Origin of the sequence: Arthrobacter echini (genome assembly GCF_008107445.1) — a bacterium.
Taxonomy (GTDB): Bacteria; Actinomycetota; Actinomycetes; order Actinomycetales; family Micrococcaceae; genus Arthrobacter_D; species Arthrobacter_D echini_A.
The window spans coordinates 230,687-288,357 of sequence record NZ_VSLD01000003.1 but is presented as its reverse complement, the minus strand read 5'-3'; the positions used below and the strand labels follow the sequence as shown (position 1 = coordinate 288,357).

Sequence of the window (57,671 nt, the reverse complement as noted above, 5' to 3'; positions counted from 1 at the left end):
GGTATCCGACACCGTCATGCGTCCTTGCTACTGCTCGTCAGCGTCGGCGGCCTGATCGGCGTCGCCTGCCGTTGCACCCTCTGCCGCTGCCTCGGAGTCGACCTCATCGGTCTCGCCGAGATCCTGGACGGTGGGGGCCATGAGGTTGACCACGAGTGTCTCGGGGTCGGTGAGGAGTGTGACCCCGTCCGGCAGGGTGATGTCGGAGGCGTAGACGTGCTCGCCGATCTGGCGTCCCTCGATGCTGACGGTGACGGACTCTGGGAGCCGCGTCGCGTCCGCCTCGACGAGAACCGTGCTGGCCTCGAGGTTCGACGCCACATCCGGAGCCGCTTCGCCTTCGACGTGGACGGTGATGTCAACCTCCACCTTCTCACCGCGGCGGACGGTCAGCAGGTCGAGGTGCTCCACGATCTGCTTGATGGCGTTCCGCTGGATGTCCTTCACCAGCGCGAGGTGGTCCTCGCCCTCGACATCGAGCGTCAGCAGTGCGTTGGGAGTGCGGACCGCCAGCGTTGTCGCCTTCGAGGGGAGCAGGACATGGATGGGATCGGCGCCGTGGCCGTAGACCACGGCGGGAATCATGTTCTCCCGGCGGGCCCGGCGGGCCGAGCCCTTGCCGAACTCGGTGCGGACATGGGCGGGGAGCTTCTGCTCGGACATGGTTCCTCCTGGGAACGTTGCGACTCGGAGCGAAGGACCGAGTACTGGGACGTTGCTCAGGCGACGGAGTATCCGCAGGGGTCAGCCGTCCGGAAACCAGTCGAGACGTCAGCCGCTGTCGATCACGGAGTGCGGCCGGCTTCCACCGGCCTGCTCCCTCGCCTAGGCATTGGTTCAATGCTACCGCAGGGCTCCACGTGCGGTGTGCAACTCGAACGCAGGTGAGCACGTAATGGTCTGTCCAATCGCTCTTCCAGTTGGTTGCGCTAGCATTGCCGTCGATGCGGCGAGGCCCCCTGGCCGCTCTTGACCCTAGGGGCATCCATGCGACCGGCATCTCCTCACGTGCGAAACCTGAGGGATGACCGCGATCTAACCGCAGCAAGTCCACGTGGCCTCCGTCCGGATATTCAGGGCCTGCGCGCAGTGGCGGTCATCGTGGTGGTTCTGGACCACTTGCTAGGGTGGCCGAGCGGCGGCTTCATCGGCGTGGATATCTTCTTCGTCATCTCGGGCTTCCTCATTACGGGGCTACTTCTCCGGGAATACGAAAAGACGGGTGGTATCTCGTTCGCCAATTTCTACCGCAGACGCGTCAAGCGCATCCTTCCGGCCTCGACCGCTGCCATCGTGGTAACACTGGTCGGAGCTTTCCTGATCTTCGGCGGCTCCCGCTTCGTCGAGACGGTAAAAGACGGCGCAGCAGCAGCGTTGTTCGGCGCGAACTGGCGCTTTGCGGCGGCGGGAACGGACTACTTCACCGCGAACGGTCCTGTGTCTCCTCTGCAGCATTTCTGGTCGCTGTCGGTCGAGGAGCAGTTCTACTTCGCGTGGCCGGCGGTGATGCTGCTTGTCCTGACGCTCATTGTCAGGCAGGGCGGGGAACCGCGGCATGCCAGATTGATCGCCGGACTGGCCATTGGGTTGATATCGCTCGCCTCCCTGACATGGGCGGCATGGGAGACCCAGACGCTGCCCACTCGCGCCTATTTCTCGACATTGTCCCGCACCTGGGAGCTGGGCGCGGGAGCAACGCTGGCGTTCGCAGCCCCCCTGTGCTCCAAGCTCCGTGCCCGCTTCAGGCCCGGCTTAGCGTGGCTCGGCCTGATCGCCATGGTCGCGGGGCTGTTCCTCATCGATTCGTCATCTGCCTTCCCCGCCCCGTGGGCCCTCCTGCCCGTGGCGGGTACGGTGCTGGTCATCCTCGCCGGTACGGGGACGGACCGCCACAGCTTCCTCTTCCCGCTCACTAATCCGATGAGCGTCTACCTGGGGAACATCTCTTACTCCCTCTACTTGTGGCATTTCCCCGTGATTATCCTCGCCGGGACCGTCTTCGTGGGTAGGACGCCCTTCTTCTACCTCGGCTGCGCTCTGGCAATGCTCCTTGCTGCGGTCTACTCGTACCACCTGATCGAGGACCCGGTGCGGAAGTCGTCATGGCTCACCAGGCCGGGCGGCCGGCCCGCGCGGGGTGTGCGCGCGCACAGGACCGAAGTGAGGAGGGCTGGAGTCGCTGCTGGTGTTACCCTCCTTCTTGCCGCCGCGGCACTCCCCTTCGTTCCAGCCCAGGCGAAAACCATCACCTTGACGGGAACGTTCCCCGAGGACGTCTCGGCGGAGACCTCCTCGCTGCAGGAGCAGATTAGGGAAGCCCTCGGCAGCAGCGAGTGGCCCGACCTCGAGCCGAGTATCGACGCCGCTATGAAAGGCGAAGAGGCTCCGGAGGAAGTCACGGCGTGCGGGGGTATCGGACCTATCGCGGTGAAGGACTGCACATGGGGAGATCCGCGAGCGACGCGCCGTGCGGTCGTCGTAGGAGATTCCATCGCCATGACGTGGGTATCGCCCCTGAGGGAAGCTCTGGGCTCCGACGAGAGCTGGGAGGTCACCAGCCTGGGAACGTTCGGTTGCACCTTCACGGACCTCCTCATCGAGAATCCGGAACCAGAAGTGGTCGATGCCTGTGAGGAACGAAAGTCGCAGGCCGTCGATGCCATTAACGACCTGGAGCCGGATCTAGTCTTCGTTGCCAACACCTACGAGCCGAGGTTCCCTGCGGGGTGGAACGAAGCAATGACCCCCGAGGAGTGGCAGGAAAGCACCAAGACGATCGTCTCGCGCTTCAACGCCGCCGTCGGCAGGGTGGTCTTTCTTGCACCGCCCCCCTTATCCGCCGACATCGCCGAATGCTACTCGAAGATCGCCGAGCCCTCATTTTGCGCAGGCACGATCGACCCGGACTGGAGAACGATGCAGATCGCAGAGCAGGAGCTCACCGAGAACATCGACGCCTACTTCGTGAACCCGGAATTGTGGTTCTGCGCTGAGGACTGGTGCCCCAGCTTCGTCGGAACAACCCCGACCAAGCGTGATCTGGTTCATATGACGCCGTCCTACCAAAGGAAGATCGCACCGGCACTCCGCGCCGAACTCATCGACCAGGGCATCGTCGACTTATGAGCATCCCGCAATACTTCCGGGTAGGACCCGCTACACAAATGAGTATTTGCTTACCTACGAAGGGTAGAACCTACTCGTGATAGGGCCCGCAAGCCGCCGTAGTGTCAGAGACGGTACGTCGCGACTTCGTGCTGGTTTCACGGCACGACACACATAAGGAGCAGTTCTTGGGGATCGAAACGAATCTCGCCCATGCCCGCGTCCCGATCAAAAAACATGAGGATCCCACAAAGAACGAGGGGAGAGCGGGCGCGGACCGACGCCGGCTCCGTTCCGCCGTAGATCTCGAAGTCATCATCCCCGCATACAACGAAGCTTCCCGGATTCCGGGAACGCTCGCAGCGACCATCGACTTCCTCGAGTCGCAGACATGGTCCTCCCGCATCGTCGTGGTCGACAACGGAAGCGTCGATGACACCAGTGCCGTCGTTCGGAGAATCGCCCGCCAAACCAGCTCGGTAGGAGTGTCCCTGATCGGGTGTGCGCAGCCGGGTAAGGGCGCAGCAGTCCGCCGCGGTCTGCTCAGCAGCCGATCCCGCTTCACCGGCTTCCTCGATGCGGACCTCGCTACTCCTGTCGCAACGCTGGAAACGGCGATGCCGTTGCTCGAGGGCGGGGCCTCGGCCGTTATCGCGTCGCGTCATGCACCCGGCGCCGAATTCGTCCAGCCACAACAGCTCGGGCGCCGTCTGGGCGGCGGCGCCTTTCGTTTGATGACGCGCCGGATGGTGCAGGGCATTGTCGACACCCAGTGCGGCTTCAAGTTTTTCGAGCTCGAAGCCGTGAAGCGCGCGCTCGTCGAGTGCCGCACGACGGGCTTCGCCTTCGACGTTGAGCTGCTGCATCGTGTGCAGAACCACGGCGGTCGGATTGTCGAGGTCCCGGTCGCTTGGACGGACGGATCGGCCTCCACTTTCAGGCCTGTGCGCGACGGCATCGCAAGCTTCCACTCCGTTCTGAAAATGGCGAGGTTCTCCTGATGACCACGACGAATTCCGCACCGGTAGAGCGCCTGACGGGGAAGAATCTGCTCGTCCTCAACTGGCGTGACATCCGGCACCCCCAGTCGGGAGGCGCCGAGCAGTACATGCATCAGATCGCCGTTCGCTGGGTGAAGGCCGGGGCAACGGTCACCTGGTTCACCAGTCGTGGAGTGGCCCAGTCCGCGCATGAGGTCATTGACGGCATCACGGTGATCCGATCCGGAGGTGCGCTGGGTCTGTACCCGCGTGCCGCAGCTTGGATGCTCGCCAGCGGGAAGAAGTTCGACGGCGTCATCGACTGCCAGAACGGCATCCCCTTCTTCTCCCCCGTGTTCCTGCCCCGCTCCATGCCGATCGTGCAGGTGGTGCATCACGTCCATCAGGACCAGTTCGCCACCCGTTTCGGGCGCCCGCTCGCGGCGATCGGTCGCTTCCTCGAGAAGGACGTCGCGCGGTTCGTCTACGGAAACCGTTCCATCGCCGCCGTCTCCCCCTCGACCCGCCTTGAGCTGCGCCGCCGCCTCGGCTACACCGGCCCGATCTTCGTGGTTCCCAATGGGACGGTAGAGCTTCCCGAGAACGTCGGACCCCGCGACCCCGATCCCACCATCGCAGTCGTGAGCCGCCTGGTACCCCATAAACGGATAGACCTGCTGCTGGGCCAGATCGCGGTGGTCGTCGAATCGATCCCGAACCTCCGCGTCGACATCGTCGGTGACGGCCCCGAAAAGGATCGGCTCCAGGGCATCGCCGCGGACCTCAATCTCATGAGTCATGTCACCTTTCACGGGTATCAGCCGAACGAGGTCCGCGACGCGCTCCTGAGCCGTGCATGGATCACCGCCTCGACGTCGGCCGCCGAAGGCTGGGGATGTTCCGTCATCGAGGCGAACGCCTGGGGTATTCCCTGCATCGCCCTGCGGGTGCCAGGCATCCGAGATTCGGTGGTTGACGGAGAAACTGGGTGGCTTGTTGATGAAGCGCGTGACTTCGGCCGCACACTTATCAAGGCGCTCGAGGAGGTCAGTGATCACGCCACGGCGGAGAGCACCACGAAAGCTTGCCGTGTCTGGGCCGCCCGCTTCACGTGGGATCGCAGCGCTGCCCTCCTAGCGGGAGTGCTCGTCGAGGAGACCGGTGCCACGGGTGCATCGAAGACTCAACGACGGCGGGCCCGTTCCGACATGTCCTCCCTGGCCCTCTTCTCCACTCCGCCGAAATTCAACCCATCTGTCTCGCTGCGCGCCACGGACGAAGCGATCGAGGTCGACGGACGAACCTCGGTGCTACTCAACGGCTGCGACGAGACTGACGCTATGGGGATGCTGCGCCGCCTCGGGGTGTTCGAAGCAGACGTGCGGTTGGCGGACCGGGACGGGATTCTCGCCGGTCCTTCCGGCGCGCCGCACGCTGATCATGAGCTTGCCGGCCTCGACGATCCCTCCCGGGGCCGCCCCATATGACGGCTTCGGTTGTCCCTGCACAGGGAGTCGAAGGACAATCAGTAGAGCGCCCGCTGACCAGATCGGCGGCCTCCGAGGTAGCCCACAGCAGCGGGCTGCTGTCCATCTCTGCTGGCGTGGTGGGGGTCGTCAGTTATGCATCCACGCTGCTGATGGCAAATGCCCTGAGTTCCCAGGACTACAGCAACTTGGCCGGCGCACAGATGCTTCTCAACATCGTAGGAATCGTGGCCTCCGCCCTGGTTCCCCTGCCCCTCTCGCATGCCGTGGCGACGTATGCACCAAATTCCCAGGGTCGTCGCGACGGCATGGCTTTCGCGCTGATGGTCTCGCTGATCGCAGGAATGACCGCAGCCTGCGTCACCGGCGTCGTCGTCTCGGCCTTTGGCTCGTCGGTCCTCGCGATGGCCGCAGCGCTGACGGCCTTCATCCTTTTCCTGGTCGCGGCTCCCCTGGGCTGGATGCAGGGTGAAATGAGCTTTATTCGGTACGCCGGCGTCTCGATCGCGGAAGTTCTGGTGCGCCTCGGTTTCAGCGTCCTCGTCGTAATCCTGGCATTGGGAGCAACGGGAGCGATTCTCGGGTTCGCCCTGGGGGCCCTGATGATCCTCGTGGTCCCGCGCTCGTTCTACCGAGACCTCTCCTGGCGGCCTGCCATCATCAAGGACCGGTGGCGCTGGGCGGAGACCGGCGACATTGCCCTGACCCTGTGCATCGTCACGGCCCTCACCGGCGCCGACGTGGTGGTGATGTCCTTCCTTGACGGTGGTACCGACGCCGCAGCAGGTTTCCAGGCGCTATCGACGATTGCCAAAGGACCAATCTACGTGGCCGCTGGCACCGTGCTCGTCGCGTTCCCGCTCCTGCGCAGAGCCGGAGCGGACCGGCGCGTCATCCTCGTATCGGCACTCCGGTCCTTCGGCCTCCTAGCGATCGCCGCTGCCGCCGTCATTGCGACGGTCCCGGCGTCGCTAGTGGAATTTTTCCTCCCCGACAAATACCACGCTTCGATCAGCCTTCTTCCGTGGCTGGCCGCTGCCGGCCTGGGGTACGCCGTCCTGACGGTCCTCGCCACTATCCTGCTCGCCTTGCGTGCGTACCGTCGGTGCCAGTTGGGCCTGATCGCAGCAGCACTGTTCCTTCCCGCCGGAATGGCGGCTGGTTGGCACCTCGACGGCGTCGAGGGCGTCGCTGTCGGTACCGCCGTTGCTTCCCTGGCATCGGCAATGACGCTGACGCTCGTCGCTTTCCCACTGCTTCCGCCCACCACCGGGCGCCTGGCGCTCCAGGGTCTGCTCGGTGGCGGCGCGCTGACGCTTCTCTTCCTCCTGGCTGGTTTCCAGCCACTTATTTGGATCTTGGTGGTGCTCATGACAGGTGCCGGTATCCTGACCGGCCAACGGCGCTTAGACACGACCGGTCCCGAGGAGCTCCGGGAGCAGGGCGAACGGCCGGCCGCTCGCCGCTTCAGGCGGCCGCAGGGTTCGCAGTTGATCCGCAGCGGTCTCGTCGGATTCATAATCGTGGTCGGCGTGGCTTTCGGGGTCCGGGCCATCGGGCTCACCCGTGGATTCGAGCTGTGGGTGGACGAGATGCTGTACGCACAGCTCGGCTACTCGGTAAGCCTCGGGCAGCTCCCGAACCTGCCGGATGGCCCCTTTATGCTCCACCCGCCGGGATACTTCCTGGTTGAGGGCGCCGTTATCAGCGTCTTCGGCATCTCCGGGGACCACGTCGACCTTGTGCTGCACCTGAGGTGGCTCAACGCGGTCATCGGCGCCGCGACCGTCGGCCTCGCGTTCCTCCTCGTCCGCAAGATCGCCAACACCCCTGCAGCCTGGGCTGCGGCCGCGGTCCTGATACTGGAGCCCTTCGTGCTCCGCAACAACAGCCGCGTGTTCCTCGAGACCCTCGGCATGGCCGCCATGGTGGGAGGCCTGCTGGTCCTCGTCACCCTGATGCTCAACCCTACGGCCCGGTACCGTACAGCGCGCCTCATTGCCGGAGGGCTGCTGATGGGATACGCGGTCCTCACCAAGGACGTGTACGTCCTCGGAGCCGTCCTCCCCGTGATCGCCGCTGCCCTGTGGCGGGAAACGTTGCAGGTCCGAGAGTCACTCACGGTCGTCGCACTCTCGGCTGTGCCATACACGATCTACCTGTGCGTCCTAGGCTTCAACGGCTTGATGGGCACCTGGATCTGGGCGAAGACCAGCGGGGTTCGCCGCATGATCGGTCTGGAGCAGAGTACGGGCTTCAATGCCGAAGGCGCACCGAGCCTGCTCAGCCGGGTAATCGACCAGGTTGGCCAATTCGGCTCCTCCTACCTGCTCCTGGCGCTCACGCCGATCACCGGACTGGTGCTTTGCTTCAGCAGGCACGCCGTCCGGCGCCTGCTGGGCCTCACCGCTCTGGCCTTCGGAGCATTCGGCCTCTACAGCGCCGCTTTCGGCACGCTCGAGGAGCAGTACGGCTATCCCGTCCTGTTCGCAGGCGTCCTCAGCCTGGCGGTATCCACCGTGGACCTGCTCGAGCGGCGGCAGAGTATGCGAAAACCCGTCGTTGTGTTCGCCGTCGTCTTCACCGCTCTGACGGCCGTCTTCGGGGTGCGCGCCCTGGTCACAGTGGACAACGGGTTCGTCCAGGCTCGCGACTGGGTGGCACAAAATCTGCCGACGGACGCCCGGGTCAGCGTCTCCAACAGCACCGGTGAACTGGCGTTCGAGGGTGACGATCGTTTCGGCGTATGGCCTTCAGCTCCCCTCATGGAAGCGAACGGAGCCAATTACATCCTCACGCAGGACCATCCCACATCCATGGGCTATGGGTACGCCCAGCCCGCCATGCTGGAGTGGCTGGAGGAAAATGCTGTTGCCGCGTTCTCGACGAATGGCCCCACGAACGGCATCACCGCCATCTGGCAGGTCGACGACGAAACCTTACGCGAAGGCGCTGCTGAGAACATCGGCTTCCCTTCGGCAACCTACGAGACGGAGCGCTAGGGAGTGGCTGAACTGCAATCCGGGTCACGGGCGGCACGACGGCGGCTTGCCGTTGCGAGCGTGCTGGTCGCGGGCCTGGTCATCGTAGGCACCACAACCCTGGTCATGCGGCAGGGCGTGGAGGAGAACGCAGCGACCGGTGGCGACGTCCAGTACGGGGTCCTTGCCTCGCAGTGCGATCCGCTCCGCTCGCGTCAACTCACTCAGGCCGGTGTCGACGTCGCCCACGTGGACCTTCGCTGGGACCTGTACCACCCCGAGTCCGATGCCGCCGATCCCACCTACACGCAGCAGGTCTTCTCGATGCTCGAGGTGTGCCGGGACGCAGGGCTCGACGTCATTGTCGGCCTGGGCACGCAGTATGCGCCCGAGTGGGTCCGTGAATTACCCGATGGTAGGTTCGTCGACCAGACAGGAACGCCAAGCGAGGCAGACGCACCGAATCTGATGTACAGCAGCGATGTCCGCGGTGCGTTCGAGCGGTATACGTCCGAGGTGATCCAGCTCCTGCCCGAGGGCAGCGTCTCGGCGATCCGCTTGGGGACCAGCGAAGCAGGTGAGCTTGGCTTCCCGGCGGAGGCCCTGGACAGCAGGTCGGGGAGGAACAGCTTCTGGGCCTACAACGACGCGGCGCAGACCGGCGACGGACTTCCCGAGGGCATGACTCCGTCACCCCTGCCCGGCTGGGAACCGGGCACCGATGAGTGGTCAGGCGGTAGCGTCACCGAGGACGACGTCGATGCCTGGTTCTCGTGGTACTCCGACTCCGTGGTCCGAACGGTCGCCTGGCAGATCACGTTGCTTCGTGACCTCGGCTTCGAGGGCGAGTTCCATCTTCCGTTCGCCGGCCGGGGCACGCTCCCCGCTGACCGTGAGGCAGCTGTCGCGGCCCTCCTGGACGGAACCGCTGACAGGGATGCGAGCCTCGAGCGCGGGCTCTACTACCCCACGCAACTCCATGCCATCAGGGAGGCGACGCCGGATGCCGTGGTGGTCGCGGACATCACAGGCCTCGGCGACGCGACCGCCGTGCGGGCCCGGGAAGCATCACCACGCGCTGATACGTGCGAAGATTCAGATGTCGACCTGTCGCTCGAGGACACTCCGGAGGTGGCCGACTGGTCAGCCTCGCGATGGACCATCGCGCTTGCACGGGAAGCAGGCTATCCCGTCATGGGTGAGAACCCCGGTCCGCCCTCCAACCCCGGTACGGGAAGCGACTCCGATTCCGATTCCCTGCCGGAACAACTGCGCTTCGCGACCCAGTATGCAGAGGACTGCAAGCTGCGGACTTTCCTCTTCGCCTTCGAGGACAACCTCTTCGAGACGGGCACCGCGGTACCCCTATCCCTGTATGCCCACACGATCCGCGACCAGGAAGGCCGACAATCGTGAGCCACCCGATCCAGCCGGCTACGACCGACGTCCCCAACGAGCCCCTCGCACCACGCCTGCCGACCGTTCGCGTCCTGCATCTCGGCTTCGAGGATCCCCTCATGCCCGGCGCCGGTGGAGGATCGGTGCGTACCCACCAGATCAACCGCCGCCTGGCCGCCTCGGGATTCGAGGTCACGGTGCTCACCACCACTTACCCAGGCGCCACCGCCCGCACCCAGGACGGCGTCCGCTACATTCCGCTCGGCTTCGGTGTGGGTAAGAACCGACTCACTCGACTCCTCGGCTACATCGCACGCCTGCCCGGCGAAGCCCGACGGCGGCGCCAAGATGCCGATCTGGTGGTGGAGGACTTCTTCGCACCGTTCTCCTCGATGTCCGCACCACGCTGGACCGGCAGGCCCACCATCGGGATGGTGCAGTGGTTGCACGCCAGCGATAAGGCTAGGCAGTACAAGCTGCCTCTGCACTGGCTCGAGCGTTTCGGCGTCCGGTCCCATACGCGGCTGATCGCGGTCTCCCGGGGCACAGCGGACAAGGTGGCCTCACTGAATCCCTCCGCTGTCGTGGAGGTGATCGGTAACGGGATAGAGCAGGAGGCCCTGGACGGCGTGCCCGAGGTGGGCCGAAATGTCCTGTTCGTGGGGCGGCTCGAGCTGCACCTCAAGGGATTAGACCTGCTGCTCGCGGCGTGGGCAACGGCGCAGCCGAGCATCGGCGACAAGCTCGTCATCGCGGGCACCGGTCCAGACGAAGAGAAGATCGGGCGGCTCATCGGATCACTTGGGCTCGCTGACTCCGTGGAGCTGGTGGGCTGGGTATCAGGCCAGGCAAAACTTGACCTCATGCGGTCGGCGCGCCTCGTCGTCGTGCCGTCGCGCCATGAGACCTTCGGTCTGGTCGCAATCGAAGCGCTGGCGAGCGGCACGCCCGTGATCATCTTCGACATTCCTAGCCTGCGCGAGGTCGTTCCCGAGGGGTGCGGCTGGAAGGTACCAGCCTTCAACGCTAGAGCCCTCGCCTACGAACTGATGCGGCGTTATCCGGCTGAAGCCGTCCTGGAGCAGGCTGGGCGCCAGGGTCGCGAGTTCGCCCGCCAGTTCGATTGGGACCGGCAGGCGGACCGCCAGGGCGCCGTCTACCGTGATGCCGTGCACGCGAACGCGTACGCGACATCGTGATTCGCCGCGCGCGCCGCTTTCACCTTTCTTCACTTCCCGAGAGGTCTATACCGTGATATCGAGCCTTCCGCGTCTGAAGCGATCCCTGCAGGGAAACAACTCCTGGATGGTTTTGTCCCCCCACCTCGACGACGCCGTGCTGTCTTGCGGTGCACTGCTGAAGGACGCCGCGAGGACAAGGGATATTACCGTGGCCACGATCTTCACCGAACCAGCGGATCCTCCGCACACCCGGGCTGGGCGGACGTTCGTGAACCAGTGCTCCTCCCCTGATGCCAACACCCTCTTCGAGGAGCGCAAGCTGGAGGACCGTGAGGTCCTGGAGGAGCTGGGCGTGCGTTACCTGCACTTGGGGGTGGAGGATGCGCTGTTCAGGCAACGGCGTGCGGTACCGGGGCACCGGCTCCTCAAGAAGCTTCTGCCCGAACTCGTCTACCGCTACCCGACCTATCGGTTCGATATCGCACTGGGCCGCGTCTCGCGCGGTGACCACGCCCTGATCGACACCCTACGCGCGCGTGTGGACGACCTACTACAACAGACGAATGCGGATCTGCTGTTCTGTCCCCTCGGCATTGGGCGCCATGTCGACCACGTGATCACCCGCCTGATCGGCACCTCCTTCCCTGACCGTGTGGTCTACTACGCAGATTTCCCCTACAGTCTCTCGTTCCCCGTGGACGAGGCGTTCATCAGGAAGCACCAGCTGCAGGGTGCCGGTTGGGACCATAAGCTCGCCACCAAGGAGTCAATGATCAGGGGCTACACCACCCAGGCGGACGCCCTCTTCCCCGACGGCACCATCCCCGCGGTGCCGGAAATGTACTACGCCCCCATGTCCTAGGGCGCAGGGCATCAGCAGGAAAGAAAATCAGCAGGAAGGCCTCTGCCCATCGATCCAATTTCCGGCACCGGCGGTCACGTTGAAGGACCCGCTACGGCAAGCGGTATTTCCCGCGAGGACTATCTGGCTTATCGCACCGAAGAAATCGACGGACCGGCCCGCATTGTCCTGGAACACGTTATCCCGGACCTCGACGTTCTTCACGGGTCCTCGTCCCCCGTAATACCCGGTGATCAGACCGTTGGGTGATCCCCAAAACCGGTTCCCTTTGATTGTCAGGTTGTAGGCACCGGCCGCACCCACGGCAATCTGCATCGCAGATCCGTGACGCCCTCCGCGTACCTTGTTGTTCAAGTAGGCCACGTCATGCACCGGTTCACCAATGCTGTGTGCCACGAGGCCGTCATCGCCGTCCGAGCCCGATCCCTGGTCCACTGTGTTGCCCTGCACCACGCCTACGCTGGAATCGAAGATGTGGATGCCATCGAGCTGGTTGTACTTGCCGCTGGTGGAAACGGACGTGAAGTTGTTGCGGACACAGAAATTGGTGCTGGCCACGACGGCGATGGAGTAGGTGAAGGGGTTGGCCGTGGTGACACGCTGCACCACAGCGTTGTCGGTGTACCGGACGTCGATCAGGTACTCGTTCAGGCGATAGGGAGTATTGCCATTGAGGGTGTCACCACTCTGATCGGCGACCAAGTCCGAGATGGTCACCTTCGTGGAACCGTTGGTGGTGATCAGCGGATGTCCTCCGAAAGGACCTCGGTTCTTGAGGAACAGCGGCCCCGCCTTCACCCTGGTGGACTTACCTGCTCCCTTGAGGGCCACTCCGCTGCGGAGGACGAGTGGCCGCGAGACCATGTACGTGCCCGCGGCAAGCTGAACCACTCCGCCGCTCCGGCGTGAGGCAGCATCGATGGCCTTCTGGATCACGGCGGCGGAATCCGTTCTCGCACCAGCCTTCGGCGCTGGAACATGCTGCACTACTGTGGCCGTACTGCCAGTGGCTGTGCAACCGATCGTCCTACTCCCGTCTAAAGCTACTGAAGTTTGCGCATGCACGGGGCCCGCACCGAGACTTGAGATGAGTATGAGACCAACAACATATGAGACCGAACGCTTCATGGACCCGAGCCTAGAGCTGGTCGGGGTGATCAGGACTGTGCCGCGGCAAGTCCACTGAAACCCTGCGCAATCCTTTCGGATATTCTCACGGTAACTACAACAGCGGCTTCGTACCCGCGAAGTTGCGTCCGCATTTCGAGCCGAGTGTCCGTTGAAACTAGCCACGTTTCATTTATGCCATATGGCCTTCGGCAGTACTTATGATCTCGAGCGGCCGGAGTGTGGGGGGTTCGTAGGATGCATTTTCCAATAGACGCCCGGTGTGCCGCACAGACGCTGCGGCGTGAGATGAGGGTCGGCGGCGGCTGGGGACGAAGTTCTGGTCTCAGGAGAACTCCTACGCCGCCGACCCAGTTTGTGGGTCGAGCAGGGCGTCCTCGATGGACACCCCCTCAACACGATCAACGTTAGGCCCGCCGTTCTGACACGGCACGAGTAGTCGGGACGCGACTTTCCGGTCGGGGTACTCGGACGGCGGGGCCGGAGTACCTGCACTCCCCGCCACCCGCTACGCACCCCTCAGCAACTCCCGCAGGCTCGCTGCCAGATCCTCGCGACGGGCTATGTCCAGCTTGGCGAAGATCCGGTACAGATGCCCCTCGACGGTACGCGTGGACACCACCAGGTGCTCGGCGATCGCCCGGTTGGACCGACCATCGACGGCCAGGAGCGCGATCTCACGCTCACGCGGCGTCAGGGTGGGCGCCGTGAACGGGTCCGCCGGCCCGAGGACCAGTGTGCCGTCGATCCGTGCGCGACGACGGCGCGCCACCGGGCCGAGGCTCCGCCGGCTGCCCTCGTCACGGTCGACCGCGTAGAGCTCCATCGCCAGACAGGTGGCCTTCGCCGCGAGAAGGTGCTTGTGCAGGAGGTCCGCGCGGTCCGCCGTGGACGCGAGCGCCGTCGCGTCGCGGGAGACCAAGCCCTCCGCGTAGGCCTGCACCACAGCAGCGTCGACGCCCTCCAGTCCCGCCGCGACCTCTGCGAGCAGGACCGGGGAGCGCTCGTCACCGAGCACGACCGCGAGTTCGAGGATGTCCTTCTCCGCCGTGTGCCACCCGCGCTCCCGCGCCGCGCGCGCTCGTTCCACCAACCGCGCGGTGGTGGCAGCGGGGGCGAGCAGGATCCGCGCCGCGTCGATCAGGGCGGCTCCGAGCAGGGCGAACTGGTCTGCCCCGCGGGAGGCCGCCACCTGGAAGTCCGCGGACCACCGTTCCACCTGATCGACCTCTCCGAGTGCCGCTGCTGCCCAGGCACCGATGCCCAGCGCGTAGGGCAGGATTGCGTCCTGGTCGAACCGGCGCAGAGATACCAGCGCGGGCCGGATCGTTGCCAGGGCCTTCCTGAACTGCCCCCGGCGCACATCGATGGCCGCGTCCAGCACCGCGACGCCGCCGCTGCAGAACGCGTAGTCCGCCTCGCCACCCGGTGTGTAGTTCCGGATGGCCTCCGCGGCGTCGGCAAGGTCACCACTGTGCACCAGCACCCCCACATGCCGCAGGAACGCCGGGCCGCGGAGATCCGACAACAGCTCGGGCCGGTGGTCGACGAGTGCCAGGGCAGCCGAGCTGTGAACGCGGGCCTCGACGCTTCTACCGGTCGCACCCAGCGCTTCGGCGAGCAGGGCGTGCGCAGTCACCCGGACGCGCGCAACACGCGCGCCCCCGCCCCCGTCCACCTCCGTCAGATGCTGCAGGGATTCGATGGTCTCCCCGTACCGTCCGGCAAGATTCGACGAACGGGCCCGCTCGAGCAGGAATGGGTGGTCCGTCGCCGGGAAACTTCCCCAGGAGGAGGTACCCGCGGCCCCGTCCGGTACTGCCGCCCGCGATTCGTCCGGCCGACCCAGGGCCAGCAGCGCCGTGGAGCTGTACAGGGCTGCGACGGCACGGTGGTCCGGTGTGCGGATCCCGCGGGCGAGCTCCAGCGCCGCGCGTGGATCGGCATTCCACAAAGCCAGTTCCGCAAGGTCCAGTCGTCGCTCGTCCGGGACGGACTCGCCGCATTCGAGCTCCCACACGGCGCGACGGATCCGTGCCTCTGGGCGGATGGACCTGTGGTCGGACGCCACCGCGCGCAGCTCCTGCAGCAGGGCACGACTCCGTTCCGACGAGACCGTGGTCCGAAGGATGTGTCCGGGAACGAGGCGGTTCTCCAGGTAGGTGCAGCCTCGTTCTGTCACTCTCCCGAGCAGACCCTCGTGCAGCAGCGAGGAGACCGAGGCCCCACTGAACCGGACCAGGTCCGCGGGATCGACCATCCCGGCGAGTGCGGTGAGCTCGAGAGCCGTCCTCTCGGCGGGGCAGAGCTGTCCCACCATGAGGGCCACGGCTCGCGTGGCGCCGGCAGGGACGGCCAGTTCGGTGTCCTCGAGCACCCACACGCCGTCGACCGCACGGAGCGACCCGTCGCCGACGGCCTCGTCGAGGATCGGCTCCAGGAACAGCGGACTGCCGCCCGCTCGGGCTCGGAGGCGGTTGCCGACACCACGTGCGACGTCGGGGCCCAGCATCGTGCTGCACAGGAGGTCCACGTCGAGGTCGGTCAGCGGCTCGAGCATCCATTGCCCGAGCAGGCCCTCCTTCGCGAGTGCGACGACGTCGTCGGAGAGCGCCGTCGGAGAGGGTGCGAACCCGACGACCTGCAGGGCCCGGGTGCCCACCAGCTGGGTCAGCAGGGCGGTACTCTCACGATCGAGGAGATGGAGGTCGTCGACGACGACGACGACCCCCTGACCGGCCGAGCGGCCACGGAGGAAGGACAGCACGACGCGCAGGACCGACAGCGGCGAGACCAGCTCTGCTGGATCGGCTCCGCCGAGCAGAGGCGCCAGTGCCCCGTAGGGAACATCCCTCAACGCCGGCGTTGGGACGATCAGGACAGGCGCAGGGCAGTCCCCCGCGGCATCGAGCGTGCGCTGCGCCAACGCGGTCTTCCCCATCCCCCGCCCGCCGTAGACGAGGACTCCGCCCCCGCCGTCCTGACGCAGCGCGGCTTGGATGTCGACGAGCAGGTTGTCCCTGCTCGGGTACGTGGGGGTGGGCGCTGCCGCAGGCGAGCTCATCGGGTACCGCTCCGGTGCAGGAGCTCTCCATGGCCCGTGAATCGGTCGTAGGAGCGTTGCTGCTGCCCGCCAGGGTCCCGGCGTACAGTGCGCTCCCGGGCCATGGGTGGCACCCGGAGCAGATTCTGCGTAGGCATAGGGACCGGCTTCCCAGCTCGTGAGACTTCCTTTCGAGGAAGCCTAGGAAGGAATCCGCGCCCCAGCACGAGTGGCGTATACGGATGTCGGCGGAAGCCTACGTGGACGAGCTACGCGGATCCGTCGCCGGCTACTCGCTTCCCGACGCGGCACCACCCGGTGCGCCCGCAGGAACCCCTCAGGCGATGCCGTCGAACAGACTCGTCACCGAGCCGTCGTCGAACACCTCCCGGATGGCACGCGCGATCAGGGGTGCGATCGAGAGGACCGTCAGCTGGGGGAAGCGCTTCTCGGACGGGATGGGAAGGGTGTTGGTGACCACCACTTCCCTGGCCCCGGACTCGGCGAGGCGGCGGGCGGCAGGGTCGGAGAACACCGCGTGCGTGGCAGCGATGATCACGTCCTTCGCCCCGGCGTTCTTCAGGACCTGGACGGCGCCCGAGATGGTACCCCCGGTGTCGATCATGTCGTCGATCAGCACACATGTGCGCCCCTCGACCTGCCCCACCACCTGCTTCGAGACCGCCTGGTTCGGCACCGTCAGGTCCCTGCTCTTGTGGACGAAGGCCAGCGGCGCCCCTCCGAGCCGCTCCGCCCACTGCTCCGCCACGCGGACACGCCCCGTGTCCGGTGAGACGACCGTGATGTTCTCGGCGTCGACCCGGGTACGGATGTAGTCGGCGAGCAGGGGGATGGCCATGAGGTGATCGACCGGGCCGTCGAAAAACCCCTGGATCTGCGAGGTGTGCAGATCGACGGACATCAACCGGTTGGCCCCTGCGGTCTTGTACATGTCCGCGACCAGGCGGGCCGAGATCGGCTCGCGTCCGCGCCCCTTCTTGTCCTGCCGCGCATAGGGATAGAAGGGCGAGACGACGGTGATGCGCTTCGCCGAGGCCCGCTTGAGGGAATCGACCATGATGAGCTGCTCCATCAACCAGTTGTTCAGTGGAGCGGGGTGCGCCTGGATCACGAAGACGTCCGTGCCGCGGACGCTCTCCCCCGAGCGCACGTAGATCTCACCGTTCGCGAAGTCGTAGGCCGAGACGGGGAGCAGCTCGGTACCGAGCCAGGAGGCGATCTCCTCCGCCAGCTCCGGATGCGCGCGCCCGGATGCCAGCACCAGTTTCTTCTCGCCGCGTGCCGTGATCTCGCTCATGACTGTCCGCCTTCGTGTGGTTCTCCAAATGGAACGGGGGCCGTGCCGGACCGTGCCGCATCGGCCGACGCCGTGCCCGGCCTGTTGGACACCGTCCAGTCCTCGATGATGCGCTGCGACAGGACGCTGAGACCGAGCGCTCCGGCCGGCAGGTCCTTGCGGACCACCGCCCCGGCGCCGGTGTAGGCCCCGTCGCCGATCGTCACGGGCGCGACGAACACCGTGTTGGAGCCCGTCCGGACATGGGATCCGATCGAGGTGCGGTGCTTGCCGACGCCGTCGTAGTTGGCCGTGATGTTCCCGCAGCCGATGTTCGTGTACTCGCCGATCTCCGTGTCGCCCGCATACCCGAGGTGGGAGAGCTTGGACCCGCGGCCGACGACCACGTTCTTGGTCTCGTAGAAGGCTCCGATCTTCCCGTCCTCCCCGAGCACGGTACCCGGCCGCAGGAAGGTGAACGGACCCACGCTGGCGCCCGCTCCGATGCGGGCGCCGCTGCCGTGGGTCCGCTCGACGTGCGCACCCTCCGCGACGACGACGTCGGTGAGGGTGGTGTCGGGGCCGACCACCGCGTTCCGGGCGATCCGCGTCGCCCCGTGCAGCTGGGTACCCGGGAGGATCGTCACGTCCTCGTCGAGTTCCACGGACACATCGATCCAGGTGGACGCCGGGTCGACGATGCTGACACCTCCGCGCATCCAGCGTTCCAGGGTTCGCCGGTTCAGCTCGGCACCCAGGCCGGCCAGCTGCACCCGGTCGTTGGCACCCTCCACCTGCCAGTGGTCCTCGACGAGCAGTCCTGCCACCCGCCCGCCGTCCGCGCGGGCGAACCCGAGGACGTCGGTGAGGTACAGCTCACCCTGCGCGTTGTTCGCGTCGATGCGCTCGAGCCCGGATCGCAGCGCTCCGGCGTCGAACGCGTAGATTCCCGAGTTGACCTCGGAGATGGCCCGCTGGTCCTCGTCGGCGTCCTTGTGCTCCACGATCGCGGTCACCGTGCCGTCGGCGGCGCGGAGGATCCTCCCGTACCCCGTAGGATCCTCGAGCTCGGCGGTGAGCACGGTGACGGCGTTGCCCTGCTGCTCGTGGGCACCGACGAGGGCTTCGAGTGTCGTCGCCTCCAGCAACGGCACATCCGCATAGGAGACGACCACGGTGCCCTCGATGGCTCCGGCACGCTGATCGAGCGCGTCGAGGGCCACCTGGACCGCCCGTCCCGTGCCCGGCACATCGTCCTGGTCCACCAGGAGGGCAGAATCGTCGAGTCCGGCAACGTGGTCCGCGACGAGGTCCCGTTCGTGCCGCACGACGACGACGAGATCGCGGGGGGCAACTCCCCGGGCGGCGGCGAGCGCATGTGCCACCATGGACTGCCCTCCGAGGGGATGCAGGATCTTGGGGGTGCGTGACCTCATGCGGGTGCCTGCACCGGCTGCCAGGACGATCACCGCGGACGGCCCGTCCGCCGATCGATGCGGCCGTGCTGTCGGGTCTGCGCTCTGGTGGTTCACGAGGTGGGAACTCCTACCGATGGTCTGCTGGGGCGGTCCCGCGTCCGGCAGGGACGGGGTACCGGGGCTCTCGCCGTTCCGCCCATAGGATTCGAACCTATACTCCACAGCTCCAAAGGCTGGGGTGCTGCCATTACACCAGGGCGGACCATGCCGCGGTGCTACCTCCTGCCGGGGGCACCTGCGCACGATTACCTAGTTTGCCACGGAGTTTCCTCCGCAGCGACTTCCCCCGGGCCGGTCCGGGTCGTGCGGCGAGGGCCCGGATCGTTGAAGCGGGAGGGCCACCGCGCTAGATTCTGACCATGCGTCCTCCCCGCCCCGAGATGTCCGACACCACCCCTCCCCCCATCCCTCCGACGCGGACGCCGGCGGGGTCCGTACGCCTCGCGGGCCGGTTGTGGTTCGGCAGCGTGGTGGTGGGCCTGGCCGCCGTCGTCCTGCGCGTCCTGGACCGGGAAGGCCCCCTGTCCTACCTGCGCCGGACCGCAGGTGAGCTCGATGCCGGCCTCGCCGACGCTGACCTCGAGACAGTGGCCCTGATCGCCTTCTGGGGCACCGTCGGGGCGCTGCTGATCGTCCTCCTCGCAGAGGCGGTCCTGATCAGGCCGTTCCTGGCGGGACGCGGCTGGACCCGCTGGGTACTCGCCGTCCTGCTCGTCCTGAACCTAGGCTCGGTGCTTCTGGCGTCGGCGTTCCTCACCGACGACTCCGGCGGTCTCCAGCTCCCGTTCGTCCTCCTCGTGGTCCAGGCGGTCCTGGCTGCCGCAGCCCTGCTCGTCGCTCTCCTGCCCGCCTCCTCGCGCTGGTTCCGGGAGCCCCGCGACGGCACGGCCACGCACCGGCCCTGAAGCCACCGAGCCTGTACCGGACGCTGAGTGTTCCGGAGGACGAACGTCGCGGAGCAGTTGTTCGCAGGAACGGATCACCACCTGGCATGCTTCGAGCGCTCCGCGATCGGTGAGCGGATTCTCCGCGACCAGGCGCCACCGGCGCAGTTCCGCCATCGCGGTGGACGCGACCTCCTCCGCGGCTGCCTCGTCGCCGAGTGACAGCCGGTGGGCGGGAGTAACGCCGGAACCCCCGATGAGCCGCTCGGCATCCCGGGCATCCCCGGCACCCAGCGGAACAACCCGGGACCGCAGGGCGGAGAGCAGCCTGAGCTCGCGGATCTGGTGAGCTCCGGCCTCGATTCTCTCGATCGACCCCAGCAGACTCCGACCCTGCGGAGTCGGGTGGGCCTGGACCAGCTCACGGACGGCCTGCAGCGCCGTCCGTGCCCGGAGTTGGTCCGAGCGCGCCCTGAACTGACGCTGGACGAGTTGCAGAAGCTGATCGAGGCCACTGCGTCTGGCGAGTTCCACGGCCAGCTCCGACGAGTTGGCAACGCCTCCTCGCAGCAGCGCGCAGGCCAACCGGATCCCGAATACACCGAAGCGGTCCAGGAGGGACGCACGCAGCTCCGCATCCACCTGCAGTCCGGCATCAGGGCGTATGAAACGGTCGGCCGAGAGCAGCATCTTCTCGCGCACCGGTTTGTCGAGGGCAGCAAGGGCCGCGAGGGCTCCGAACTCCTCCTGCCGCAGGGTTCGCGAGCTCTGTGCCAGCAGACCCGCGACAGGCACGACGTCGAGGGCCAGCGCCCGCAGCGCCGGATCGGCGCGATACCGATCGGCGATACCCGCCGCCGAGATCAGTGAATCGATCCGCCCAGCCCCCACCTCGTCAGCACGGGACAGCACGGCGAGGGCGTTGACGGTCCCGGAACTGCCGGTGCTGTCATCGCGGAACGCCTCGAGGAAATCGAGATCGGACGCGTGCAGATGACGCATCAGATAGATGACGGCGTCGGCCTCCGAGGCCCGGTCCTCGGGGGTCAGCAGCTTCAGGCTGCGCTCCGAGAGGTCGGTGGAGAGGGACGCGATGCCGGGGGTGTCGATCAGCGTCAGGTGGCGCAGACTCTCGGCAGGCCAGTCCACGACGAGTCTGTGCACCTCGTCGGAGCGCAGGCCACCGAGGTCGAAGTCGAGCCGTCCGGCCACGCGTCGCACCGGAAGGAGCACCTGTCCACCGTCCGTGCGGTGGAGTGTGATCCGCGGAGTGGCCGACCAGCGGTACCAGGTGACGATCCTGGTGCATTCACCCGTGTCGGTCGGCGCGATCTCCTCGCCGATGACGGCGTTCAGGAGGGTCGACTTCCCGGCCTTCATCATCCCCGCCAGGGCCACCCGCAGCGGCTCGTGCAGGCGCTCGGCGAGGTCCTCGAGCAGGGCGCCCACGGCAGGATCGTCGCCGTAGGCGGAGCGCGCCTGGGTGAGAAGCTGCTCGACCTCCGCCAGGGTGTCGGTCACGAGCCGGCCTTCACGGCATCCCCGGTCACGTCCGGAGCGCGCACGACGTCGGGAGCCAGGGCTGCCGCCTGTCGCCGCAGTGAGGAGACCTGCTCGAGCAACCCCTTCACCTCGCGGATGCGGTGCTCCCTGTCCTTGGCCTGGGAGGAGGACGTGCGCTGTGCCGCGGCGACGGAATCGGCCAGGGACCGGTGGTACTCCTCGGCGATCTCCGCGAAATGGTCGCGGGTCTCGCGCTGGACGAGTCGCAGGCGGTCCTTGAGCTGTTTTCCGACCTGGAAGACGACGTCGTCGATCTGGCGTCGCACCATGGTCTTCGCCTCTGCCTGCCTGCGCTTCAGGCGCGCTTCCTTGTCCTCGCGGTAGGCCTTGCGTCCCAGGAGCAGGCCGGCGCCGACCGACAGCGGATTGATCAGTGACATGCCGATGATGCCGGTGAGCAGTCCGAACATCAGCACGCCCCCGTAGGAACCGCGCATGCCGATGAGGACCTTGCCTGGCAGGCTCACCCTGCCCGGATCGAGATCGGGGACCTCTTCGACCGGTGTGAGGACGTCGTCGGTACCCGACACCTGGAGCAGCGGGAGGGGAACCTCGTCGCGTGCGAACAGCTCGGCGACCTCCCCCGCCAGCCACTGGGAGCGTTCATTCGTCCATACGAACGTGTCGGAGACCGCAGCGGCGACGCGCTGCTCCAGCCACTGCGCGAACTGGTCCCACACCTCCCCCGGATCAGCGGCGTCGATGGCCGTCTCGGCCTCGCGCTGGATCCTGCGCAGGCGATCCCGCAGGTCGTGTTCCATGTCGGCGATCAGGTCGGACATGCCGTCGTTGAGGGTGACCTGCCAGCGCGCCGACCGACGACGCTGCTGGTCGGCTTCGGCCTTCGTCTCCTCGAGTCCGGCGAGGAGCTCCCTGACACCGTCGGGATTCTCGAGGGCGCTGAGTTCGGTCCGCAGCGCCAGCTGCAGATGCTCGGCGGTCGAGAGCAGGTCCTGGGCGACCGACCGCTTCTGGACCGCCGCGGCCTTTCCCACGATCTCGTGGAGGAGGTAGGTCACGAGTTCGGGGAAGCCGGACTCCTGGTTGAGCTCCGCGTCGTTGGTCTGCGCGGCGTGCAGGCGGAGGTCCGACGAGACGGGGAGCAACGGCACCGAGGTCGCGTCGGCGCGGTCGAGATGCCCCCGATCAAGATCGGCGATCCTCCTCCACTGGGGGTACAGATCCGTCTTCGAGAGCACGCAGGCCACCGTGGGCACGATGCGCTGGGCCTGCTTCAGGAAGCGGAGTTCGGGCTCGGTGTACTCCTGGGAGGCGTCGGACACGAGAAGCATGGCGTCGGCCGTCGGCAGTGCCGTCAGGGTGGTCAGCGCGTGCGCCGAGTCCAGCCCGCCCACACCGGGTGAATCGATGATCGACAGCCCTCGTTCGAGGATCTTGCGGGGCAGCCCGATCTCGGCGGCGGCCAGGCGCTGCTCGTTGCCCGGATTGTGCCGCTCCGAGACGTAGTGCGCAATGTCCTCGAGCGGAATCGGCCGTCGCTCCGGTGGCCCGCCGTCCTGCCCCGCTGCGGACTCCCCGGCTGCCACGACCACGACGGCGGAAGCAGGATCACCCCAGCGGACCACGGTCGGCACCGAGGTCGCGATGTCGTCATCCACGGGACAGACCGGAGCATTGACGAGTGCGTTGATGAGCTTGCTCTTGCCCTGCTTGAACTCGCCGACGACGATCACCCTGACATCAGGGTCGCCGAGCCGGCGAAGGGTCTGTTCCAGCCGTTGCCTGAGGTCGCCCCGTTCTCCGACCACCACCAGCTCGATGGCACCCTCCACCATGCTGACCAGATCAACCATCGTGCAACCCCTCGTCCGCCGGATCCGGCAACGGTCCGGCCCAGCGGGAGTGCTTCCCGCTGGGCCGGACCGTTACCCGACTATCGTGTGCTGTGCCGCCTAGTGACCAGCCTCCTCCAGGTGGACGTCGGTGTCGACGTCCACATCCAGCGAGTTGTCCTGGTTGAAGGAGTCGTCGACCGAGGTGAACTCGTTCATCGAGTTGTCGTTGAAGGAGTCCTGGACGACCAGCTCGGTGTCGACCGACTCGTCGTTGAACGAGTTCTCGACGGCCAGCTCGGTGTCGACCGAGTTGTCGTTGTAGGAGTCCTCGATCGTCGAGTTGTCGTTGAACGAGTCGGTGACGTCGACAGAAAGATCCACCGAGTTGTCGGTGACCGAGTTGTCCATGGCCAGGCTGTTGCCGTTCAGCGAATCGGTGACCGAGTTGTCCGTGTTCGTGGAGCTGTCGTTGAACGAGTCGCTCGTCGAGTTGTCCGTGCTCGAGTTGTCGTTCAGCGAATCACTGATCGAGTTGTCCGTGCTCGAGTTGTCGTTCAGCGAGTCGGTGATGTCCACATCGAGGTCCACCGAGTTGTCCGTGGCGGTCGAGTTGTCGCTGAACGAGTCACTGACGGAGTTGTCGGTGTTGAGGGTGTTGCCGTTCAGCGAATCGTTGACCGAGTTGTCGGTGTTGGTCGAGTTGTCGTTCAACGAATCGGTGATGGCCACATCGAGGTCCACCGAGTTGTCGGAATTGTCACTGTTGTCCGAGTTGTCGCTGTTGTCGGAATTGTCGTTGTAGGAATCCGTGGCCGAATTATCCGAGTTGTCGTTGTAGGAATCGGTGACCGAGTTGTCCGAATTATCCGAATTGTCGGAGTTGTCCGAGCTGTTGTTGTAGGAATCCGAGATGACGGTGTTCGTCGAGCTGTCGTTGTTGGAGTCCCTCGTGGAGTTGTCCGTCGAGTTGTCGTTGTTGGAATCCGTCATGACGGTCGTCGTGGAGTTGTTCGAGTTGTCGTTCCCTGAGTCCGTGGTCGTGGTGGAGTTGTCCGAGTTGTCGTTGTAGGAGTCGGTCGTGGTGCCGATGGCAACGCTGGCACCTCCACCCGCAGAGACGTTGGTGGAGCTGTTCTGGGAGTTGTCGACCGAGTTGTCCACGGAGTTGTCCACGGCCGCGTCGCCGTTGGCTGCCACGGCGTGATCGCCGGACGCCACGTACGCGTCGTTGTCGAACATCTGGTTGACATCGCCGTTGGCCCAGATGTTCTGGTTCACCGAGCTGTCGACGATCGTGTCCCGGTCGTCCACCGAGGAGGTGTAGGAGTAGTTGTTGACCACGTGCATGAGCTGCTGGACCGCGTTGCCGTGGTCGCTGTCGTCGCCACCCGTCGCAGGGCTTCCCGGCGTGACCGGTGCGGTCGAGCCGCCCCCGTTGCCGCCCGAGCCTCCGGCACCGCCCGCTCCTCCGGCACCGCCCGCTCCTCCGTGGCCGCCGGCTCCCATGCTGCCGCCGCCCTGGCCGCCTGTCGCACCACCACCCATGCTGCCGCCGCCCTGGCCGCCTGTCGCACCACCACCCATGCTGCCGCCGCCCTGGCCGCCTGTCACACCGCCGCCCATGCTGCCGCCACCCATGCCGCCTGTCGCACCGCCGCCCATGCCGCCGCCCGCACTCCCGATGACACTCGGCGCCCCACCGGCACCCGGCATCATCGGAGCCACATCGCCGGAGGAATTGCCACCGGTCATGTAGGTGCGGTCGAAGGACGCGTTGACCGGTGCGTAGTCGAGGACGACCGGCATGACCGAGTCGACATCGTCCATGCAGACGCCGCCGAGTCCTGCTGCGGCGAGGGTGCCTTCGGGATCGGCGATGAACTCGTTGGCTGCATCGGCATCGCGGAAGAGGTTCATGAGGAAGTCGAGCAGATCGTTCGCGAGAGTAGTCATTGGGAATCCTTCTCAGTGTCTCGGTACCGGTTCGGCACGGCGTCCTTGCCGGGCTTGATGCAAACCTATGATCGGGTCCGGCGCCGTGGCATCGGGGCGGTGCCCCCCACCGTGGCGGCCCCTGTTAGGGGATTCGGGGTCGGTGCATTAGGGGCTCATGGGGATGCCGGCGCCCGCACCGGTGTCCTGGGTGAGCAGGCGAAGGCGAGCGAGCAGGTCGGAACGGGTATCGGCGCCGAGGCGCCGCCGGATCCGGGCCACGTGGTGCTCGACCGTGCGGGGGGAGATGAAGACGGTCTCGCTGATCTCGCGGTAGGTGCGGCCCTGCACCACGAACGTCGCGATCTCACGTTCCCGGTCGGTCAGGAAGGCGCCCATGGGCTCGGCTGCCTGCGCGGCGTCCGTGGTGGCAGGGGTGCCGGCGGGGTCCGCCCCGTCCCGTGAGGGTCCGGGATCTGCTGCTTGGCGCCCTGCCGGAGCAGGAGTCCCGGAGAAGGACGTCGGCTGGGCCTGGGTGTGCTGCACCGTGCTCGACCGTCGCGGGATCGGTCGGAGATCACGAGCACACGCGAGCAGGCGAACCATGTCTGTCCGGTCGGCTGCCCGGGCGGACGCATGGCCGACCAGCCGGGCGCCGTCCCATCCGTGGCCCACCTCGGCCAGTCCGCGCGCCGCGGCCTCGACGGCGTCCGGGTCGAACCGGCCACCCAACACCCTGACCCAGGCCCCACCCGCTGCGGCGTAGGTACCCGCCAGCGGATAATCCACCGCTCCTGACACGAGGGCCGCGGCGTGCGGCGCGAGGCGATCGGGCCGTTCCAGCAGCAGCTCGGCCTGGACGACGCACCAGCGCAGGGGAACCGTCCAGAGCGCCGGCTCGCCGAGGCGTCCGAGGAGGGCCCAGGCTTCCTCCATGTACGGCTCCAGGACCTCTGCCTTGCGCAGCCGCGCTGCGGCGATCACGAGTTCACCCAGCGGCAGGAGCGAGAACAGGTCCACCGACACGTGGAGCAGAGCTTCGTGGGCCCGTTGCCATCCGTGGACGAGGCCGGCGGTGTCATCGGTCCGCCGTGCGAGTCCGACCTGCAGCGCGCACAGCAGGACCTCGTCACGTGGGACGAGATCCTCGTCGGCCGTTCGGGCTTCGGCGATGAGAGCGCGCGCCTCATCGAGCTGATCCTCGAGCATCGCTGCCCACGCGGCGATCAGGCACAGCCGGGCGCGCATCCCGCCTTTGCCCTGGCAGCCTTCGAGCGCCGCGGTGAGCACTGATCGAGCCGTGGCTGGGGCCCCCGCCATGATGGCGGCGACTCCGGCCAGGGCAGCCGGGGATTCGGCGCTCGGCAGCAGCCGCCCTGATGCCGTCAGGGTGTCGGAAGCCCGCACGAGAAGGGGAAGCGCCCTCGGCGACGACGAGAGTCCGGCCAGTGTGCCGTCGGCGAGGAGCATCGCCGCCACCTGGGTCAGCGACGGCGACCCGGTTGCGGAAGGATCTGCGCGGATTCCTCGTGCGCCGTCGGGATCTCCCGCTGCGACGAGCGCGACGACGGCCAGTGGATCCGAGGCACTCGGGTCCCGGAGGGCAGCCCATCGATGGACGTCGGCTGCACGGGACATCATGCCACGCTGCGCCCAGACGCTCGCCGAGACCCGCACCGCCCGGGTGAGGTCGGGTGGGTCCGATGCGTCCGTCCCGTCCTGCACGCGATCCTGATGGGCCGCGAAGTAGTCGTCGAGGATCCGGCAGGCGGTATTCAGGTCGCCGGAGGCTGCTGCGGCCTCGGCGCGTGCTGCAGCGAGGGAGTCCGGATCCGCGCCGGCGGCCACGGCGAGATCGAACAGGTCCACCGCCCGGTCGGGGTGGTCCACGAGCGCCTGTGTCGCTTCCTGGACCAGGAGCGGTGGCAGCCGCGGGTCCTGCAGTCCTCCACGGGCGAGATCCCGGGCCAGACCGCCCAGCGGGATGCCGTGATCGTCGTGCACGTCGATGAGTGACCGCTGGAGTCGTCGCACCTGGAAGATGTCTGCCTCACGTAGCACGCTGTCGAGCACGTGGGGCAGGGGCCGACCCCCGACCAGCAGGCCGTCCTCCGCGGCCTTCCTGACCAGGGACGGGAACGATGCACCGGTACCGCACCCGTGGGGTGGGACAGGACCGTCCGGACGGAATCCGATTCCCAGCGCGAGCACCGCCGCGCGAAGACCGGGATCGCCCGGGACGAGCCCGGCGCCGTCGGCCTCCGCGGTTGCACGGACGGGTTCTGCGTAATCGACGCGCATCACTCATCCCTCCGTGGGGACGGGCGTTCCGACCGGGGTCGAGGACGGTTCGGGCGGGGATGGTTGGAGGGTGGGATCCGCCACAGCGCCATCTCCGGCCGCGCCTGCGTCTCCGGGGTTCGGGGCGGAGGGGTTCGGTGCGGAGGAGGCCGGCGTGGAAGGCTCCGGTGCGGGCGGCTCGGAGGGCGCGGGATCGGGACCGGACGGTCCGGGGACCATCGGTGTGGTCGGGCCGGGTGTGGGAGCAGGGGGCGTCGGATCAGGCTCGACAGGTGTACTGCCGGGCCCGGGAGCAGGGACGGGAACCGAAGGAGCCGGTGTGGTCGGTGTGGGTCCCACAGGCGCCGGGGATGTCGGTGACCCCTGCCCCGGAGCGGGGGTGGGCCCTGGCTGTTGCGGCGACGGCGCGGAAGGTGAGATCGGTCGGGAGGACGGAGCCGGCGAACCGGTGGGCCGGTCGCTGGTCGCGGTGGACGGTGCGTCCTCGGAGGTATCCGACGGTGCAGGCCCCGACGACGGCTTCCCCGACCCGGGTTTCTGCCCGGATTTCTGCTCTGAGCTCGCATCGGCTGCGTCATCTCGAGTAGTGGCCGACGAGGAACCCGTTGTTCCTGAACCGCGCTCCCCGGACGTCTTCGTCGTCGGTCGGTCGGAGCGATCGCCTACCGGGTCTCCGGCTGCACGTGGTCCTTCGGGAAGGTCTCCACCGAGCGCCGCCTGCGCACGGTCGAGCAGGGTGGCACCCGCGCTCGGGGTGGCACCGGCGCTCGGGGTGGCTCCCGCGCTCCTGCCGGCGCCGGGCGCATCGGATGTCGACTGAGCGGCTTCCGCCGGGCTCCCGCCGGCGAGGGAGCTCAGGGCCGAGAGCGGCGTCGGTATGCCGGCCGCAGTGGCCGTCGCCACGCCGAGCATGGCCACGGCGCCGATCACCAGTGCGGCCCGGGCGCCGGTCCGACGACGTGCTGCATGGAGTGCCGGCCCGTGCTGTGCGACGAAACCGTGCTGCGTCGCGACGGCGTGGGTAGGCGTCGGGAGAGGTAGGCGTGCGGCGTCCTGCTCGTTCCCTGCGACGACCGCGGGGGTGCTGCCCACCCGTTCCTCCTGGAGCGCCCCCGCGGCGAGAGCCGCTCCGAGGGCGATCGATGCCTTCGGATCGGCGTCGACGGCGAGGGGCCTGTCGAACGCCCGGGAGAGGAGCTGTGCCACGAGCGGGATCCTGGAGGACCCTCCGATCAGCAGGATCGCGGAGAGCTCGCCGGGGGCCACCCCAGCCCTGTCCAGGGCACCCCGGAGCGCTTCGACGGTCTCGTCGACAGCGGGCTCGATCATCGCCTCGAACTCCGACCTCACGAGGCGGATCCCGGCCTGGCTACCCGGAAGATACACGGGAATGGTGGCATCGGCGTCGGTGGACAGGGCCTCCTTCGCCTCCGAACACTCCTTCCTCAGCCGTGCCAGTGCCTGGAGGGTCTCGTCCGCCGTGGGATCGAGCTCCGCGAACCGCTCCGGGAGGCACCGCACCACATGGGCGAACACCTCCTGGTCGAAGTCGGCCCCGCCGAGCCGTTCCAGCCCTGCGGGTTCGCCCAGGACGGTGAAGGTGTCCGCGTCCTTGACCAGGACGGTGGCGTCGAAGGTGCCGCCGCCCAGATCGTAGACGGCGAAGGTGCTGCCCGGCGCCACCCGCTGCTGCCCGGCGTAGGAGAGCGCGGCCGCTTCCGGCTCGGTCATGAGGACGATGTCCTCGATGCCCGCACGGGCCACCGCATTCCGGATCGAGGTGGTGCGGTACTCGCCCCACGCGGCAGGATGCGTCACGGTCACCGAGTCCGCGGACCCACCCTCGCGTTCCCGGGCATGGTCCACCACATGACGGACGACGGACGCGAAGAGATCCTCGGCGAGCACCGCATGCTCACCCATCACCAGCGGGACGTCGTCACCCACGCGACGTTTGAACTCCCGGGCGAGGCGGTCCGGGCGGAGCATGCCGCGACGCTCCGCCGCGTCTCCCACCAGGAAAGAGCCGTCGTCGTCCACGAAGACCAGGGAGGGAATGCAGGTTGCGCGGACACCGAGCGAGAGGATCTGCGGATCCTGCTGAGCTCCTCCGACCCTGATGATCGCGGCGGCTGTATAGCTCGTTCCTACATCGACACTGACGTGATAGGACATCTTTCCCCCGGACGCGGTTTCCCCATGACCAACTGTCCCCAGCCAATACCGCTGCCCCCGGGCGGACAAGAGTAATTGCCCGTGCACACTACGTGACCACGGACCGCGGGTACCTGACTTCGGTGACCGGGCCCACGTAGTGCCAGGCGACCCGCCTGCCTCTTCGGCCGGGGCGGGCGCTACTCCCCCAGGATCTCCGAGGTCTCCATCCACTGGGCCTCGAGACCCTCGATCTCCGTCTGCAGATCCTGCAGCCGGACGTTGATCTCCGCGATGGAGCCGAAGTCCGCATCGGCCCTCGCCCCGGCGTCGTTCATCTGCTGCTGCAGCTTCCCCTTCTGGGTGTCCACCTTGGAGATCTGCCGTTCGATCCGGGTGAGATCCTTGCGTGCCTGGCGGAGCTCGGCCTCGGTCGAGGTGCTGCCGGATCCGCCGCTGACGGCCGGCGAGGCCGCACTGCCGGTGGCCGTCAGGGGCCCGGCGGCGGTGCGCAGCTCCAGGTACTGGTCCACCCCACCGGGCAGATCGCGGAGCCTGCCGTCACCGAGGAGCGCCATCTGGGAATCGGTGACGCGCTCCAGCAGGTAGCGGTCGTGCGAGACGACCACGAGGGTTCCGGGCCAGCCATCGAGGACATCCTCGATGGCGGACAAGGTGTCGGTGTCCAGATCGTTCGTGGGTTCATCGAGCATCAGGACATTCGGTTCGCCGACGAGCAGCCGCAGCAGCTGCAGGCGACGCCGTTCGCCACCCGAGAGCTCGCTCACGCGGGTCCATTGCTTCTCGTTCGTGAAGCCGAGCTGCTCCACGAGCTGGCTGGCGGAGACCTCCTTGCCACCGACGGCGAAGACGCGTTTCTCCGACTCGATGACCTCGATGACCCGGCTGTCCCTCACGTCGTCGAGCTCACGGACCTCCTGCGACAGCACGGCGGTCTGCACGGTCTTGCCTCGCTTGTACTTGCCGGACGTGGGTGCGATATCACCGTTGAGCAGCCGCAGCAGCGTGGTCTTGCCGGAACCGTTGACGCCCACGAGTCCCAGCCGCTGTCCGGGCGCGAGGCGCAGCGTGATCCCGTCGAAGAGTGTCCGTTCCGGAGTCTGCCCGTCGTCGATGGTCAGACTGACGTCCTCGAGATCCAGGACGTCCTTCCCGAGGCGCGACATCGCCATCTTGCTCAGGGCCAGGGAGTCCCGCGGCTCCGGGACATCGGCGATCAGCTCGTTGGCGGCCTCGATGCGGAACTTCGGCTTGGCGGTCCGCGCCGGAGCACCACGGCGCAGCCAGGCGAGCTCCTTCTTGACGAGCTGGACACGCTTGGACTCCACCACGGAGGCCATGCGGTCGCGTTCGGCGCGCGCCAGTACGTAGGCGGCGTACCCACCCTCGAAGTCGTCGACGACGGCGTCGTGCACCTCCCACGTGTGGTTGCAGACCTCGTCCAGGAACCAGCGGTCGTGGGTGACCACGAGCATGCCGCCCTCGTTCGCCCGCCAGCGCTGCTGCAGGTGCCGGGCGAGCCAGGCCACACCCTCCACGTCCAGGTGATTGGTGGGCTCGTCGAGCATGATGACGTCGTCGTCCGCGATGAGGAGTTTCGCGAGCGCCACCCGCCGCTTCTGACCGCCGGAGAGCGACGAGATCCGGGCGTGCCAGTCCACCTCGGAGACGAGGCCACCCATGACGTCGCGGATCCGGGGGTTCGACGCCCACTCGTGATCCGCCTGGTCGCCCACGATCGCCCGCCCCACTTCGAGGTCGCCGTCGAGCACGTCCGACTGGTCGAGATAGCCGACGGTCACGTCGCGACGCTTGGTGACCCGACCGGAGTCGGGAGTGCCGCGCTGGGCGAGCAGGCGCAGCAGGGTCGACTTGCCGTCGCCGTTGCGGCCGACGACGCCGATGCGGTCACCCTCCTCGATGCCGAGGGAGACCGAGTCGAGGATGGTACGGGTGACGAAGGCGACGCTGAGATTCTCCGCGCCGATCAGGTGTGCCAAGGAAGGACTGCTTTCGGTTGGATCGGGAGTTCAGCCCGCGGACTCCGGCGCGAGCCGGGCGCCGTGCGCCGGTCCGTGGACGGACCTGGCGTGCAGCCCCTCGGCTTCCAGGAGGGACTGCAGCTGGGCCGCATGGCCCGAGCTCCGGGTGAGGAAGGCGATGGTGGGACCGGATCCGGAGACTATCCCGGCGAGGGCGCCGGCGTCCGATCCCGTCCCTAGGATATCCCGCAATCCCGGTGCGAGCTCGAGTGCGGCCTCCTGCAGGTCGTTGTGCAGCAGGGGCGCCAGGGCAGCGGCGTCGCCCGCACGCATGTGCCCGAGGACCGCCGGGTCGATGGCGGGCTGCGGATCGACCTCCGTGCCGTTGCGCAGCCGGATCTCGTCGAGGGTGCGGTAGACCTCGGGGGTGGACAGACCGTACTCCGAGATCACCAGCACGAAGTGCAGCGGTGTCTTCGAGATGGCGGAGGTCAGTCGGTCGCCGACCCCGAGTCCGACGGCGGTTCCTCCCAGGAGCGCGAACGGTACGTCGGCGCCGAGATCGACGGCGATCCTCGCGAGTTCGTCCCGCGAGAACCCGCTCCCCCACAGCGCGTCGCAGGCGAGCAGGGCCGCGGCGGCGTCGGCCGACCCACCGCCCATCCCCCCAGCGATGGGAACCCGCTTGGTGATGTCGAGGTGCACTCCGGAGCGACCGGGGCTGAGGTCCGCGAGCAGACCTGCTGCGCGGACCGCGAGATTGGTGCTGTCCAGCGGGATCGACTCGGCCGGGAGATTGAGCATGCCCTGGCCGTTGACGCTGACGCTGATGGCCTCGCCCGGCGTCGCCGTCGCCGTGACCTCCTCGAAGAGCGACACGGCGAGGAACACGCTCGCGAGCCCGTGGTAGCCGTCCTCACGGAGCGGCCCCACCCTCAACGCCACATTGATCTTCCCCGGCGCGCGGACCCGCACGGAGCTCGCTCCGGACCGGAGGTCGACTGTTCTGCCCGGGATCATGCTCCCCAACCTAGCCCACAGCTCATGCGGGTCCGGGATCGTCGGCGGCAGGCACCCGCGCCTCGGCGATCCGGGCGAACGCCGTGATGTCGAGTACCTCCCCGCGCGCCGTCGGATCCACGCCGGCTGCCCGGAGTGCCCGTTCCGCGAGCGCGGGAGAGCCGGCCCAGCCCGCGAGTGCTGCGCGCAGCGTCTTCCGGCGCTGGGCGAAGGCGGCGTCGATGACGGCGAAGACGTCCTCGCGGGAGGCCGCGGTGTCGGGGGGCTCGCGCCGGGTGAAGCGGACGAGGCCCGAGGCGATCTTCGGTGCGGGCCAGAAGACGTTCATGCCGATCACCCCCGCCTTCGTCATGGTGGAGTACCACGCGGCCTTCACCGACGGGATGCCGTAGGTCCGTGACCCGGGAGGGGCGGCGAGCCGGTCCGCCACCTCGTCCTGGACCATCACCAGCCCGTGCCGGAGGCTCGGGAAGTTCTCGAGGAGGTTCAGCACCACGGGCACGGCCACGTTGTACGGCAGATTGGCCACGAGCGCCGTCGGAGGATGCGGCAGGTCCGTCACCCGCAGGGCGTCGCCGAGAACGACGTCGAGCGCTCCGGCGCGCTCCGGCCGCCAGTGGCCGACGGTCCCCGGGAGGCGTGCGGCGAGCACCGGATCGATCTCGACGGCGACAACGCGGGCGGCGGCATCGAGGAGCCCGAGGGTCAGTGATCCGAGCCCTGGCCCCACTTCGAGGACTGTCTCGGCCGGGTCGAGATGTGCGGCCGCGACGATCCGGCGGATGGTGTTCCCGTCGATCACGAAGTTCTGCCCCAGGGTCTTGGTGGGGCGGAGGTCCAGCTCGGCTGCCAGTCTGCGGATGTCTGCTGCCCCGAGGAGGGACGCGGGCCGGCCGGCGGGGAGGGGCGTGGTCACAAAGTCATCGTATCCGGCGGGCGGCCCTGTGGTCCTGCCGGTGCCGGGCGTGCGGGCCGTGTGCGGATCCGCTCAGTCCCAGCGCCCGTAGACCGCCTCGGTGTTGAGCGTCAACCGGGTGCAGAGTGTGTCGAGCGGCGTCCCGAGGACCTCCGCCATGGCCCGCACGGTGGTCGGCATGACGTAGGAGGCGTTCGGGCGGCCGCGGTGCGGATGCGGGGTCAGGAAGGGCGCGTCCGTCTCCACGAGGACGAGGGCGGGATCGGCTGTCAGCAGGGCCTCGCGCAAGTTCGCGGCATTCCTGAACGTGACGGTTCCGGCGAAGGACATGTACCAGCCCTGCTCGTTGCACCGCCGGGCGAGCTCGGCACCGCCCGAGAAACAGTGCAGCACCACCCGGTCCGGCGCGCCGTCGGCGAGGAGGGTGGCGACGACGTCGTCGTGTGCGTCGCGGTCGTGGATCTGCAGTGCCTTGCCCAGTCGTCTGGCGATGTCGATATGGCTCCGGAAGGATTCCAGCTGGCTTCCCCGCCCGGCGTCCCCGGTCCGGAAATAGTCCAGTCCGGTCTCCCCCAGGGCGCGGACACGCTCTCCGGCGGCGAGCGCCTCGATCTCGGCCAGGGCATCGTCGAGCAGACCGGCCGCGGCGAGGAGGGGAGCCTCGTTCGGATGCAGCGCGACGGCGCCGAGGAGTCGCGGATCCTGGTCGACGACGGCGGCGGTGAGGCGCGACGACGCCAGATCCGTCCCCACCTGCACCGCTCCGGCGACCCCTGCCGCCTCCGCGGCATCGAGTGCCTGACCGATCGGTACCTCGGCTGCGCCGCCGTGGATGTCGAAGTGCGTGTGATTGTCGATCACGGGCACCGGCAGCGGATCCGGGAGCGGCGGGTACCCGCCCCTGCGGTGCAACCTGGGCTGCGGGGCGTCGGCGCCCTCGGACCGGGACCCGGGCTCAGGCTCCCGGTAGGGCGCCGGGGTCTCGCCGGGGACGGATGGACGCGGGGACGAATGGGAGCTGAGGTGCATGGCGCCAAGCCTAGCCAGCGCACGGAACTTATCTCCCGGCGGGCAGGTTGAGCTAGTACTCTGTTGGATCAGCCGGCCGGGCCCGCACCGGCCCCGCCCGACCGAGTACCACGATCCCTGCAGCCGCCCGCCGGAAGGTACCCATGGACACCCGACACGACACCGCCGAGACCGGGGAGGACCCGCGGCTGGTGGCTCCGACCGGTGACCCCGGGCAGGAGCGGGCGTTCCACGACATCAGTACCCGGATCCTCGGTGCCATCGAAACCGTGATCGACGGCAAACCCTACGCCGCCCGCCTCGCACTCACGGTCCTCCTCGCGCAGGGCCATCTGCTCCTGGAGGACGTGCCCGGCGTAGGCAAGACCATGCTCGCCAAGACCCTGGCACGCACCATCGACTGCACCGTCAACCGCATCCAGTTCACGCCCGATCTGCTGCCCTCGGACGTCACGGGCGTGTCGATCTTCGACCAGGAGTCGCGCCGGTTCGAGTTCCGGCCCGGTCCCGTCTTCGCGAACATCGTGATCGGCGACGAGATCAACCGCGCATCGGCCAAGACACAGTCCTCCCTCCTGGAGTGCATGGAGGAGCACCAGGTGACCGTGGACGGGCGGACCCACGTGCTCGGTGAACCCTTCATGGTGGTGGCGACGCAGAATCCCATCGAGATGGAGGGCACCTATCCGCTGCCGGAAGCGCAGCGCGACCGGTTCATGGCACGGATCTCGATGGGGTACCCGGACGCCGGCGCCGAAGCGGACATGCTCGAGTCGCACCAGTCCGTGAGCCCGCTCGCAGGCATCCGCCCCGTTGCCACCGTCTCGGACGTCGCCGCGATGATGCGCCAGGTGCGCAGTGTCCACGTCTCGCCGTCCGTCAAGCACTACACCGTGGCACTGGGGCGGGCTACCCGCGAGCACCCCAGGCTCCGGCTCGGGGCGAGTCCCCGCTCCCTGCTGCAGCTGCTCAGGGCGTCGAAGGCGTCAGCCGCACTGGAGGGGCGCGACTTCGTGCTCCCGGACGACATCGCGGCAATGGCCGATGCGGTACTGGCGCACCGCCTCATGCTGGACCGCAAGGCCACCAGTGCGGGGGACACCGCGTCGGGCATCGTAGCCGACGTCGTCTCGCGGGTACCCGTGGCCCGGGAGACCCAGCGGCGCTGACGATCGTGACCGCGACCCCGCCCCGTACCGCCGCCGCAGGACCTGGGGCCTCCTGATGGCGCTGCTCGAGCGACTGCCCTCACGCGTCCTCACCGTACGCGGATGGGGCTTCGTGCTCGCCGCCGTGGTGGCTCTGCTGGCGGCCCAGACCCTCGGGCGGCGGGATCTGCTCTATGTCGGCATCCTGCTCCTGGCACTTCCCCTGGCCTCCCTGATCGTGCTGCGGGTCCTCAAACCACGCTTCACCGTCGCGCGGCACTTCCACCCGGAGTCGATGGAGGTCGGTGCGACCACCACGGTGACCCTCGAGCTGACCGCGTCCGTCGCCGGTGGTGCACGGATCGCCATGGAGGAGCACCTGCCGGCACGCTTCGGGGACGCCCCGCGCTTCTCCTACCCCGCCGTTGCTCCGACCCGGGAGGGTGTCTCACGCTACGAGTACCGTCTCCGCTGCGCGACCCGCGGGGTCTTCGCCATCGGACCGATCACTGCCGAGTTCATGGATCCCTTCGGTCTCGTGACGTCCCGCCACGTGCTCGGCGGGACCGCAGACCTGGTGGTCACGCCCGCACCCGTGGAGCTGCTGGGGTCGGTGCTGTCCGGATCCCGTGGTGCCGACGGCCTCGCGTCCACCAGACGGCAGGCGAATCCGAGTGACGACGACGTCATGACCCGTCAGTACCGCCACGGCGATTCGATGCGGCGTGTCCACTGGGCCGCGACCGCTCGTCACGATGAACTCATGGTCCGTCAGGAAGAATCGGTCACCACGCCGCAGGCCACCCTCCTCATGGACCAGCGGCACCACAGTTTCAGTACGGGCTTCGGCCCTGCCTTCGGCTCGGGCGAGACCGGCGCCGGCCTGTCGACATCCCCCACCTTCGAGTGGGCCGTCACCGCGGTCATGTCCATCAGCGCGCACCTCCTGGAGCGCAACTACGCGGTGCGGTTCCTGGAGCAGCAGGGGGCGCCCGCACTCCTGCGTTCGGCCTCGGCTCCCTCGCCTTCCGACGAGGAGCACCACGGAGCCGGCGCCGTCACGGGGATCGCGGAGGGTCTCGCCGCCCTGGAACTGGCGCCCGAGAACGGGCGCCACACCCATGGGGAGCAGCGCTCCGGCAGCACCGCGGTCCGCGCAGTGGCGAAGGACCGGTCGCTGCGGTCCACCGGACGTCCTTCGCCCGGGACGTCCCAGGGTCCTCCCGCCGCCTTCGGGGACCAGCTGCTGGACGGGCTCGCGAGCACGCGGTACCGGGGGCCCCTGATCGCCGTCCTGGGCGTCCTCTCCGACCATGATGCGCAGGCGCTGGCCGGCGTCGTCGACCACGGCTCGGTCTCCTACGCCGTCATCGTGACGGAGCGGCCGGCGGATGCCCGGCGGCCGCTGAAGATCCTGCGGAACGCTGGCTGGCACGCGACGGCCGTCTCCCCGGCAGCAGCCCTGCCGGTGGTCTGGGCGGGTCTCGACCGCACCGCCGCCGACCCACTCCGGAACGACACGGCGGGCTCCGCCCAGCCGATCCGGGAGGGTTAGCCATGACCGCCACGCTCTCGCCGTCCCCACCGCCCACCGCTCCCGCGCCTGCGGCACCCCGTCATCCCGTCGACCCCTGGCACTGGGCGGTGTCGGGAGCGGTCCTCCTGGCCGTCCTCGCGGCCGCCACGAGCCTGAACGGCGTCGTGGAGCCGTGGACATGGCTCCTACCGCTGGTCCGGATCATCGTTCCGGTGCTGCTCGTGACGTCGCTCGTACGGACACTGCGCCCGGGCGGTCACCTCGCGACCCTCGCGGGTGTCCTCGCGCTCGCGGGATCCCTCGTCGGGCAGTTCCTCCCGGCCCAGAGTGTCCTGGCCGTGATCCCGGCTGCTGGCGCCCGGGCCGAGCTCGGGAGACTAATGGCGCAGGCGGGCGAGACGGTCGCGTCACAGGTGGCCCCCGTCGGGGCGGATCCGGGCATCCTCCTGGTGCTGTGCTCGGTGCTCGGGATCATCGCGCTGCTTGTCGACGTCCTCTCGACGACGCTCCGCAGGCCCGCGGTGAGCGGTCTCGCCCTGATCGTGGTCATGGTCCCTCCTGCGATCGTCAAACCGGCCGGCGTCGGCATCTTCTCCTTCGTCCTCACGGTCCTCGGCTTCCTCCTGCTCCTGGCCCTGGCCCAGTGGCGCGAGAACCGGATCGCCGCCGGCGGGGCCAGGGCGTCCTCGGGCTTCGTCGGCCGCAGTGCCGTCATCGGCGCCGTCGCCGTCGTCGTGAGCGTCCTCGTGCCCCTGGTGGTCCCGGGCTTCACCTCCGGAGCCTTCCCGCAGGGTGCGCGCCTCAATGTCTGGGGTACCGCCTCGGGCCTGAATCCCGCCGTGACGCTGGGAAGCGACCTGCGCAATCCCACCGGGTTCGGGCGCATCACCTATGCCACGAACGCGCAGACCGCGCTGTACCTGCGCGCGGTGACCCTGGAGGACTTCAGCGGCCGCCGGTGGGAGCCCGACCAGCGGATCAACGGCCGGGAGACCGGGGTGGACACGATCGGGACGGAGCGGGGGACGACCGACAGCGCGTCCGGGCCCACGATCTACACCCGCATCACCACGCAGAGCTTCGCGAGCCCGTGGCTCCTGGCGCCGTACGCACCGGAGGGCGTCATCGGCCTCGCCGGCAACTGGTCCTGGGATCCGGCGAATCTGTCGGTCCTCGCCACGGACGGTGGCTCGACGGCAGGTCAGGACTACCTCGTCCGGAGCCGCTCACAGACACCGACCGCGGAGGAACTCGGGGCGGTCCGATCCTCGGACGACGCCCCCGTCCCCGGGGTCTTCTCCGAACTCCCCGGCGACACCCCGGAGATCGTCCGCACCACCACGGAGGACGTCACCGGGGAGCTGGACGGCCCGTACCAGAAGGCCCTCGCCATCCAGGACTATCTACGCGGGCCGTCCTTCACCTACTCGGTCGAGGCGCCCGTGGAGGGCGGCTACGACGGCAGCGGGATGAGCGTGATGGCACGGTTCCTCGAGGCGAGGTCCGGCTATTGCGTGCACTACGCAGGGACCATGGCCGTCATGGCACGGGCCGCCGGCATCCCCAGTCGCGTGGCGATCGGCTACACCCCGGGAGCTCCGACGGGCGATGTCGAGGTGGGCCCCGGCGGCCTGGAGCTGAAGGAGTTCGAGGTCGATTCGCGCAATGCGCACGCCTGGCCGGAGCTGTACTTCGAGGGAGCGGGGTGGGTCCGCTTCGAGCCGACCCCCTCGCGCGGCGTCGTCCCGGCCTACGCCCAGCAGGCCCCCACGCCGGGCGTGAGGGCGGACGATTCCGATGCCCTGGACCCGCGCGGAGTATCGGGCGCAACGGGCTCCACGGACGCAGCGACTGCCCCTGCCGACGAGGCGGCCGGGACCCGCTCCGAGGCGGCCGGGACCGGCATGCTGACCGGCCTCCTCGTGGCATCGGCCCTGGTGCTGCTGGTGCTGCCGTTCCTCCTGCGCACCCTCAGGACTCTCTCGAGGCGCCGCATCGTCTCCGGCACGAGCACGTCGGCACGCCAGGCGGCGGCCGCGGCCTGGGCGGAGACGACGGCGACCGCCGTCGACCTCGGACATCCGCGCGTACCCACCGACACACCCCGTGTCTTCGCGCAGCGGCTGGCGCGGGACGCCGCACTCGACGACAGCTCCGCGGCGTCGCTCTCGCGGCTACGGAACGCCTACGAGCAGGCGGAGTACGCCCGCCCGGCCGGCGCGGTCACCGGGACCGGCCGGACTGCTGGGGCAGCGGTTCTGCAGGGCGCGGTGGCGGAGCACGCAGCACCGGAGGACGTCGCGACGCAGGGCTGGGCCGACGTCGGGATCGTCACCCGTGCGCTGCGACGCAACAGCACGCGCTCCGCCCGACTCGGGGCCCGAGTGCTGCCGCGGTCACTTTGGGACGGCCTCAGGGCCCGCCGCTGACCCAGGGGCAACGACGGGCCCGGCCGCCGTCAGGATGCGTGCGGATCGGCGATGCCGACGTACTGCGTGTAGAGGTACTCCTCAATACCCTCCGCGCCACCCTCACGGCCCAGGCCCGACTGCTTGACCCCGCCGAAGGGAGCCGCCGCATTCGAGATGACGCCGGCGTTCAGGCCCAGCATGCCCACCTCGAGCCGCTCGCCGATCCGCAGGCCCCGATTCAGGTCGCGCGTGAACACGTAGGCCACCAGGCCGTACTCGGTGTCATTGGCCAGTTCCACGGCCTCGTCCTCGGACGCGAAGGTGACGATCGGGGCGACGGGCCCGAAGATCTCCTCCTGGAGGATCCTCGACGTCGGTGCCACATCCGTGAGCACCGTGGCCTCGTAGAAGTACCCCTCCCCCGGGACGGGCGATCCACCGGTCACGGCCTGGGCGCCGTCGGCCACGGCCGCCGTGACCAGCTCGTGGACCTTGTCGCGGCTCTTCGCGTCGATGAGCGGACCGAGCTTCGACTCGTCCTCGGTGCCGCGCGCCGTCGTCATGGTCCTCATGCGTCCGGCGAGGGCCTCGGCGAAGTCGTCCGCCACGGACTCGTGGACGATGAAGCGGTTCGCGGCGGTGCAGGCCTCACCCATGTTGCGTAGTTTGGCGAGCATCGCGCCCTCCACGGCGGCATCCAGATCCGCGTCCTCGAACACGACGAACGGAGCGTTGCCGCCGAGCTCCATGGAGGTCCGGAGCACATTGGCCGAGGCCGCCGAGAGCAGGCTGCGTCCGATCGGCGTCGATCCCGTGAACGAGAGCTTGCGCAGGCGGGAGTCCTCGATCAGCGGACCCGTGACACGGCCCGCGGTGGTGGTGGTGACGATATTGAGTACACCGTCCGGCAGACCTGCTTCCTGCAGGACCGCTGCGAACAGGGCGCTGGTCAGCGGCGTGAGTGCGGCCGGCTTGAGGACCATGGTGCAGCCGGCTGCGATGGCCGGTGCGATCTTCCGCGTCGCCATCGCCAGTGGGAAGTTCCACGGCGTGATGAGCAGGCAGGGTCCCACCGGCTTCTTGTTCACCAGCAACCGCGACTTCCCGTCCGGCGCCACCGAGTACCGGCCGGAGGCTCGTACGGCCTCCTCGGAGAACCAGCGCAGGAATTCCGCGCCGTACGTCACCTCTCCGCGCGCCTCGGCTAGCGGCTTGCCCATCTCGAGCGTCATGAGCAGCGCGAACTCGTCCGCCCGTGCGGTCACGAGGTCGAAGGCGCGCCGCAGGATCTCACCGCGCTCACGCGGCGCGGTCGCCGCCCAGCCGGCCTGCGCGGCGACGGCCGCGTCGAGGGCGGCCATGCCGTCCTCGGGCGTCGCGTCAGCAATGCTCAGCAGCGTCTGACCCGTCGCCGGATCCTGGACGTCGAACGTTGCTCCGGAGGACGCCGGACGCCATGCGCCGCCGATGAGGAGGCCCGTGGGCACCTTCTTGAGCAGTGCCTTCTCCTGGTCGATGGTGACAGCCATTCTGAGCTCCTTCGCGAACAATCCGGGCGCCCCCGAGGGGCATTCCCGCTCACGCTAACGCCGGGCCCGGACACTGTCCACTGGAGGATGCACCATACTGGCCAGCCTTCATTGGACAGCTGCACAGCACGCGTCAGCGGGAGGCGATCACCGCGGCATAGAGTTCGCGCTTGCTCACGCGCCGCTCGGCGGACACTGCGGCCACGGCGTCCTTGAGTCGCATACCGCCGTCGAGCAGCACCGTGACCTCGGAGACGTGGTCCTCGGGACGGGTGGGTGGGGCGTCGGCAGCACCGGCGACGACGACGGCGAGCTCGCCGCGGACCTCGCCATCCTGTGCCCACTGCAGCAGGTCGAGGAGGGAGCCGCGGATCACCTGCTCGTGCACCTTCGTGAGCTCCCGCGCCACGGCGGCCTGCCGGTCCGAGCCGAACTCCTGCTGCAGCGAGCGCAGCATCGCCTCGAGGCGATGGGGGGCCTCGAAGAACACCATGGTGCGTCGCTCGGACACGAGGTCGGCGAGCCGACCGGCCCGCAGGCCCGCCTTGCGGGGCAGGAAGCCCTCGAAGCAGAATCGATCGGTCGGGAGTCCGGACAGGGCCAGGGCCGCCAGAACGGCAGAGGCCCCGGGCACCACGGTGAGATCGAGGTCCTCCTCGACGGCGGCCCTGACGAGGCGGTACCCGGGATCCGAGACCGCGGGCATCCCGGCATCGGTGACCAGCAGCACGGTGGCGCCGTCCCGGACGAGATCGAGGAGTTCGGGGGTCCGCTCCGCCTCGTTGTGCTCGTGGTAGCTGATGACCCGACCGGACAGACCCACCCCCAGCCCCTGGAGCAGTCGGTGGAGACGGCGGGTGTCCTCGGCGGCCACCACGTCGGCGGTCTGCAGGAGTCCGATCAGGCGTTCGGTCGCGTCGCCCATGTTGCCGATGGGAGTGGCCGCGAGGACCACGCGGCCCCGTCCGCTGCCGTCCCCGGTCGTCCCCCGGTAGGCCGTGCCCACTGCGCGGGAGGTGTCCGGCGTCGCCCCGGCCGCAGCTGCTGCACCGCTGTCCGCTGTGTCGGACCCGCCATCGACGGGGTCGCCCACCGCGGAGCCTGGCGGACTGGCGGGAGCTAGTGGCTGGTTCACCGCTCCAGCCTAGCCCCGTACACGGGATAGGAGCGGCGCCTGCCGTCCCCGGACGGGCTGCGCCGGTACCATGACGTGGTGAGTCACACCGCCGTCCCGCCCCGACGGATCAGCCCGGGGCAGAGAGGATCCTGGGTCGTCGCTCCGGCGCGGGCGTTCGCGCTGGATGCCCTGGGCGCCCGGCTCCTCGGCCCTCCCACGAGCGGTGGTTCCCTCCGCTGGATCCTGCCCGTCCTGACGGCCGTCCTCGCGGGTGTCCTGCGCTTCGTGAGGCTGGGTGAACCCGGGTCCCTCGTCTTCGACGAGACGTACTACGTCAAGGACGCCTACTCCCTGCTGCTCTCCGGGTACGAGCGCGAGTGGCCGGAGGACGCCGACGAGTCGTTCAACGCCGGTCGGCCCCAGGTGCTGCTGGACTCCCCCGACTACGTGGTCCATCCGCCGGTCGGAAAGTGGATGATCGCCCTCGGCATGCTGGCGTTCGGCTCCGACAACGCCTTCGGCTGGCGCTTCTCGGCCGCCGTGGTCGGGACGCTCTCGGTCCTCCTGCTCGCCCTCGTGGCGCAGCGCATGTTCGGCTCCGCAGCCCTCGGTGGCGCGGCCGGTCTCCTCCTCGCCGTGGACGGCCACCACCTGGTCGAATCCCGCACCTCGCTGCTCGACATCTTCCTCAGCTTCTGGCTGCTCGCCGCGTTCGCCGCCCTCCTCGTGGACCGCGACGACGGCCGGCGCCGCCTCGCCCGCCGTCTCTCGGCCCTCGCCGGACGAACGGGCGACGGTCTGCCCTCCGCCCTGCAGCTGGCGTACGGACCGTTCCTGGGTTTCCGTCCCTGGCGCCTGATGGCCGGGATTTGCCTCGGCCTGGCGCTGGGCACCAAGTGGTCCGCGCTGCCCTTCATCGCGGCCTTCGGCCTGCTGACCGTGGCCTGGGACCTCAGCGCCCGTCGGATCGCCGGCATCCACCGGTGGTTCGTCGGTGGCGTGGTCCGGGACGGGATCCTGGCGTTCGTGTGCATCGTCCCGGTGGCACTCGCGACCTACCTGGGAAGCTGGACCGGCTGGTTCCGGTCGGACGACGCCTACGACCGGCACTGGGCCGAGCAGAATCCCTCGACGCCGTGGGGCTGGCTGCCGGATGCCCTGCGGTCCCTCGCGGAGTACCACCGCAGCGCCTACACCTTCCACCGGGGACTCGGCTCGGACCATCCCTACGAGGCCAGCGCGTGGTCCTGGCTGGTGGTGGGACGGCCGACGTCGTTCTTCTACGAGAAGCCGGGCGGCTGCGCGGCGGACGCCTGCTCCCAGGCGGTGACGGTGCTCGGCAATCCGCTGATCTGGTGGAGCGCGGCGCTGTCCCTGCTCGTCCTGCTCTTCGCCTGGGTGGGACGCCGCGACTGGCGCGCGGCAGGCATCCTCAGCGGTGTGGCCGCCGGGTACCTGCCCTGGTTCCTGTACCCGGAGCGCACCACCTTCTACTTCTACGCCGTGGCCTTCGAACCGTTCCTGGTGCTCTCGCTGGTGTACTGTCTCGGCCTCGTCCTGGGCCGCGCGGACGCGTCGGGGCACCGCCGTCGACGCGGCGTCCTCCTGGTGGGGCTCTTCCTGGCCACCGCCGTGGCCCTCTCGGCCTACTTCCTGCCGATCTGGACGGCCGAGATCATCCCCTATGACGAGTGGCGTTCGCGGATGTGGCTGCCGAGCTGGATCTGATCGATTCCGCTGCCGGTCGGGGTCGGTCCGGGTCAGGAGTTCTCGAGCGCCTCGCGGAAGCGGGTGTATTCCTCCTCCTGCGCCAGGATGGAACGCTCCCGTCGGACCTTCGTGGGCCAGCTGACGATCAGCGTGAGGATGGTGGCACCGAGCACGAGGATCCCGACCGTGAGTGCCGAGTCCGACCAGAACTGCTCGGGGAACAGACGGATCAGGGTGTCGTCGACCCGGAAGGTCCACGTGCCGTCGGGGAAGAACACCGCGTGGACCTGCGTGAAGAACGCCTCCCAGGCCAGGACGGCCAGGACGGCGAGGACGGCTCCCCCGACCAGGGTCAGCACCGCTCCGGCGAAGAGGGCCCTCCGGACGCCGCCGCGGTAGTGTCGCGCCAGATGGACACAGGCGAGGACGGCGAGGACGGCGAGGACCAGGCCGAGCAGGAATCCGACGCCGAGGACCCCCTTCACATCGGCCATGTGACCCACCTCGGAGTCGAGGAACAGGTCCTTCCCGTCGCTCGACACGAGCCCGCCGAGGTACTGCGGGGGTGCGAAGTTCAGGACGTAGTCGAGGGCGTAGGAACCGTAGGTCATCCGCTCCTCGAGGGAGAATCCGAAGCGATCCGCCGGGAACCCTGGCCGGTGGTACTCGAACCACAGGAAGGACGAGGTCGCGACGATACGCACGGCTGCCGCCACGACGATCACGGGGAAGAACAGGGCGACGACGACCTGGAGGAAGCGCGGGAAGGCGGGCTTCGCAGCCACTGCATGGTCGCGGACCGCGGCGCGGCGCACCGCGTCCCTGTCCGCCTTCCGACCGGTGACCGGGCCGTCCCCGGCGGCAGTCCACCCTGCGGTGTCCTCGGACCCGGGGGTGCCGTTTAATGCGGCTGCGTCGGCGGACCCGGTGTCTTCGAACCCGGTTCTGTCGAATGCGGCGGTGTCGTCGGACGCGGCGGTGCCGTCTGATGTGGCGGTGCCGTCGGACGCGGCGGTGTCGTCGGACGCGGCTGCGTCCCCGATCCCGTCCACGCGCGGATCCCCGGCTGCGGGGACTCCGGCGTCGTTCGAACGGGTCCTGTCGGTGTCTGCCACTGCCGTTTCTCCTCCTGGGTGCCACCGGTTCTGCTTCCGGCCCTCCCGACACTACCCGGACACCCGCCGGCGGGACCGGCGTCGGCGGGTGCGCCGGCCCGCGTGTTGCCGGCGCCCTACGCGGTGATGAGGCCGTCGCCGCGATCAACGGGGTCGAGGTCTCCATCGTGCCCGGCCAGCACCGCACGCCGCCCGAGGACCAGCGTGTAGGCCCAGTAGCCGGCGAAGACCAGGAAGCCGATGGTCAGTCGCAGCCAGGGAGGCAACCCACTCGGCGTCACGAAACCCTCGACCAGCCCGGAGACGAGCAGCACCAGGACCAGTCCGAGTGCCACGGTGATCAGTGCGCGCCCTTCCTGCGCGAGCGCCTCGGAACGCCGACGCCGCCCCGGAGCCACCCAGGCCCAGAAGATCCGCAGGCCGGCAGCCGTGGCGACGAAGATGGCCGTCAACTCCATGAAGCCGTGCGGCAGGATGTAGACGAAGAAGACGTCGAGCCGGTCATAGGACGCCATCATCCCCGCGGCCAGGCCGATCCCCTGTGCATTCTGGTAGAGGATGTAGACCGGCCACACACCGGTCACGCCGAACGCCACCGCCTGGACCGCGAGCCATGCATTGTTCGTCCACACCAGACCGGCGAAGGACGCAGCAGGATTCTCGGAGTAGTAGTCCACGAAGTCCTGCTGCACGTACTGGCGCAGTTCCTCGTCGGTGCCGAGCGCCCGGATCACGCCGGGCGTGCCCAGGACCCAGCCCGCATAGAGCCACGCCACGACGCCGAACAGCACGCCGACGACGACGGTGAGCCACCGGATGCGGTAGAAGGCGGCCGGCAGGGACAGCACGAAGAAGCGGGCGATGTCCTCCATGGCGTTCGATCTCGCCCCCGTGAAGCGGGTCCTGGCCCTGGACAGGCGCATGGACAGCGCTCCGGACACGGCGCTCTCCGGGTCCACCGAGCGGATGATCGACAGGTGCGTCGACACGCGCTGGTACAGCACGAGCAGTTCGTCCGACTCCGGCCCCGAGAGCCTGCGCTGCCTGACCAGCTCGTCGAGGCGCTGCCAGTCCCTGCGGTGCACTTCGATGAAGGCATCCACGTCCATGGCCCAACCCTATAGTCAGTGGGCCCACCACCTGTGGCAGACCCGGCGGACACGGCGGACGAGGCGCGACGGCTCCGTACAGGCGCTGCACAGAGCTAGGCTGGGCGTCGAGACGGTGGTCCCATGACCGCCGAGGCACCACGAGCACCCGGACGGAGGCGCATGAGTCCAGTGGTCACCGGTGAGGCGGTCGTCCTCGAGCTCAGACCGGCAGGGTTCGCCGCCCGGGGGCTGGGCGCGATGATCGACATCGTTGCCCAGCTGGCGCTGGCGCTCCTCCTGCTGCTCCTGATCGGCAATGTCTTCGGCGGAGTGCTGGACACCGCTCTCACCACGGCGCTCCTGCTCGTCGTCGTGCTCCTGCTGCTGGTGGTCGTGCCGGTGACCGTGGAAACCCTCACGCGGGGCAAGTCCTTGGGGCGCCTCGTGCTGGGGCTGCGCATAGTGCGCGACGACGGCGGTGCCGTGCGCTTCCGTCAGGCCTTCATCCGCGCGCTGGTGGCGGTCCTGGAGATCTACCTGCTCGCCGGGTCGCTCGCGTTCCTGGTGTCCCTGTTCAACGAGCGGTCCAAACGTCTGGGCGACCTGCTCGCCGGGACCTATGCGATGCGGGAACGGACGGTGGTACCACCGCGGGCGATCGTCACCATGCCGCCGGGGTTGCAGCAGTGGTCCGGGACCGCGGACATCGGGCGCCTGCCGGATCCGCTGGCCCGCAGGATGTCGCAGTTCCTCGCCCAGGCACCGAAGCTCACGCCGCGGGCACGGCAGGCCGTGTCCCTCGACCTCGCCACCGAGGCGGGGCGGTACGTCTTCCCCCGGCCGCCGGACTCCACGCCTCCCGAGGAGTTCCTGCGGGCCGTGATCTCGTCGCGCCGGGATCGTGACTACGCGGCGCTGAGGCGACAGCGTGAGCGCGCCGATGCGACGGCGGCGAGAATGCACCGCCTGCCGTACCCCTAGCGGTACCGGCGGCCGCGGGCGGCTCGTCCGGGGGATGTACCGCCTAGGGCTGGCCGACCCACTCGTCCCACGACACGTTCCAGTCGCCGAAGCCGTCGTCCACGAACATGGGCCCGTAATCGGTGTTGAGGATCTCCACCACATCGCCCGGACCGAAGGTCCTGTAGAAGTACTCGGCCCCCTCCGGGGACATGCCGATGCAGCCGTGGGACACGTTCACCTCGCCCAGGGCCACCTGCGCCGCGGGCAGCGCCTCGTGGACGAAGGCGCCGCCGTTGCTCAGCCGGCTCGCATGCTTGACGACGGTCGGCGGGTAGTAGTCCGGGTCACCCGGATGGAGTCCGATGGACTCCGCCGTGAACCGGGTGGTGCCGTAGTTCTCCATCACGACCATGTAGCCCTCCGTGGACGGCCACGCATCCGTTCCGAGCGTCACCGGGAACGTCCGGTCCAGGGTGCCGTCGAGGTAGACCTTCATGGTCTTGGTGGCGTTGTCCACCACGGCCAGCCGTGTGTTGTGCGTCTTCACGGTCATCGTCGTGTCCCCGTTGCCGATCATGCCGTTGCCGAAGTCGACGCCGAAGAGATCTGTGCGGACGGTGATCGTGCTGTTCGGCGCCCAGAAGCTCTCGGGCCGGTACCGCACCACCGTGTCCGATACCTTGCCCGTCCTGTCCGGCAACCAGTAGAACGCGCCCTCCTGGCCGCTCGTGCTCGTGACGGTAATGGCCTTCTCGACCGCATCCCGGTTCGTGACCGGCTCGCTGAAGGTGAACTCCAGCGGCTGGCCGGTGCCGACCGTGCTGCCGTCCAGCGGGAACATCGCGGCGTCGGCCTCGTTGGCCGGCTCGACCGTCGTGAAGGTGGACCCTCCACGCTGCGCCTGCCCGGCGGAGTCGAGCACGCTGTAGCTGACCGAGTACTCGGTGTCGAAGGCGAGGCGCTCCGTCGTCGTCCAGGTGTCCGTATCGTCCGAGAGCTCACCGGCCACGGACGTGCCACCTGAGGTCGGTCGCACCTCGACGGCCTCGAGCGTCGCACCCGAGACCGCGACCGTGGCTCCGGTTGCGGGGTTGACGCCCGACGCCGCGTCGGCCGGCGTGAGGTCGACCGCGTACTCGGCGGCCGGCCGCGGCGCTGGCGATTCCGACCCGGGCTCAGGCGTGGGCGGCGTCGAGGGAGCCTGTGGTGCGGACGGCGACGCTGACGGCGGTGACGACGGTGACGACGACGACATGCCGCCGTCGCTCCCCACCTGAGTGTCGGAGGATCCGACGCAGCCCCCCACGAGGAGCGTCGCAGTGCAGACCGCCGCGATCCTCACACCTCTGCGTCGTGCGACGCCCCCACCTGATCCCTGTGTCATCGACCTGCTCCCCCTGTATGTTCCGGCACCGTCCCACGACGACCTGCGCGGATTCGCACCCGCTGACTGGTAGCGGCACTGTACCGCTACCGGTCTAGTAGCGGTACTGGTCCGACTTGTACGGCCCGGCGACGTCCACATCGAGATACTCGGCCTGGCCCTTGGTCAGTTCCGTGAGCTCGACCCCGAGCGCGTCGAGGTGCAGGCGCGCCACCTTCTCGTCGAGGATCTTCGGCAGCACGTAGACCTCGTTCTCGTACTCCTGGTTCCCCTCCGCATCCTGCTGCCCCACCTTCGTGTAGAGCTCGATCTGGGCGATGGTCTGGTTCGCGAACGAATTGCTCATGACGAACGACGGGTGGCCGGTCGCATTGCCCAGATTCAGCAGCCGTCCCTCGGACAGCATGATGATCGAGTGCTCGTCGACACTCCCATCGAGGTTCGCCGGGATGACCCACTCGTGCACCTGGGGCTTGATCTCGATCCTCTCGATCCCCGGCAGGCGGGAGAGCCCCGCGAGATCGATCTCGTTGTCGAAGTGGCCGATATTGCCCACGATGGCCTGATGCTTCATCCGCGCCATGTGCTCGGCCATGATCACATCCTTGTTGCCCGTGGTGGTGATGAAGATGTCGCCCTGCGCCAGGACACTCTCGAGTGCCGCGACCTGGTAGCCGTCCATGACGGCCTGCAGCGCGCAGATCGGGTCGATCTCGGTGACGATCACTCGGGCGCCCTGGCCGCGGAGCGCCTCGGCCGCGCCCTTGCCCACATCGCCGTAGCCGCACACGACGGCGACCTTCCCGCCGATCAGCACGTCCGTGGCACGATTCAGGCCGTCGGGCAGCGAATGGCGGATCCCGTACTTGTTGTCGAACTTCGACTTCGTGACGGAGTCGTTGACGTTGATGGCCGGGAACAGGAGATTGCCCTGGGCCGCGAGCTGGTAGAGACGGTGCACGCCCGTCGTCGTCTCCTCGGTGACGCCCTTGATGCCGGCCGCGATGGTGGTCCATTTCTGCGGCTCGGACTCGAACGTGGCGCGGACCGTGTCGAGGAACACCGTGTACTCGTGCGAGTAGTCGGCGTCGCCCTCCTGCGGGCCCGCCGGTACGGCGCCGAGGGCCTCGAACTCCGCGCCCCTGTGGACCAGCATGGTGGCGTCGCCGCCGTCGTCGAGGATCATGTTCGGTCCCAGACCGTCCGCCTGGCCCGGCCAGGTGAGGATCTGCGTGGCCGTCCACCAGTAGTCCTCGAGGGTCTCGTTCTTCCAGGCGAAGACGGGGACACCGGCGGGTTCCTCCACGGAGCCGTGTCCGACCACGACGGCGGCCGCAGCCTCGTCCTGCGTGGAGAAGATGTTGCAGGATGCCCAGCGCACCTCGGCCCCGAGGGACGTCAGCGTCTCGATGAGGACAGCGGTCTGCACGGTCATGTGCAGCGATCCCGCGATCCGGGCTCCCGCCAGCGGTTGCGCATCGGCGTACTCGGCCCGCAGCGCCATGAGCCCGGGCATCTCGTGCTCCGCGAGCCTGATCTGGTGGCGTCCGGCCTCCGCGAGCGAGAGATCGGCAACTTTGTAATCGAACGTCATGGTCTGCTGTTCCTCGCTGTGGTTCGTGGGAGTCGGTGAGCTTCTTCGGCGCCGGCGCGTCTCAGGGGTGGACGCCGTCCGGGGATTCGGCGCGGAGGAGGACGGGGATGCCCTCGTCGAGCCGATAGCTCAGCGGCCGGCCGTCGGGGCCGGGCTCGGACGAGCGCAGCACAGTCCCATCCTGGACGAGCTTCGACCGCGTGACGGGGCAGCGGAGGACGTCGAGCAGGGAATCCGGGAGGTTGGTCATGGGGGTGCTTTCGCTGGGAGACGGAAGGGGTGTCGCTCCGTCCGAGTCTATCGCGACGGGTCAGGGCTCGCGGAGGATCCGGAGGTGTCCGCGCCGTGCACCGGCCGCGCCGGCCGGGGCCTCGATCGGCGCCCGCGCGCCGCGCCGTCCTGCCGGCGGTGGCGCGGTCTCGGCCGCGGCCTCGCGGACCGCCTCGACCAGCGCCACGAGATCGTCGGGGGTGTACTCGGGAGCGGTGTCCGGGAGCGCCAGGCGCACCACTTCCCAGCCGCGGGGAACCGTCAGGCCCTCGGCGTGCGAGGCACAGAGATCGTAGGTGTGCGGCTCTGCGTACGTGGCGAGCGGACCGAGCACAGCGGTGGACTCCGCATAGACATAGGTGAGGGTGGCCATCGCACGCTGCTGGCAGGTCGATCTTGAGCACTGACGGAGAGATCCCACGATCGGCAAGCCTACCGGGGATCGGGGCCGCTGCGCCGCGCCGCGGAGGCCCGGACATCGGAACGGCCCGGGTGCAGGGCCCGGGCTCAAGGCTTAGAGTCGTCTCATGCAGGATGCTTCCACGTTCTCGATCAGACTGACCGATCCGACGGCTACCGGACAGCCGTCGCGGTCGTTCTTCGAGCGTCGGCGGAACCGCAGGGGCCGCGGGCTGCGGGGCGAGCTTCTTCCCGCCCACCTGCCGGGAGCACGTTCGCGCTCCGAGCAGTTCGACGACTGGGTGCTGGACTCGGCCCATCGGCTGGAACGGTTGTGGGGCGAACGCATGCAGGACCTGCAGATCGTGGTGCAGGAGATCCCCGACGACCTCGAGAGCCGGACCCCCGAGACGATCGGTGGCCTGTTGGGATCCAGCACGCCTGCCCGGCCCGGTCGACCCGCCGTGATCACGGTCTTTCGTCAGCCCACCCTCATGGCAGCGCGCGGGTTCCTGCCGCTGAACGAGCTCGTGCACGACGTCGTGGTGGAGCAGACCGCCGAGCTCATGGGCCTGGCACCTGAGGCCGTCGATCCCGCCTACGGCCGCTCGCAGGCGTGATACCCATCGGTACCTGATCTGCACTGAGCCACCGGCCGGGTGCCGGCACGGATGATTCAGCCCGCGCTCTTGCGCAGCCTGCGGCGCTCACGCTCGGACATGCCGCCCCAGATGCCGAACCGTTCGTCCTTCTCCAGCGCGTACTCGAGGCACTCCGACTTCACGATGCATGAACCGCACACCTTCTTCGCGTCGCGCGTGGAGCCGCCCTTCTCCGGGAAGAATGCCTCCGGATCGGTCTGGGCACACAGGGCGTCGGCCTGCCACGAGAGTTCTCCCTCGTCGTCGACGCTGCCCGGTGCCAGCGGAAGGCCGATCCGTACGGGCTGGTCCACGGGAGCCGCCTGCACGAGGTCGTGCGGTCGGAGTCCCAGCGGAGAGATGGCAGCGCCCGGGAGGACGAGGAGGCTGCTCGGGCGGTCCTCGATCCCGGAGAACACGGACAGTGCGCCATGGGTGGCGAGGAACGCCGTCGCCTGGTCGTCGAGTGCCGAGCGCGTGTCCTCGCGGTACCGCTCCCCCACCTCGGGGTCGGCGGGATCGAGGAACCAGTCCGCCGGGACACCCCGCGAACCGTAACGGACAGCGGTCTCGGCCGCGATGTCCGGTCGTTCCTGAATACGTTCTGCCTGCCCCATGGTGAGCCTTCCCGGTGTTGCCGTTCCAGCATCAGCATGGGTCGACCCTCGCGCCCCGCTGCTGGAACAAATCCGATGCCTAATTACAAGGGTGTAAGTCCGCGTTCGTCAAGCGGGCGGGGGGATCATATAGAGTCGTTGCCGGACCGTTACGAGCGCCACGCCGGACCGACCACCTGTTTAGGCCGGCGTGTCTACCTGTTTTCACTTCGCCATACTCGCACGCCCCACGAGCCGGAAGAACCGCACATGCCGCAGTCACCAGCAGCGATCCTGGCCCGGATGCGCTCCTCGAGTCCCTCCTCCCCCCGGCTCGTCTGGCACGGCAGGGATGGCAGGATCGAGCTCTCGGGTCGCGTGTTCGACAACTGGGTGGCCAAGAGCTCCAACTTCCTCGTGGACGAACTCGATGCGGAGGAGGCCATGGACGTGGCCTTCGATCTCCCGGTCCATTGGAAGACCCTCGCCCTCGCCTTCGCCTGCTGGCAGGTGGGGGCCGTGGTGGTCGTGGCCGATGCTGCCGACCACGGTGCGGGTGCGGACCTCTCCACCGGCGCGCCGGCAGACGGCGGGATCGTGCTCTCCTCCACGGCGACCGACGAACCGGCCGGCCCGCGCGTGCTCGTGTGCGTCGCCCTCGGTTCGCTGGCATTCGCCTGGGAGGGTCCGCTACCGCGGGGCGCCGTCGACTTCGCAGCAGAGGTGCGCTCCCACGGAGACGTCTTCCCCGATCCGGTGGACGACGGCGAGGCACCCGGGAGGGTCCTCGTGCGGGTAGGACACCGTGACCTCACCGCCGAGGATCTGCTCCAAGAGATCACGCTTCCCGCGCCGCAGGAGGGCGCGTCGGACCACGGGCCAGGAACGCTGCTGGTGGATCCCGGCGCGGGACTGGTGCGCGTCCTCGCGGCCGCCTATGCGCTGTGGCACGTGGACGGGTCGCTCGTCCTGGTGGAGGACGGCGTGCCGGTCACCGAGGGCATGCTGACCGGCGAACGCGTCACTGGCCGGCTGTAGAGCGCCCCACGGCGTCGTCGTCCCGGGCTGCGCGGTCCGCGGGGCTCCCGGCCGTCGCAGCGGCAGCTGCGGCTCCTGCCTGCTCCGCTCGGTGCGGATGGACCAGCTCCTGGTCCTGGCTGAACTCAGGTTCGGCATCCAGCTCCACGTTGAAGACCCAGAAGCGGTAGGCCAGGAATCGCACCAGGGTGGCGAGGACGGTGCCGAAGATACCCACGAGGAACAGGGGCTGTGGCTCGTTCACGTCGAAGCCGTACTTGGCGATCGCGACGCAGCCCGCGGCGATCCCCATCCCGACCACGTTGATGAGGACGAACATGATCAGCTCCCGGGCCACGTTCGACCCCCTGCGGTGCCGGAAGGTCCAGTAGCGGTTGGCGAGCCACGCGAAGATGGTGGCCACCCCCGCCGAGACGAAGCGCGCCTTGACCTCGCTGCCGCTCATGGGCCCGTGGATCAGGTACCAGTAGAGCCCGTTGTCTATGACGAACGCCACTCCACCGACGGTCCCGAACTTCGCCACCTCACGCCAGAAGAGCGATGCCAGACCCCGTATCCGGTCCATGAGTCCTGCCACTGCTCTACCTCCGCGGTTCGGGATGGATGCCGTCCGGCGAGGGGCCCATACCCCTCGTTCCCGGGACAGGGCGCTCCGGCGGCCGGGAACGGGCCACCGGAGGACCAGCTGTCCTCGGCGTGTCCGACCCCATTTTACGGGTTGACCGCCGCCTCGTCTCCGCACTGCGGACCGTGACGCCGCTGCACAGGGGCACGGGCGCCGGGCCCGGTACCCTGTGATGATGACTTTTCCCGTGATAGGTGTGATCGGCGGCGGCCAGCTCGCGCGCATGATGGCCGGACCCGCCGTCGAACTCGGCCTCGAGCTCCGTGTGCTCGCCGAAGGACCCGACGTCTCGGCCGTTGCCGCCGTGGCCCACGCCGTGGTCGGTGACTACCGGGACCTGCAGACCGTGCGCGATTTCGCCGCGGGAGTGGACGTGGTGACCTTCGACCACGAGCATGTACCGGGCGAGCTGCTGGAGCAGCTCGTCGCCGAGGGCGTCAGCGTCCGCCCAGCGCCCGCCGCACTGCGGCATGCCCAGGACAAGCTCGTGATGCGGCGCGCCGTCGAGGAGCTCGGACTGCCGAATCCGCGGTGGCGGGCCGTCCGGGACGCCGAGGGCGTGGAGGCCTTCGCTGCCGAGGTGGGGTGGCCCGTGGTCCTGAAGACACCACGCGGGGGCTACGACGGCAAGGGGGTCCTCGTGCTGCGGGACGCCGCCGCGCTGACGGGGGCACGGGCGTGGTTCTCGGGCGGGGAACTCCTCGTCGAGCAGTTCGTCCCCTTCAGTCGCGAGCTGTCCGTCCTCGTGGCGCGACGACCCTCCGGCGAATCGCGCACCTGGCCGGTGGTCGAATCGATCCAGGTGGACAGCGTGTGCGACGAGGTGATCGCCCCCGCCCCGGACCTGCCCGAGGCTACCGTGGCCGCGGTGACGGCTGCCGCCCTCCAGCTCGCGGACCGCCTCGGCGTCACCGGGGTCATGGCGGTCGAACTCTTCGAGACCCCGGGGACGGGAGCGGGGTACCTCGTCAACGAGCTGGCCATGCGACCGCACAATTCCGGTCACTGGACCATGGACGGTTCACTGACGAGCCAGTTCGAGCAGCATCTGCGGGCCGTCCTCGATCTTCCGCTCGGTGCCACGGATCCGCTGGCACGGCACGCCGTCATGAAGAACGTTCTCGGGGGGCCGAACACCGACATCTACGCGGCCTATCCCCTCGGCCTGTCCTCAGGACCATCCGCTAAAGTGCACTTCTACGGCAAGGACGTACGTCCGGGCCGCAAGATCGGCCACGTCAACGCGCTGGCGGCACCGGGGGAATCGCTCGACGCCGTCCGCGCCAGGGCCACGAGGGTTGCCGCGACCCTCCGCGACGGCACGGGATCGCCCTCCCCGGACCAGCAATGACCGAAGGGAACGCAGTGTCGAACGCGCAGGTAGGCCTCGTGATGGGGTCCGACTCGGACTGGCCCGTCATGGAGGCCGCGGCAGGAGCGCTCGCTGAATTCGGCGTCCCCTTCGAGGCCGACGTCGTCTCCGCGCACCGGATGCCCACCGCGATGATCGAGTACGGGCAGAGCGCCCACGAGCGCGGACTGCGGGTGATCATCGCCGGCGCCGGCGGAGCCGCACACCTGCCGGGCATGCTCGCCGCCGTGACGCCGCTGCCCGTGATCGGTGTCCCCGTTCCGCTGCGGTACCTCGACGGCATGGACTCCCTGCTCTCCATCGCCCAGATGCCCGCGGGCATCCCGGTGGCGACGATGGCGATCGGGGGCGCCCGCAACGCGGGCCTCCTCGCCGTCCGCATCCTCGCCACCGGCACCGACGCCGGAGCCGGGTCGCTGCAGGAGCAGTTACTCCTCTTCGCGACCGCCCTGCGCGAGACCGCCGAGCACAAGGGTGCTGCGCTCCGCTCCCGGATCGCCGGCACCGGGCCCGTGGACGCATGAGCGTCGCCCGCGCCGAGGGCGCCGTCGGGAGCAGCACGTCCCTCACCGACCCGGTCCGCCACCCGCACTCCGCCGCCCCGAAGGTCCGGGTCAAGCGGGCCTTCGTCCTGCTGCTCATGACGCTCGTCCTGCCCGGGTCGGCGCAGATCGTGGCCGGCGACCGGCGGCTGGGCCGCCGGGCCCTGCGCGCCACCTTCACCGGCTGGGCGCTCGTCCTGCTCTTCCTGGTGCTCGCGCTGACAGACCGCGCGCTCGTCGTCGGGATCGTGACGCATCGCTGGTGGTCGCTGGCCCTGATCCTCGTGCTGCTCGCCGTCGCCGTCGCCTGGGCCGTCCTGTTCATCAATACGCTGCGCCTGATCCGATTACCACTGCTCGATCGCGGAGTGCGCCCGTTCGTCGCCGCCACGCTCGCCCTGCTCATGGTGCTCACCAGCGGCTCGCTCGGCTACGGGGCGTATCTGCTCGGGGTGGGTCGCTCCACCGTCGGCTCCATCTTCTCGTCCGGACCGGCCTTCGACCCCGTGGACGGCCGCTACAACTTCCTGCTCATGGGCGGCGATGCCGGGGAGGACCGCACGGGCCGGCGGCCGGACAGCATCTCGGTGATCAGCGTCGACGCCGAGACCGGCTCCACCGTCACTTTCAGCATCCCGCGGAACTTCCAGAACGCGCCGTTCCCGGCGGACTCCCCGCTCCGGGACGTCTACCCGGACGGGTACTCCTGCGGCGACGACTGCATCATCAACAGCCTCTACACCGAGGTGACCCAGAATTACGCCGAGCTCTATCCGGACGCGGCCGATCCGGGCGCCGCGGCCATGATGGACGCGGCCAGCGGGGTCCTCGGCATCGAGGTCCAGGCCTACCTCCTCGTGGACATGAACGGCTTCGAGCAGCTCATCGACGCCATGGGCGGTATCCGGATCGATGCCGGTGGCTGGGTCCCCATCACCGCCGCGGAGATCCCCGGGACCGACCCCGTGCGGCACTATCCGCCCGACGGCTGGATCGCGCCCGGCGTCCAGACCCTCGACGGGTACCACGCGCTCTGGTACGCCAGATCCCGGGAGTTCGTGACGGACTACCACCGCATCTCACGCCAGCAGTGCGTGCAGCAGGCGATGATCGCCCAGCTGGACCCCGCGACGCTGCTGACGCGCTTCCAGTCCATCGCGGCCGCGGGTACGCAGATCGTCGAGACGGACATCGCGCAGGACCAGCTGGCGGGTTTCGTGGACCTGGCCCTCGAGGCCCAGGGTCAGCAGACCCGCCGCCTGACCATCGGTGCCCCCGACTTCGGCACGGTGGCCGAGAACTTCGCGACCTACCCCGACTTCGACCGCATCCACTCGCGGGTCGGGCAGATGCTGGCCGAGGACGTCGATCCGGGCGCTGCCGGACCGCTGCCGCTCGAGCGCGCGGGTGTCGTGCTGCCCGCCCAGGGTGCCGACACCGGCATCACGGAGGAGTATCTGCAGGAACTGGCTGCCATCGGGGACGATGCCACCCTCGGGGAGCTCCTCGCCGACAACGGCAAGTGCTCACCGGCCTGAGCCGGCGCCACCCGACACCATCCACCCCGACCCCTTCGAAGGACCCCGACGATGTTCCTCCTGGACAATCCGCTCCGCCAGTACGCGTGGGGTTCGACGCATGCCATCGCCGAGCTGCTGGGCAGGGAACCCTCCGGTGAGCCGGAGGCCGAACTCTGGGTAGGCGCCCACCCGGACTCCCCCTCGAGGATCATCCGTCAGGACGGTTCCCGCAATGGCCTCGACGAGGCCATCGCCGACGATCCCGAGGGACTCCTCGGAGCAGATACGGCCACGCGCTTCGGGAATCGGCTGCCCTTCCTGCTGAAGGTGCTCGCGGCCGGATCAGCGCTGTCGCTCCAGGTCCATCCGGACCCCGGGCAGGCTGCTGCCGGCTTCGATGCCGAGGAGGCCGCCGGCGTACCGAGGTCCGCTCCACACCGCACCTACCGGGACCGGAACCACAAGCCCGAGCTTCTCTACACCCTCTCGGCCTTCGAGGCGCTCTGCGGCTTCCGTCCACCGGCCGAGGCC

At 68.5% G+C, this 57,671-nt stretch carries 43 protein-coding genes and 1 tRNA gene (2 of these 44 running past the window's edge); 18 read left to right on the top strand and 26 right to left on the bottom strand.

What is annotated here, in order from left to right:
* Nucleotides 1–12 carry the start of an aminoacyl-tRNA hydrolase gene (gene pth / locus FQ377_RS08335; RefSeq protein WP_148600971.1) on the bottom strand. Its footprint begins 570 nt before the window's first position, so the window shows 12 of its 582 coding nt (coding positions 1–12); it begins with the start codon at nt 10–12; the stop codon falls past the left edge of the window.
* Nucleotides 13–27: 15 nt separating this feature from the next.
* A complete protein-coding gene (locus FQ377_RS08330) occupies nt 28–663 on the bottom strand; it encodes a 50S ribosomal protein L25/general stress protein Ctc (RefSeq protein WP_148600778.1) in 636 nt (211 codons plus the stop codon).
* Between the two features lie 324 nt (nt 664–987).
* On the opposite strand from FQ377_RS08330, the gene FQ377_RS08325 reads away from it, so the two are divergent.
* The 7 genes from FQ377_RS08325 (at nt 988) to FQ377_RS08295 (ending at nt 11,994) form a co-directional block, all read left to right on the top strand.
* Nucleotides 988–3,126, top strand: coding sequence for an acyltransferase family protein (locus tag FQ377_RS08325; RefSeq protein ID WP_148600777.1), 2,139 nt, complete (start codon nt 988–990; stop codon nt 3,124–3,126).
* A 167-nt stretch (nt 3,127–3,293) separates the two neighbouring features.
* Nucleotides 3,294–4,106 (top strand): glycosyltransferase, encoded by an 813-nt coding sequence (locus FQ377_RS08320; protein WP_262364350.1) that lies wholly within the window; start codon nt 3,294–3,296, stop codon nt 4,104–4,106.
* Nucleotides 4,106–5,572 carry a glycosyltransferase family 4 protein gene (locus FQ377_RS08315; RefSeq protein WP_148600776.1) on the top strand — a complete coding sequence of 489 codons (1,467 nt, stop codon included), beginning with the start codon at nt 4,106–4,108 and terminating at the stop codon, nt 5,570–5,572. Before FQ377_RS08320 ends, FQ377_RS08315 begins: the two co-directional genes overlap by 1 nt.
* A 152-nt stretch (nt 5,573–5,724) precedes the next feature.
* A complete protein-coding gene (locus tag FQ377_RS08310) occupies nt 5,725–8,574 on the top strand; it encodes an MATE family efflux transporter (RefSeq protein ID WP_148600775.1) in 2,850 nt (949 codons plus the stop codon).
* A gap of 3 nt (nt 8,575–8,577) precedes the next feature.
* Nucleotides 8,578–9,969 (top strand): hypothetical protein, encoded by a 1,392-nt coding sequence (locus FQ377_RS08305; protein WP_148600774.1) that lies wholly within the window; start codon nt 8,578–8,580, stop codon nt 9,967–9,969.
* On the top strand, nt 9,966–11,150 hold the full coding sequence (locus tag FQ377_RS08300) for a glycosyltransferase family 4 protein (protein ID WP_262364349.1): 1,185 nt from the start codon (nt 9,966–9,968) through the stop codon (nt 11,148–11,150). Before FQ377_RS08305 ends, FQ377_RS08300 begins: the two co-directional genes overlap by 4 nt.
* A gap of 106 nt (nt 11,151–11,256) precedes the next feature.
* Complete coding sequence (locus FQ377_RS08295; protein ID WP_262364348.1) at nt 11,257–11,994, top strand: PIG-L deacetylase family protein; 738 nt, start codon at nt 11,257–11,259, stop codon at nt 11,992–11,994.
* A 27-nt stretch (nt 11,995–12,021) separates the two neighbouring features.
* On the opposite strand, the gene FQ377_RS08290 is transcribed toward FQ377_RS08295, so the two are convergent.
* The 14 genes from FQ377_RS08290 to FQ377_RS08220 all read right to left on the bottom strand — a co-directional run bounded on the left by FQ377_RS08290 (nt 12,022) and on the right by FQ377_RS08220 (nt 34,538).
* On the bottom strand, nt 12,022–13,122 hold the full coding sequence (locus FQ377_RS08290; protein ID WP_148600773.1) for a right-handed parallel beta-helix repeat-containing protein: 1,101 nt from the start codon (nt 13,120–13,122) through the stop codon (nt 12,022–12,024).
* A 508-nt stretch (nt 13,123–13,630) separates the two neighbouring features.
* Nucleotides 13,631–16,186 (bottom strand): helix-turn-helix domain-containing protein, encoded by a 2,556-nt coding sequence (locus FQ377_RS08285; RefSeq protein WP_148600772.1) that lies wholly within the window; start codon nt 16,184–16,186, stop codon nt 13,631–13,633.
* 316 nt (nt 16,187–16,502) lie between these two features.
* Nucleotides 16,503–17,483: a ribose-phosphate diphosphokinase gene (locus tag FQ377_RS08280; protein WP_148600771.1), complete on the bottom strand. Its 981-nt coding sequence runs from the start codon at nt 17,481–17,483 to the stop codon at nt 16,503–16,505.
* Nucleotides 17,480–18,994 (bottom strand): bifunctional UDP-N-acetylglucosamine diphosphorylase/glucosamine-1-phosphate N-acetyltransferase GlmU, encoded by a 1,515-nt coding sequence (gene glmU / locus FQ377_RS08275; RefSeq protein ID WP_148600770.1) that lies wholly within the window; start codon nt 18,992–18,994, stop codon nt 17,480–17,482. Before glmU ends, FQ377_RS08280 begins: the two co-directional genes overlap by 4 nt.
* A gap of 76 nt (nt 18,995–19,070) precedes the next feature.
* Nucleotides 19,071–19,142 (bottom strand) — tRNA-Gln (locus FQ377_RS08270).
* 520 nt (nt 19,143–19,662) lie between these two features.
* On the bottom strand, nt 19,663–21,345 hold the full coding sequence (locus FQ377_RS08265; RefSeq protein WP_262364347.1) for a dynamin family protein: 1,683 nt from the start codon (nt 21,343–21,345) through the stop codon (nt 19,663–19,665).
* Nucleotides 21,342–23,201, bottom strand: coding sequence for a dynamin family protein (locus FQ377_RS08260; RefSeq protein ID WP_148600769.1), 1,860 nt, complete (start codon nt 23,199–23,201; stop codon nt 21,342–21,344). Before FQ377_RS08260 ends, FQ377_RS08265 begins: the two co-directional genes overlap by 4 nt.
* A gap of 99 nt (nt 23,202–23,300) precedes the next feature.
* Nucleotides 23,301–25,136 (bottom strand): IniB N-terminal domain-containing protein, encoded by a 1,836-nt coding sequence (locus FQ377_RS08255; RefSeq protein ID WP_187393299.1) that lies wholly within the window; start codon nt 25,134–25,136, stop codon nt 23,301–23,303.
* A 147-nt stretch (nt 25,137–25,283) separates the two neighbouring features.
* Nucleotides 25,284–27,416 (bottom strand): helix-turn-helix domain-containing protein, encoded by a 2,133-nt coding sequence (locus FQ377_RS08245; protein WP_148600767.1) that lies wholly within the window; start codon nt 27,414–27,416, stop codon nt 25,284–25,286.
* A 3-nt stretch (nt 27,417–27,419) separates the two neighbouring features.
* Nucleotides 27,420–29,591, bottom strand: a complete 2,172-nt coding sequence (locus FQ377_RS08240) for an Hsp70 family protein (RefSeq protein ID WP_148600766.1) — start codon at nt 29,589–29,591, stop codon at nt 27,420–27,422.
* A 179-nt stretch (nt 29,592–29,770) separates the two neighbouring features.
* Nucleotides 29,771–31,591: an ABC-F family ATP-binding cassette domain-containing protein gene (locus FQ377_RS08235; protein ID WP_148600765.1), complete on the bottom strand. Its 1,821-nt coding sequence runs from the start codon at nt 31,589–31,591 to the stop codon at nt 29,771–29,773.
* Between the two features lie 30 nt (nt 31,592–31,621).
* The gene (locus tag FQ377_RS08230) at nt 31,622–32,593 is read right to left on the bottom strand and encodes a 4-(cytidine 5'-diphospho)-2-C-methyl-D-erythritol kinase (protein WP_148600764.1); all 972 of its coding nucleotides are present in this window, start codon (nt 32,591–32,593) and stop codon (nt 31,622–31,624) included.
* 22 nt (nt 32,594–32,615) lie between these two features.
* The gene (gene rsmA / locus FQ377_RS08225) at nt 32,616–33,509 is read right to left on the bottom strand and encodes a 16S rRNA (adenine(1518)-N(6)/adenine(1519)-N(6))-dimethyltransferase RsmA (RefSeq protein ID WP_148600763.1); all 894 of its coding nucleotides are present in this window, start codon (nt 33,507–33,509) and stop codon (nt 32,616–32,618) included.
* A 72-nt stretch (nt 33,510–33,581) separates the two neighbouring features.
* Nucleotides 33,582–34,538, bottom strand: a complete 957-nt coding sequence (locus tag FQ377_RS08220; protein WP_148600762.1) for a TatD family hydrolase — start codon at nt 34,536–34,538, stop codon at nt 33,582–33,584.
* A 143-nt stretch (nt 34,539–34,681) separates the two neighbouring features.
* Here FQ377_RS08220 and FQ377_RS08215 point away from each other — a divergent pair, with 143 nt between their 5' ends.
* From FQ377_RS08215 to FQ377_RS08205, 3 genes are read left to right on the top strand one after another with little or no spacing between them, the layout of a single operon-like run.
* Entirely contained in the window at nt 34,682–35,707 is a 1,026-nt protein-coding gene (locus FQ377_RS08215) for an AAA family ATPase (protein ID WP_148600761.1), read from the top strand.
* A gap of 55 nt (nt 35,708–35,762) precedes the next feature.
* Nucleotides 35,763–37,241, top strand: coding sequence for a DUF58 domain-containing protein (locus FQ377_RS08210; RefSeq protein WP_148600760.1), 1,479 nt, complete (start codon nt 35,763–35,765; stop codon nt 37,239–37,241).
* Between the two features lie 2 nt (nt 37,242–37,243).
* A complete protein-coding gene (locus FQ377_RS08205; protein WP_148600759.1) occupies nt 37,244–39,652 on the top strand; it encodes a transglutaminase TgpA family protein in 2,409 nt (802 codons plus the stop codon).
* 29 nt (nt 39,653–39,681) lie between these two features.
* On the opposite strand, the gene FQ377_RS08200 is transcribed toward FQ377_RS08205, so the two are convergent.
* Both FQ377_RS08200 and rsmI read right to left on the bottom strand, forming a co-directional pair.
* Nucleotides 39,682–41,163, bottom strand: coding sequence for an NAD-dependent succinate-semialdehyde dehydrogenase (locus FQ377_RS08200; RefSeq protein WP_148600758.1), 1,482 nt, complete (start codon nt 41,161–41,163; stop codon nt 39,682–39,684).
* Between the two features lie 133 nt (nt 41,164–41,296).
* Nucleotides 41,297–42,169, bottom strand: coding sequence for a 16S rRNA (cytidine(1402)-2'-O)-methyltransferase (gene rsmI, locus FQ377_RS08195; RefSeq protein WP_262364365.1), 873 nt, complete (start codon nt 42,167–42,169; stop codon nt 41,297–41,299).
* A 207-nt stretch (nt 42,170–42,376) separates the two neighbouring features.
* Here rsmI and FQ377_RS08190 point away from each other — a divergent pair, with 207 nt between their 5' ends.
* Entirely contained in the window at nt 42,377–44,008 is a 1,632-nt protein-coding gene (locus FQ377_RS08190) for a dolichyl-phosphate-mannose--protein mannosyltransferase (protein WP_262364346.1), read from the top strand.
* 32 nt (nt 44,009–44,040) lie between these two features.
* Here FQ377_RS08190 and FQ377_RS08185 read toward each other — a convergent pair whose 3' ends face one another.
* Complete coding sequence (locus FQ377_RS08185; RefSeq protein WP_148600756.1) at nt 44,041–45,105, bottom strand: lipoprotein intramolecular transacylase Lit; 1,065 nt, start codon at nt 45,103–45,105, stop codon at nt 44,041–44,043.
* A 116-nt stretch (nt 45,106–45,221) separates the two neighbouring features.
* Nucleotides 45,222–46,214: a stage II sporulation protein M gene (locus FQ377_RS08180; protein WP_148600755.1), complete on the bottom strand. Its 993-nt coding sequence runs from the start codon at nt 46,212–46,214 to the stop codon at nt 45,222–45,224.
* A gap of 162 nt (nt 46,215–46,376) precedes the next feature.
* On the opposite strand from FQ377_RS08180, the gene FQ377_RS08175 reads away from it, so the two are divergent.
* On the top strand, nt 46,377–47,177 hold the full coding sequence (locus FQ377_RS08175; protein WP_148600754.1) for an RDD family protein: 801 nt from the start codon (nt 46,377–46,379) through the stop codon (nt 47,175–47,177).
* A gap of 43 nt (nt 47,178–47,220) precedes the next feature.
* On the opposite strand, the gene FQ377_RS08170 is transcribed toward FQ377_RS08175, so the two are convergent.
* From FQ377_RS08170 to FQ377_RS08155, 4 genes are all read right to left on the bottom strand, one after another.
* Nucleotides 47,221–48,543 carry a L,D-transpeptidase gene (locus tag FQ377_RS08170; RefSeq protein ID WP_148600753.1) on the bottom strand — a complete coding sequence of 441 codons (1,323 nt, stop codon included), beginning with the start codon at nt 48,541–48,543 and terminating at the stop codon, nt 47,221–47,223.
* A gap of 94 nt (nt 48,544–48,637) precedes the next feature.
* Complete coding sequence (gene ahcY, locus FQ377_RS08165) at nt 48,638–50,137, bottom strand: adenosylhomocysteinase (protein ID WP_148600752.1); 1,500 nt, start codon at nt 50,135–50,137, stop codon at nt 48,638–48,640.
* 61 nt (nt 50,138–50,198) lie between these two features.
* Nucleotides 50,199–50,387 carry a Trm112 family protein gene (locus tag FQ377_RS08160; protein WP_148600751.1) on the bottom strand — a complete coding sequence of 63 codons (189 nt, stop codon included), beginning with the start codon at nt 50,385–50,387 and terminating at the stop codon, nt 50,199–50,201.
* Nucleotides 50,388–50,447: 60 nt separating this feature from the next.
* A complete protein-coding gene (locus FQ377_RS08155; RefSeq protein ID WP_187393298.1) occupies nt 50,448–50,828 on the bottom strand; it encodes a DUF3499 domain-containing protein in 381 nt (126 codons plus the stop codon).
* 106 nt (nt 50,829–50,934) lie between these two features.
* On the opposite strand from FQ377_RS08155, the gene FQ377_RS08150 reads away from it, so the two are divergent.
* Nucleotides 50,935–51,426, top strand: a complete 492-nt coding sequence (locus tag FQ377_RS08150; RefSeq protein WP_148600749.1) for a metallopeptidase family protein — start codon at nt 50,935–50,937, stop codon at nt 51,424–51,426.
* Between the two features lie 56 nt (nt 51,427–51,482).
* Here the strand turns inward: FQ377_RS08150 and FQ377_RS15225 are convergent, their stop codons facing one another.
* On the bottom strand, nt 51,483–52,064 hold the full coding sequence (locus FQ377_RS15225) for a WhiB family transcriptional regulator (RefSeq protein ID WP_148600748.1): 582 nt from the start codon (nt 52,062–52,064) through the stop codon (nt 51,483–51,485).
* Between the two features lie 249 nt (nt 52,065–52,313).
* Between FQ377_RS15225 and FQ377_RS08140 the strand changes: the two genes are divergently transcribed.
* Entirely contained in the window at nt 52,314–53,081 is a 768-nt protein-coding gene (locus tag FQ377_RS08140) for a TIGR03089 family protein (RefSeq protein WP_187393297.1), read from the top strand.
* On the opposite strand, the gene FQ377_RS08135 is transcribed toward FQ377_RS08140, so the two are convergent.
* Nucleotides 53,065–53,646, bottom strand: coding sequence for a GtrA family protein (locus FQ377_RS08135; protein ID WP_148600746.1), 582 nt, complete (start codon nt 53,644–53,646; stop codon nt 53,065–53,067). The two genes, FQ377_RS08140 and FQ377_RS08135, sit on opposite strands and share 17 nt — an antisense overlap.
* Before the next feature lie 235 nt (nt 53,647–53,881).
* Between FQ377_RS08135 and FQ377_RS08130 the strand changes: the two genes are divergently transcribed.
* The 4 genes in view from FQ377_RS08130 to manA are tightly spaced (at most 51 nt apart) and all read left to right on the top strand, a layout consistent with a single transcriptional unit that may run on beyond the window.
* On the top strand, nt 53,882–55,057 hold the full coding sequence (locus FQ377_RS08130; protein ID WP_148600745.1) for a 5-(carboxyamino)imidazole ribonucleotide synthase: 1,176 nt from the start codon (nt 53,882–53,884) through the stop codon (nt 55,055–55,057).
* Nucleotides 55,054–55,602, top strand: a complete 549-nt coding sequence (purE, locus tag FQ377_RS08125) for a 5-(carboxyamino)imidazole ribonucleotide mutase (protein ID WP_148600744.1) — start codon at nt 55,054–55,056, stop codon at nt 55,600–55,602. The genes FQ377_RS08130 and purE overlap by 4 nt, the downstream gene beginning before the upstream one ends.
* A complete protein-coding gene (locus FQ377_RS08120; protein WP_148600743.1) occupies nt 55,599–57,158 on the top strand; it encodes an LCP family protein in 1,560 nt (519 codons plus the stop codon). Before purE ends, FQ377_RS08120 begins: the two co-directional genes overlap by 4 nt.
* Nucleotides 57,159–57,209: 51 nt before the next feature.
* Nucleotides 57,210–57,671, top strand: partial view of a mannose-6-phosphate isomerase, class I gene (manA, locus tag FQ377_RS08115; RefSeq protein WP_148600742.1) — the 5' end (the start) only. The gene runs 882 nt beyond the window's last position; the window shows 462 of its 1,344 coding nt (coding positions 1–462); the start codon lies at nt 57,210–57,212; its stop codon lies beyond the right edge, outside the window.

Bases quoted from the DNA above. Each gene is read 5' to 3' on its own strand.
- FQ377_RS08330 (WP_148600778.1), bottom strand. From the start codon at position 663: ATGTCCGAGCAGAAGCTCCCCGCCCATGTCCGCACCGAGTTCGGCAAG.
- FQ377_RS08325 (WP_148600777.1), top strand. From the start codon at position 988: ATGCGACCGGCATCTCCTCACGTGCGAAACCTGAGGGATGACCGCGAT.
- FQ377_RS08315 (WP_148600776.1), top strand. From the start codon at position 4,106: ATGACCACGACGAATTCCGCACCGGTAGAGCGCCTGACGGGGAAGAAT.
- FQ377_RS08310 (WP_148600775.1), top strand. From the start codon at position 5,725: ATGGCAAATGCCCTGAGTTCCCAGGACTACAGCAACTTGGCCGGCGCA.
- FQ377_RS08295 (WP_262364348.1), top strand. From the start codon at position 11,257: ATGGTTTTGTCCCCCCACCTCGACGACGCCGTGCTGTCTTGCGGTGCA.
- FQ377_RS08290 (WP_148600773.1), bottom strand. From the start codon at position 13,122: ATGAAGCGTTCGGTCTCATATGTTGTTGGTCTCATACTCATCTCAAGT.
- FQ377_RS08285 (WP_148600772.1), bottom strand. From the start codon at position 16,186: ATGAGCTCGCCTGCGGCAGCGCCCACCCCCACGTACCCGAGCAGGGAC.
- FQ377_RS08280 (WP_148600771.1), bottom strand. From the start codon at position 17,483: ATGAGCGAGATCACGGCACGCGGCGAGAAGAAACTGGTGCTGGCATCC.
- FQ377_RS08260 (WP_148600769.1), bottom strand. From the start codon at position 23,201: ATGGTTGATCTGGTCAGCATGGTGGAGGGTGCCATCGAGCTGGTGGTG.
- FQ377_RS08255 (WP_187393299.1), bottom strand. From the start codon at position 25,136: ATGACTACTCTCGCGAACGATCTGCTCGACTTCCTCATGAACCTCTTC.
- FQ377_RS08245 (WP_148600767.1), bottom strand. From the start codon at position 27,416: ATGCGCGTCGATTACGCAGAACCCGTCCGTGCAACCGCGGAGGCCGAC.
- FQ377_RS08240 (WP_148600766.1), bottom strand. From the start codon at position 29,591: ATGTCCTATCACGTCAGTGTCGATGTAGGAACGAGCTATACAGCCGCC.
- FQ377_RS08230 (WP_148600764.1), bottom strand. From the start codon at position 32,593: ATGATCCCGGGCAGAACAGTCGACCTCCGGTCCGGAGCGAGCTCCGTG.
- FQ377_RS08220 (WP_148600762.1), bottom strand. From the start codon at position 34,538: ATGCACCTCAGCTCCCATTCGTCCCCGCGTCCATCCGTCCCCGGCGAG.
- FQ377_RS08215 (WP_148600761.1), top strand. From the start codon at position 34,682: ATGGACACCCGACACGACACCGCCGAGACCGGGGAGGACCCGCGGCTG.
- FQ377_RS08210 (WP_148600760.1), top strand. From the start codon at position 35,763: ATGGCGCTGCTCGAGCGACTGCCCTCACGCGTCCTCACCGTACGCGGA.
- FQ377_RS08205 (WP_148600759.1), top strand. From the start codon at position 37,244: ATGACCGCCACGCTCTCGCCGTCCCCACCGCCCACCGCTCCCGCGCCT.
- FQ377_RS08200 (WP_148600758.1), bottom strand. From the start codon at position 41,163: ATGGCTGTCACCATCGACCAGGAGAAGGCACTGCTCAAGAAGGTGCCC.
- FQ377_RS08180 (WP_148600755.1), bottom strand. From the start codon at position 46,214: ATGGACGTGGATGCCTTCATCGAAGTGCACCGCAGGGACTGGCAGCGC.
- FQ377_RS08175 (WP_148600754.1), top strand. From the start codon at position 46,377: ATGAGTCCAGTGGTCACCGGTGAGGCGGTCGTCCTCGAGCTCAGACCG.
- FQ377_RS08170 (WP_148600753.1), bottom strand. From the start codon at position 48,543: ATGACACAGGGATCAGGTGGGGGCGTCGCACGACGCAGAGGTGTGAGG.
- ahcY (WP_148600752.1), bottom strand. From the start codon at position 50,137: ATGACGTTCGATTACAAAGTTGCCGATCTCTCGCTCGCGGAGGCCGGA.
- FQ377_RS08160 (WP_148600751.1), bottom strand. From the start codon at position 50,387: ATGACCAACCTCCCGGATTCCCTGCTCGACGTCCTCCGCTGCCCCGTC.
- FQ377_RS08150 (WP_148600749.1), top strand. From the start codon at position 50,935: ATGCAGGATGCTTCCACGTTCTCGATCAGACTGACCGATCCGACGGCT.
- FQ377_RS15225 (WP_148600748.1), bottom strand. From the start codon at position 52,064: ATGGGGCAGGCAGAACGTATTCAGGAACGACCGGACATCGCGGCCGAG.
- FQ377_RS08140 (WP_187393297.1), top strand. From the start codon at position 52,314: ATGCCGCAGTCACCAGCAGCGATCCTGGCCCGGATGCGCTCCTCGAGT.
- FQ377_RS08135 (WP_148600746.1), bottom strand. From the start codon at position 53,646: ATGGACCGGATACGGGGTCTGGCATCGCTCTTCTGGCGTGAGGTGGCG.
- FQ377_RS08130 (WP_148600745.1), top strand. From the start codon at position 53,882: ATGACTTTTCCCGTGATAGGTGTGATCGGCGGCGGCCAGCTCGCGCGC.
- purE (WP_148600744.1), top strand. From the start codon at position 55,054: ATGACCGAAGGGAACGCAGTGTCGAACGCGCAGGTAGGCCTCGTGATG.
- FQ377_RS08120 (WP_148600743.1), top strand. From the start codon at position 55,599: ATGAGCGTCGCCCGCGCCGAGGGCGCCGTCGGGAGCAGCACGTCCCTC.